The sequence below is a fragment of the Acidobacteriota bacterium genome (genome assembly GCA_020845575.1).
GTDB lineage: Bacteria > Acidobacteriota > Vicinamibacteria > Vicinamibacterales > Vicinamibacteraceae > Luteitalea.
Genome location: JADLFL010000044.1, coordinates 115,344 through 173,014, shown reverse-complemented (window position 1 = coordinate 173,014; position 57,671 = coordinate 115,344). Strand labels below are relative to the sequence as shown.

Here is a 57,671-nt window from a genome sequence, read left to right as displayed (position 1 = left end):
AGATCTGATGGGGTTGCGTATCGCCGTTGCGAATCGTGACGCGGTCGCCGGGCGCCACCACGAGGACACGCGGTGTCACGCCCTGCGCGGTGATCGTGATGATGCGATCCTCGGCGAGCGGCGTACCGAGGGCATTGGTGCCGGCGGCCCACCGCTCCCGACCCGAGTCGCCGTACATGGCCCATTCCACGACGAGTTGCGCCGGCACGTCGCCCAGGCTTTCCACCAGCGTGCCGAAGCGCCGGCCGATCGAATTGGGGAAGTCGCTTCTCACCGGAACGTTCACGCGGCTCTGTGCGGGCACGGCGTACGACTTCGTGCTGCGCGTGCCATCGTCCTCGAACGTGAGCGTGACGCGGACCTGTCCATCGAACGGCGACGTATTGGCCAGGAGCATGTACGTTTCGGTGGCACGCGCGCCACCCACCTGACCGTCGGCCACTCCCCACACCGTGCTGGTCGTGAGCGAGCCTGGCGAGTTGTGGGCCTCGCGCCAGTTGCGGGTCGACGGCCCCGGCCACCACATCGCGCGTTCGGCGACAAACGGCTGATCGTCCACCGATTCGAGCACGGTGGACACCGCCGTATCGGCCAGTTCCGGGCCTTCCTGATCGATCCAGATGTTGAATCGGCTCATCGGAGCCACCTGGTACTGCCGCCGAATCGTGGCACCGCTCGGCAGGAGATACGTGGCGTTGACCGTGAGGACGTCACTCGACGGATTGGCGATGAGGAGGAACGTGTCGAAGTAGGGTCCCGTGGCGCCCTCGGCGAACGACCAGATCGGCGCCGGCGTGGTGATGCCCGCGCTGGCGTGGCCGGCCCCGAAGAGACGGCCGCCGGCGTTGAGGTACATCGCGCGCTCGACGAGGATGGGCGTCTCGGGCGCCGTGGAGATCCGGGCGGAGATCTCGGCCCTGCGCAACGCACGATCCTCCGCCGAGACGTCGAGCGTGGTCCGCGATCGCGGTGCCAGCGTGTACGTGCGGGTCACGGGGCGTTGTCCGGTTCCGAGCAGGTAGTCGATGGTGACGTGCGCCTCAACGGCGTTCGGGTTCTGGAGCAGATAGAACAGCCTGAAGCCATTGATGGTCGCGCCCTCGGCCAGATACCAGGTCGAGGCCGGCGTGGCGATCGCCGTTTCCGCGTGACTGCCGTACTCGTTGGCGTCCCACGTCATCGTGCGGTCGGCCACGACCGGGTGATCCGATTCGATGATCGTCGCGAACTCCTCGTCTTCGAGCCCGGGGATCGTGGAGACGATGAGCGTGCCGCGCGCGTACGGGGCGAGTGTCACGAGCCGGCGGACGATCGTGTCCTGACCCGGGATGTCGGGGACGCCGCAGGCGCGCTGGCAGAGGAAGCGCACGAGCACCGCCGCGGGATTCGGATTGGGATTGAAGAGCGCCAGCCGCGTGTCGAACGGCGGGATCGTCGCGCCTTCCGCGAGATAGCGCGTGTAGCGTCCGTTCGGATGCGTCCCCTGCAGATACTCGTCGAGGTTGCTCACGCCGTCGCCATCGGGATCGCCATTGCCGTCGCTCAGGCGCGGGTCCAGGTTGAACTGCGTTTCCCAGGCGTCGGGCAACTGGTCGTTGTCGGTGTCGGTCGTCTCGTCGCCGCTCGACAGCCTGAAGAGGAACGCGTCGGTCGGCCCCCGATTGCCCACGCCCATGGCCAGCACGGTGCCCGTCAGGACGACGCGGCCGATGCCATCCACCGCCACGCCCGTGGCATCGTCGTTGCTGCTGGTGCCGACGTAGGTGGAATAGATGGCTTCCGCTCCCCGGAGCATCACCACGAAACCGTCGCCGCTGCCGGCGTTGCTCACCTGCACGGGTCGCAGGAGCGGGAAGTCGGCAGACAGCGTCTGCCCGGCGAGATAGATCCCCGTCGCGTCGACGGCGATCGCGCGCGCACGGTCGATGTCGGTACCGCCGATCCGCCACGCGGTGCCGCGCGCCCCGTTCGATGCGTAACTGACGGCGAACGCATCGAGGCTGCCGCCTGAGCCGGCGGTGTGGGTCGCGGGAAAGTCAGGAGACGAGGTCGAACCGCCCACGTGGATGGCGCCTGCGGCGTCGACGGCGATGGCCTGAGCCGAGTCGTGTGCGGAACCGCCGAGGCGCGTGGAGAACACGAGGGTGCCCGACGCGGTGTATCGCGCCACGACCGCGTCGAAACCACCCGCCGCCCCCTGCGAGGCCGGCATCACCGGGAAGTCGGCCGACGCCGTGGTGCCGGCCACGCTCACCGCACCCGTCGCGTCGATGGCCACGGCAAACAGACTGTCGCTCGACGCGCCGCCGTGGTACGTGGACCAGTCCAACGTGCCGGCGGGAGTGATCTTCGTGATGAAGCCGTCGAGGCCCTGGCCCACGGGCTGCCGGGCGTTGCGTGTGGGGAAGTCGGTCGACCGCGTCTCACCGGCCACGACGAGCGAACCGTCGGCGGCCACCGCGATCCCGTGCGCTTCGTCGGCGTCGGCGCCGCCGAGGTATGTCGAGAACGAGAGCGCGCTGCCGTCGGCGGCGATCGTGGCCACGAACGCGTTGGTGCCGCCCGGCGCCAGGTGCTGGCCAGAGAGCGGACGCACCATCGGGAAGTCGGTGCTCGTCGTGTAGCCGGTCACATGCAGGCGTCCCGCTGTGTCGACGGCGAGCCCGCGCACGTTGTCGGGCTGAGCGCCTCCGAAGTAGGCGATGAACTGCACCTGCTGCCCTGTGGGATCGAGGCGCGCCACGAAGACGTCGCCGCGGCCACCCGGCCCGCCCAACCGCTGCCAGGGCAGATCGGTGGACGAGGTATAGCCCGCCAGATAGATGCGTCCCTGCGCGTCGATGGCGACGGCCGTGGCTTCTTCGGCGCCATTGCCGCCGAGCGCCATCGAATAGGTGAGCACCGGGTCGATCACCAGTACGCGGCTGCGATCGTAGGTTCCCACATCGAAGCCGAACCCGCCGTCCCCGTCATGCCTGAATGCCACGGCCACGGGCTCGACCGTGCCGTCCCGGGAGGTCTGCCACGCGCGCGGCGCCTCCAGACGCAGGCGCAGGGAGGGGCCGGCCTCGATCGCGATCGCACCATCCGCGGTCAGCGTCGCACGCGCCTGGTCGATGCGGAACCTGATGACGGCGGGCGAGATGCCGGGTGCGACGAGGAAGTCCTGCTCCACGTGCCCGTCGGTGCCCCTGTACCGCACGTCGACACCGGGATAGATGTCGCGAAAGCCCATCTGCGCGTGCAGCGATCGGACGCGAGGGGCGTCAGGAGTGGCCGTCGCCACCGCCGTCTGGCCGCCCGATTCCATCAGGCGGGACGGTGTCGCGTCACCACTCAGATAGTGGGCGTCGCCGGATCGGGCACCGCGCCAGACAGCGGGCGTGGGTCGGCTGCCCACGAGGGTCCAGCGCCAGGTACGGGACGTGTCGGTCTCGGCGTCGCGCACGGCCACGTGGACGCCGCCCGGTGTGATCTGCGCGCCGTATCCTCTCGCCTGGGCGGCGTACGTGCCATCGCCGCGGTCCTCGAAGCTCAGCGGCAGGGCCGTGTGTGCGCCCGCGCGGATCGACGCCGGTGTCAGGACGCGAACCGGCTTCAGCGGGATGTGCACATCCTCGCGTGCCGTGGGATGGGCGACGAGAGCGGTTGCGGCGAGAGCGAAGGAGAGGACGAGGCGCGACGTCGCGGGACCGGCCGTGGACATGGCGGGAAGCCCAGCAAGTTTCTGGCCGCCGCGAATGGTGCGGAATTGGCCCACATGTCCTCACGTCGTCCGATCGTGCGTCTCGAATTCTGTCAGTGCATCGACACGAAATGGAAACTGCGACCTCGCGCGGTCTTGTTCAGCCGGGCCGTATCGATCACTATCTTTCGACGGATGGAACAGTATTCCGTATGATGGAACAATGGCGACGCAGACATCAGCCGAGAAGACGCTGCACCTGCTCGAAGTCCTGAGTGGGGAGCCTGGCGGCATGGCGCTGCGCGACCTGGCCCGGACCACCGGGCTGCCGCCTGCCACGGCGCACAGGCTGCTGACGGTGCTGCGCCGGCGGGGGTTCGTGCGACAGGACGGCGAGGGCGGGCGCTACGTGCTCACCTTGAAGTTGCTGGACCTCAGCTTCCGCTACCTCAACGGGTCCGAACTCCGGTTGCACGCCTACCCGTCGCTGCGCGAGTACGCGACGCAGACCACCGCGCGGGCGTTCGTTTCGTTGCCGGCGGGCGAGGTCACCTACGTCTGGAGCAACCAGGACGAGGCGGCGGCCATGTACACGGCGTACGGGAAGACCATGCCGGGACATTGCTCGCTGTATTTCACCGAAGGCCAACAGCGCCGATTGAATTGCGCGAGGCTGTGCGCCACGGGAGACGTGGCGCGATCGACGGAGCTGGTGCAGCGGCTGGGCGACGCCTCGTCGCCCGGCGGCTATCGGCTCAATTGCGCGTGCGCGCCGGTGCGCGACTACCGGGGGCAGGAAGTCGCCCGGGTGGGCGTCTTCACGCACGCGCGCGACGAGGGGCCGCTGCACGACGAACACGTGCCGGCGGCCTGGGATCTGGCCAGGGCGACGTCAGTGCGGCTCGGCTATCTGCAATAGGGGCTTTTCTCAGGAGGAATCGTGGCGTACGTTATCACCGAACCCTGTATCGGGACCAAGGACACGGCCTGCGTGGACGTGTGCCCCGTCGACTGCATTCACCCGCGGAAGGACGAGGGTGAGTTCGACGCCACGCAGATGCTCTTCATCCATCCCGATGAGTGCATCGACTGTGGCGCGTGCGTGCCGGCGTGCCCGGTCGAGGCGATTTTCGCGATGGACGAAGTGCCTGACCAGTGGCAGTCGTATATCGAGAAGAACGCCGAGCACTACCAGAAGTAGCCGCGTCGCCAGGTCGTCGAGGCGGTGCGTCACGCTGTCCCACGGGAAGGCCCGACCGGCCGCGCCGGTCCAGGATGGTGAAGATGGCTCAACTCCTCGATGGCCTGCGCGTCAACAGGTTCCGGTTGCTCGCCGGGACGGCGGTCCTGACGGCGGCCGTCCTCACGGGCGGTGCCCCACACGCGGGTGCGCCGCTCACGGGACGGTCGGAGTTCGACAGGGGCGTGGCGCTCTTCGAGGACGCGAGATACCGCGATGCGGTACTGGTCTTCACCCGCGCGCGCGAGGTCGATCCGGATCTCCACGCCGCCGCCACGCGCCTCATCGTCCGATCGCTGCTCCGCGTCGGCGACTTCGGCCGTGCCGAGGGTGAGGCCGGTGGGCTGGTCACCCCGACGGTCGGCGTCGAAGACCTGGCGCTGCACGGCGAGACGCTCTGGAGCACCGGACACTTCGAGGAAGCCAACGCCCGGTACACGACGGCGCTGGCACTCGATCCCGCGCACCCGGCGTCGCTGCACGGCATGGCGCGCATCCTCGACGCGCGTGGGAAGACGGCCGACGCGCTGGTCTCCGTCGAGCGGGCGATCGAACGCGAACGCGGAGTCGCCGAGTACCACCACACGCGGGCGTATCTGCTGGAACGGCTCGGCAACTACGGCGTGGCCGCCGACGAGCTCGAGCGCTATCTGCGCAACCTGCCGCGCAAGGGCTTCAAGGGCCAGATCAAGCTCGCGCGGGCACGCATCAAGTTCCTGCGCCACTTCCACAACCGCACACCCATCTCCATGTCCGACGCCGTGCGCCGGCAGGTGCACGTCATCCCGTTCCGTGTCGAACGGGAGAAGCTGTTCGTCAAGGCGAGTCTCAACGGACGCTACGAACGGGAACTCGTGGTCGACACGGGGGCCGAGATGACGGTGCTCTCCGAGGACGTCGCGCAGATGGCGCGGGTGTACTCGGTGGCCGAGACGCTCAGCGCGGGCGTGGGCGACGTCGGCCTGCGACGGCTCAAGCTGGCACGCATCGCGCGCCTCAAGATCGGCACGCTGGAAGTGGAGCACGTGCCGGCGATGGTGAAGGATCCGCCGCTCAAGAAGTGGCCGTCGGCAGACATCGACGCGTTCTCGCCGCTGGCGCTCGGCCTGTCGATGCGCGTGGACTACGGCGCGAAGGAACTGATCGTCGCGCGCACGCTCCCGAAGGCATCGGGCACGCCGACGATGGAAGCGCCGCTGTGGGTCCATCGCCTCGCCACCGTCCGCGGCCGGCTCAACGGAGATCGCCCCGCCGCCTTCGTCGTCGACACGGGCGGACAGGCGATTTCGATCAGCCGGACCGCGGCTGTCGGTCTCGAGCAGTTGGGCCGCTTCCGCCGCATCCCGCTCCGCGTGTTCGGGTCGTCGGGCTGGGATCGCGACGCGTTCCTGCTCCCCGGCGTCGACCTCGAAGTGGACGATGTGCGGATGGCGCAGACGTCACTGGTGGTGCTGAACCTGCGCGCGCCGAGCGTGCTCCTCGGCTACGAACTGGGCGGCATCCTCGGGCACAAGTTCCTGAGCAAGTACCGCGTCAGCCTCGATCTGGACGAGGGGATGATGCGGCTGGACTGACAAGGTCCGCTTCGATGGCCGCCAGGCGCCGCTTGGCGGCCAGCCGCTGATCGCGCCGCACCTGCGCTTCGGCAGCCATCGCGCGATCGGCATCCGTTTCCGGCACCAGATCGGGCACCTCCACGCGCCGGCCATCCGCGTCGATCGCCACGAACGTCAGGTAGGCGTGCGAGGTCAGGCGCCGCTCACCCGTCAGCGTCTGCTCACTCATCACCCGCACCTCCACCTCCATCGACGTCCTGAACGTCGCCGTCACCCGCGCGTGCAGGATGATGAGGTCGCCCACCTTGATGGGATGCAGGAACTGCAGCCCGTCCACCGCCGCCGTCACCACGCGCTGCCGCGCGTGCCTGAAACACGCGATCGCCCCCGCGATGTCGATGAGGTGCATGACCGTGCCGCCGAGGATGAACCCGAGCGGATTGGCGTCGTTGGGCAGGACGACCTGGACCATTTCCGTAACAGCCACGGTCAAAGGGTAAAAGGGAAAGGGTTAAAGGGTAAAGACAGGGAAAAAGGGGAAAGGTGGAAAGGGTAAAGGGAGAGGGGGAAAGGCTGTGTAGGGGCGCCCCTTGTGGGCGCCCGTGTTGACGCCCTGTTGACAGACTACAGAGCGGAGGTGTGGCGTCCCATGTAGAAAGGCAACATGCCATGGAGATTCTGCAGGGGACGCTCGGCATCATGGTGCTCAAGACGCTGCTCGCGATGGGGCCGCTGCATGGGTATGGGGTGGCGCGGCGGTTGGAGCAAACTGCTCGAAGCCGATCTGCGTGCGGCGGGTCGCTGCGGCGGTCGCAGACGACGCAGGACGTGCGTGATGCGTGGACGTGGCCGTCTGCCGAGCCCGCGTGGCAAAGCGTGCGCCAGAGCCTGCGTTCACGGTCGCGTCGGTGCTCACGCTCGCGATCGGAGTGGGTGTGCAGACCGCGTTCACCGGCGCGGAAGTCCACGCCGTTGGCGAGCACCTTCGGAGCGTCGAGTCGTTCGCCTGGTATGGCGGCAGGCGCATCTGGAACTTCGAGACCACCGGACAGCCGGTCAGCGTGACCGGCGGACACGTGTCGAGGCGCCTGTTGGCCGCGCTCGGTGTTGCGCCACGTCTCGGACGGTGGTTCACCGACAGCGACGACGTACCGAACGCGCCGCCGGTGCATTCCTGCGCGAGAGTCTCGTCGTGCTCGTGGCGGGCGTGTGCGCCGGACTCGCCGGCGCCGTGGTCCTCGTCAGCGCCCTGCGCGCACAGATATGGGGCATCGCCCCCTTCGACCTGACGACGTTCGCCACTGTCGTGATGATCCTGGCGGTAGTGGTACTCCTCGCCACCACCGCCCCGGCCAGACGAGCCGCCCGCACGGAACCAGCACGGGCGCTCAGGGCAGACTGAGAAAAGGGAAAAAAGGCCAAAGGGTAAAGGACAAGGACAGGCCCAAAGGCGGAAGTGTCGAAGGGCGAAGGGAAAGCACGAAAGGCACGAAAGAAGGCGGAAGGACGCGGAAGGACGCGGAAGGACGCGGAAGGACGCGGAAGGACGCGGAAGGACGCGGAAGGACGCCGTGGCCCCTTCCGCCTTCTTCCGTGTACCTTTCGGTCTTCCGCCTTTGGGAGTGTCCTTATCCTTTTCCCTTTTGACCCCTTTCGATCCCTTCTCTTAGAAGTCGTATCCGATCCAGACCTTGAAGCGCGACTTGCGGAAGCCGGCGCTGCCGCCGTTGAAGGCGAAGGCGATGTCTTCCCATTCCTTGTTGAACAGCGTGCGCCACGACCAGTCGAAGTGGATCGGGAATCCGAGGAGGAAGGTCTCGAGGCCGAGGCCGTAGGAGGCGCGGCCATCCTTCAGGCGGAAGCCGCTGATGACGCGTGGGTCGCCGTAGACGGGCACCGGGATGCCGCTCTCCGGATTGGTCGGGTCGGCCTGGAAGCCGACGATCGGCCTCACGACTTCATCGGCACTCGACGCGAACTGGTACGACGTCGATGCGGTGTCGCCGCTGAAGCTTGCTGACGAGGGACGACCGAAGAGGCTCGCGCCACCCACGCCCGCGAAGAGGACGGCGCGGACGCCACCCATGACGCCGATGGGCGTGAGCATGGCTTCGATGAGCGGGAACCGCAGTTCCGCGTTGGCGAAGAACCCCTTGTTGCCGAGGAACTCGAGATAGTCGTAGCCGCGCAGTTCCGAGTTGCCGCCGAAGAAGAAGTAGTCGGGCACGTCGCCGTCGCTGTGGAAGCCGCGGATGCGGAACGCCGCGACGCCGTTGGTGGCGATGCGCTGGTAGTAGCGTGCGTCGGCGTCGAACGTCTGCCGTGCGAGCGTGTTGCCGATCTTCGGGGCCACGGTGTAGGCGAGGCGGAACGTGTGGCCGGCCAGCGGGCCGTACTCGCGGAACACCGTGGTCTCGCGCGTGAGCGCGACGGTCAACGGCACGGCCGTCCCGTTGTTGAAGAGCGATCCTCCGTAGAGCGCCTGCTGGTAGGCGTCCGAGTAGTCCTGCAGCGACTGGTCGCGGAACTGATCGGAGTAGTGCGACACGCCGCCCGAGAGTTCGACGCGCGTGTAGCGGTTGAACGGGTAGATGGCAAAGACGCTCGCGCCGTTGATCGACCGCGTCGCGATGGCGTCATCGCGCCTGAGGAAGTAGGTGAGCGACGGGTCGTAGAGGCCGGGCATCAGGCCGTAGTAGAACTGCGTCTGCGAGTACGCCTGGATGGCGAACTGCGTGCGGTGCGACAGGTTCGAGTACGACCCGGCGAACGTGCGGTACTGCGCGACAGACGCCGCGAAGAACGTGAAGTTCTGGTCGCCGAGCACGTCGCTGAACGAGATCGCCGTGCCGCCGAACAGGTCGCCGCCGCTCGTCACGCCCACGTTGATGGGCGGCCGACCGTCGAGGAACATCTTCTCGAAGCGGCCCTTCACGCGGTTGTTGGCCGGGATGAGCGTGTGGGTGAGCGGCGCCTGGAAGTCGATGACCGGAGCCGCCTCGCCGAAGTCGCTGGAGGCCGCCGCCAGCAGCGGTTCCTTCAGCGGCAACAGGTGGACCTCGTACTCGTCCTTGTACGGCGTCACGAACGCCACGCGGCGCTCCTCGCCGCCGGCGAGCGGCATGGGCGAGAAGATGCCCGTCAGCGTGTCGGTGTACTGCGCGAGCGCGCCGGTCTTCAGGTCGAGCGTCCAGAGGTTGAAGATCTGCCCGTTCCTGACGACCTCTGGATCGACCGGCGCTGCCGGATCGACTGCCGTCGACGGGAAGACGATGAGCGTGGGGGCGAGGAACTGCGCTGCCCCTTCGTCGTGCGTGCCGAACGTGAGCTGTGTCTTGGTGCCGCTGGCCAGGTCGAGACGGAACAGCTTGTCGTTGCCGCTGATCCGCGCCAGGTAGATGAGCGACGTCCCGTCGGGAGAGATCGTCGGCGCGTAGTCGGCAAACGCGTCGGACGTGAGATTGCGGATGTCGCCGGTCTCGATGTCGAGTTCGAAGATGTCGCCGACGGCGTTGCGCAGCGCGGAGAAGTAGACCTTCCGGCCGTCGAGCGAGAACTCCGGCGACTCGGGCACGTCGACGTCGGCGAGGTAGAACCGCTTCTCGATCTTGCCAGACACCACGTTCTGCAGGATGAGCGAGCGTTGCTTCTCGGTCCGCACGAAATAGGCCAGTCTGTCGCCCACCGGCGACCACGCCAGCCACGGCACGCGGATCCACCGCGCGCCGGGGAGCGCGATGTACTCGAAGCCCTTGTCCTTGCTGAAGCCGGGCGTCAGGTTCCTGACAACGGAGCGGTCCTTGGTGGACAGCAGGATGATGTCGACTTCGCCTTCCTTGCGATTGCCGGCCACCGCCGCGAGCAGGTCACCCGACGGAGACGGTTCCACAGAGAGGATCGCCGTGAACTTCGACTCGCGGCGATCGGGCGCCAGGTTGCGCCCGTAGTCGGCGGGACGCTCCTTGTCGCGGAACGCCTTGAAGCGATCCTTCATGTACTTGTCGAACTGCTGATCGAACTCGTCGGCCGTGACGCGGAAGGCCTCCTCGAACGCGGCGTCGCCGCCGCCGATCACGCTCTTGCGCAGCGCGAACAGGAACTGCCTGATGCCTTCCTTGCCCCATCGCGCCTCGACGAACTCGAAGCACGCGTGCCCGAGGTTGTAGACGAGCCGCGAGGGGCCCGACGCGCCATAGCCCTCCATCTTGCTCATCTTCGGGATGATGTCGGCCACCGCCGCATCGCGGACCGTCATCAGGTCGAGGGGGTTCCACACGCCGGCCATGTAGTCGGCCAGCCCCTCGTCCACCCACAGCGGCACGGTTCGCCGCACGAGCGAGCGTGGGATGATGTCGAACTCGAAGATGTGCGTCAGTTCGTGCGTGATGAGCCGGTACAACTGGTCTGGCGGCTCGTCGATGGGCACGAGCATCCTGTTGCGTGACGGCTCGGCGAACGCCGCGACCCCCTCGCTGACCGCGCCCGGGATCACGTTCTGCTGCTGGAACTCGGACTGCGTCTTGAAGATCAGGAGCGGGACCTTGAAGGCCAGGTCGTGCTTCAGTTCCGACGAGATCTTCTGGTACGCGCTCTCGGCATACCCCGCGATCCGCTCGAGGTGCTCCTCGGTCTCGGGGTAGTAGTACACCTCGAAGTGGTCGGTGGTGTAGATCTGCCACTTGAAGTTGTCGTAACGGACCTCGTTCTTGCCGAAGTACGGCACGAATGGCGTCTGCGCGAGCGCGGGCATTCCACTCGACGCCAGCAGGACGCCTAGGGCAGCGACGCGGCGCCACGCACGTAACGGCGTAAGCATGCAATCTCCTCGGGACGTGCGAAAAGGCAGGGCGCTGGGCACACAGCTGGGCAGCTCTGCGTCATGGTACTGCAAACAGGGGAACCGGCAACCGGCAACCGGCGCCGGACACCATGACCGAATACCGGCACTGCGCGCGATGGTGATGTCCGGTTGCCGATTGCCGGGTTGCCGGTTGCCGGCTGCTACACTTGACTTCATGAACATGCGGTGGATCCTGGCTGGGGTGGGGGCGTTGGGGCTCGGACTGGCGGCGGTGCCCTTCATTCCGCTCGGCACGAGCACGGCGGCCGTACCCGGGGCGGCGGTGGCGGGCTGCGACGCGAAGCCGACGCGGGCCGACTACAGCTTCACGGTGACCGACGTGGACGGCAAGTCCGTGCGTCTGGCCGACTACACGGGCAAGGTGGTGATGCTCAACTTCTTCGCCACCTGGTGCGGGCCGTGCAAGTTCGAGACGCCGATGTTCGTGCAGCTCCAGGAGCAGTACCGGAGCCAGGGCGTGGCGTTCATCGGCGTGCAGGTGCAGGACGACCCCGCGCTGCTCGGGGCCTTCCGCGACGAATACAAGGTGAACTACCCGCTGCTGGTCGCCAACGAGCGCGACGACATCGACGAGGCGTACGGCCCGCTGTGGGGCCTGCCCATGACGCTGATGATCGGCCGCGACGGCACCATCTGCAAACGTCACATGGGGCTGGCGTCCAAGGAACAGGTGGAGAAGGAGATCAGGCGGCTTCTCTGACGGCAACCGGCAACCGGCAACCGGCAACCGGACACGTCATCGCCTGGACGCAGCGCGGCAGGTCAGCAGGCTCGGTGCTATGATCGTCGGGTGTCGACCGACAGAGCCCTCGGAGGATTCACCCACGCCCGGCTCGCGTGCGGTTGCCGTATCACGTTCCGCGCGGGCGTCGAAGGCAGTCCGGTCGTGGTCGTCGTCGACGACAAGTCGCCGCAGTGTGCGTCGACGCTGCACGTAGCCGGACTCCCGGTGTTCGACACGCGCGAATCGCTGCGCCCCTCGACCCGTCTCGGGTTCCTCGAAGAAGAAGAGTACGAAGAGGAAGGCTGAACGTCGGCCTTCGCTTACGAGTCTGCGCCGGCGACCGAGTCGCCGGACGCGGGAGGCGTGTCGGTCTTCCCGTCCCGCTCCACCCCCCGCCCGGCCCGCACGAGGGCCTGGCGGAGGACGAACTCGATCTGCCCGTTGAGGCTGCGCAGATCGTCGTTCGCCCACCGCTGCACCGCGTCGAGCACCAGCGGATCGATCCGTACGAGGAAGGCGCGTCGTTGAGCCATCGTCCCTTCGGCGCGGTTTCCTACTGGTAGATCGTGCCCGCGTTGATCACCGGCTGCGTGCTGCGTTCGCCGCAGAGGACCACGAGCAGGTTGCTCACCATCTGCGCCTTCCGCTCCTCGTCGAGTTCGACCACCTGCTTGGCCGAGAGGAGCTCCAGGGCCATCTCCACCATCCCCACGGCGCCTTCGACGATGCGCTGGCGGGCGGCGATGATGGCGCCGGCCTGCTGGCGCTGGAGCATCGCGGCGGCGATTTCCGGCGCGTAGGCGAGGTGGCTGATGCGCGCCTCCAGCACCTCGACGCCGGCCTTCGACAGGCGCTCCTGGATCTCCTCTTTCAGGTGATCGGCCACCTTCGCCGTCGAGCCGCGCAGCGACTCGTGGTCGTCGTGCCCGTCATACGGGTAGCTCGTCGCCAGGTTGCGCAGCGCCGACTCGCTCTGCACGTGGACGTAGTTCGTGTAGTCGTCCACCTCGAATACGGCTTCGGCCGTGTCCACCACGCGCCACACCACCACAGCGGCGATCTCGATCGGGTTGCCTTCGAGGTCGTTGACCTTCAGCTTCGACGATTCGAAGTTGCGCACCCGCGTCGAGACCTTCAACTTCGTGTAGAGGGGGTTCGCCCAGCGCAGGCCCGGCGTTCGCGTCGTGCCCACGTAGTCGCCGAACAACTGGAGGACGCGCGCTTCGTTGGGCGCGACGGTGAAGAGGCCCGCGAGCACCGTCAGCATCGTGACAAACAGCAGGAGGGCCCCACCGAGCTGCGCCCCGTCCTTGGTCTTGATCGCGGAGATGAACCACCAGCACGCCAGTGCCGCGCCCGCCACGCCCACGAGGAGCATCAGCGCGCCGTTCATGACCGTTCGTTCACGTTCGCGAATCATCGAGGTTCCTCCGTGCGATGGCTCCGGGAGCCGACCCTGCCGTGTGATGTCGAAGTGATATCACATTGGTAGCATACGAGTCCATAGCCGAGAGGTTCCACGGACGAGCCTGCGGCGCAGGGCGGCTTACGGCTTACGGCTCAAACGGAAAAAGGGCTTGTGTCGGACTCCGCGGGTGTAGGGGCGACCCTTGTTGTCGCCCGTTGCGGCGCGGGCCGGGCTCGGAGAGCCGGCCCTACCAACTGCGGCGGTAGGTAGGGTCGGCCCTCCGGGCCCGACCGTCGAAGGTCGGCGGGCTACTGAACGGTCGAGGGCATGTCGAACTCGACGTCGACATCCTGCGAGGTGATGTACGGGCCTGACTGCTCCTTCGGCGCTCACGAGCTCGAGCAGGCCATCCACGACCTGTTCCCGCGTGAGGGGATCGAGGCCTTCGAGCGGCTCGTCGAGCACGAGGACATCCGGGTGGAACGCGAGTGTCGCGACCAGCGCGGCCTTCATGCGCTCGCCTCGCGACGCACGCACCAGGCCCGTCGATGGCGACAGGGTCAGCAGATCGAGCAGTCGGGTCGCGAGGGCGGCATCCCAGGTGCGATAGAGCGGGCGGCAGTACGCGAGGAGATCGCGCACCGTTCGTACGGCCGGCAGGTGCTGGCACTCGGCCATGTAGCCGACGCGCGCGAACACCGACGCCGGAAGCGTCCGTGTGTCGTGCCCCATGAGGGTTGCGCGCCCGCGCGACGGCTGGAGCAGGCCCACGAGCATCTTCAGCAGCGTGGACTTGCCCGCGCCGTTGGCGCCGATGAGCCCCACGGCCTTGCCGGCAGGCACGTGCAACGACACGTCGTCCACGGCGGTCTTGCTGCCGAACGCGCGGCGTAACGCGTCGGCGATGATGGGATCAGCCACGACGGGCTCCTTTGCGAACAGGATCGAGACGCTGCCACTCTGCCTCGACGAGGTCCGTGACGTCGGCAAGCGACAGGCCACGGCGTCGCGCTTCGAGGACGAGGTCGGCGGCCTGCGGACGGAGGTGCGTGGTGCTCGACGCGCGAGACGCCGGAGGCGGCACCGCCACGCGCGTGCCCACGCCGGGATGGACGTGCAGCAACCCCAGCGCCGTCAACTGCGCGACGGCCTTCTGCGCCGTGTTCGGGTTGATGCGCAGGGCCTGGCTGATCGTCCGCACGGACGGAAACGCGTCGCCTGCCTTCAGTTCGCCACTGACGACGGCGCGCGTCACGGCCGACACGAGCTGCTCGTAGACGGGAATCGCCGGCACGAGCTCGATGCGGAAGGGTAGCACGAGTGTATTAGTGCAACTAGTACGGTGGCGATGTCAAGGGGCACAGCCGGCAACCGGCAATGGGCCGTCTGATCGCCGGTGTAGCCGCCGGATTTCATCCGGCGGGCGGTGATCGCTGACTGCCGGACAAGTCCGGCGTCTACGCTGTGGTGGTTGACAGGCACCTCGGTTGCCGGTTGCCGGTTACCCGTTGCCGGAATCGATGTCCTACACTGCTCACGTGTTCCGCCTGCGTGTGCTCGCTCCGGTCGCGGTGCTCGTCATCTCTGCCGTCGGTGGCGCTGTCGTGGCGCCGGACCTGTTGCACGCCCAGGGCGGACGCCGGGGCCGTGCGGCGGCAGGCGCCGAACGGATCACCGAGCGTCAGTTGCGCGCCGACCTGACGTTCATCGCGTCGGACGCGCTCGAGGGGCGCAAGACGCCGTCGGCGGGACTCGACGTCGCGGCCGCGTTCATCGCGTCGCGGCTCGAGCGCATCGGCCTCACGCCGGCGGGCGACAACGGGACGTTCCTCCAGACGCTCGCGCTCACGCGACGACAGCTCGACGAGGACGGCACGAGCCTGACGATCGGCGACCAGCGCTTCGCGGCCGGCGCCGGCTTCCTGCCGCGCGACGCCTATGGCAGCGCCGACGGCGGTCTCGTCTACGTGGGCAACGGCACGGTGATTCGCTCGCGTGGGGTCGATCCCTACAAGGATGTCGACGTGCGCGGTCGCTTCGTCGTCTCGCACCTCGGGCTGCCCGTGGGATTTTCGCGGTCCGACCTGACGGGCCCGCGCGGTGACGACTGGGAGTTCACCGAGGACGCGGCGCGCGCGCGTGGGGCCGTCGGCGTGCTCTATCTGCCGGACTACCCGACGCTCGACGCATGGAACGCGACGCTCGAGACACGTCGCACGCGCAGTACGGTCACCGTCGATGCGTTCGCCTCTGCTGACGCATCTGTCCTGCCGTCGGCCACGCTCTCGGTGCGCGCCATCAGCGCGTTGTTCGAAGGCGAGCGCGTGTCATCGCAGGAGGTGTTCCAGCGCGCCGTCCGTCGCGAACCCGCGGAGCCGTTCGTGCTGTCGCCGGGCAAGCGCGTGCATCTCGTCGTTGCCGCGAAGACCGCGCGCGTGACCACGAGCAACGTGGTGGGCGTGTTCGAAGGCGGCGATGCGCAGGCACGGCACGAGTACGTCGCGCTCGGCGCGCACTACGATCACCTCGGCGTGGCGTCGACGCCGAACGCTGCCGGCGACGCGATTTACAACGGTGCCGACGATGACGGGTCCGGGACGGTGGCGCTGCTCGCGATGGCCGAGGCGTTCGCGTCGACGTCTCCGCGCCAGCGCCGCTCGCTTCTCTTCGTGTGGCACACGGGCGAGGAGTCCGGCCTCTGGGGCTCCCGCTACTTCACCGACCATCCCACCGTCCCACTCGATCGCATCGTCGCGCAGCTGAACGTCGACGTGATCGGACGTGGCCGCGACGTAGGGTCGCCCGTGCCCGCCGGCGCGCTGCCGCTCACCGAGCGCGATTCGGTCTATGTGGTCGGTTCGCGGCGGATCTCCGAGGCCTTCGGCACGCTCGTCGCCGAATCCGCCGGACCGTCGGGCGTGCGGTTCGACTACGCGCTCGATGCGCCGGACGACCCCGCCGATATCTACCGGCGGAGCGACCACTACCTGTACGCGAAGCACGGCATCCCCGTCGCGTTCTTCTTCACGGGCCTGCACGCGGACTATCACGGCCTCGACGATGAGATCGACCGCATCGACTTCGCGAAACTGCGCCGCGTGACCGGGGCGATCTACGGCACCGCCCGCACCGTCGCGGATACGCGCGAGCGCTTCACGCCTGCCCGACAACGTGCGGCAGCGACACTCCCGTGAGCGTCGCTGCGCGCGCGTCGCGGACGCGGTGGCGCCGGACGGGGCTGCCCCGCCCGCAAGCGCGTCCGCCGTACAACGACCGTTCGCGCTGAGGACGGGTTGGGTTGTCGAGCGGCAGGACCCGCGTCCTCACCCGCGCCGAGAGCCGTCGGGAAGGACGACGTCGGCGACGAGGGGGAGGTGATCGCTGGCCACCAGCGTGAGCCTGGTGCGGGGGAGGCTGACCTTCTCGACTTCGAGTCCACCTGCCACGTAGATGTGATCGAGGTGAAACATCGGCAGTACGCCGGGATACGTGCGGCGCCGACGGAGGTGCTGCGAGAGATCGACGCCTTCGAGCATCGAGCCGAGCGTTTTCGACGTGAGCCCCTTCACCCACTCGTTGAAGTCGCCGAGCAACGCCCTCGGGCCGGGCATGGTGTGGTCGGCGACGAACTCGGCCAGGCGCGGCGCCTGCTTCCGACGCTCCATGACGGCGGTGCCCAGATGGACGTTGAAGAGATGCAGCACCTGCCCCTGCAGGTCCACGTCCACCCGCATGCAGCCGCGCGGCTCGCGCTTGTCGCACGACAGGTCGCACGCCTGGGATTGTGCGATCGGGAAGCGGCTGAGCACGACGTTGCCATACGACTTCCCGCGCAGGAGCCGGACGGCATCCATCGTCCACCCCATGCCGAGCCTGGCGGCCAGGTCTGCGGCCTGACCCTCTTCTTCGGGGCCACCGCCCACCACTTCCTGCAACGCGATGACGTCGGCATCGAGGCTCGCGATGACCTCCGCGATGCGGTCGATGCGCGTACGGCCATCCATGCCGCGGCCCTTGTGGATGTTGTATGTCGCCAGGCGCAGGCGGCGCGTGGCGGGCGCGCGAGAGTGAGCGTGCTGTGTCATGATCCCCCGACGCGCGGGGTGTCTTCCAGATTACGTCATTCCGCGTCCGGAAAGGGAACCCGCCATGAGTCGCCTCGCCTCCGAACTCACCGTCCAGTGCCCCTGCTGCCGCGCCGAGCTCGTGGTGGACGTGAACCTGAAGCGCGTGGTCTCGCACAAGGAGGCCCGCACCGGGCCCGTCCGCGAGATCGACGATGCGCACCGGCTCCTGGCGGAGGAAGCCGCCGCGCGCGAACGACTGTTCGAGCAGTCGTTCCAGGCTGAGAAGAACCGCGGCGACGACCTCGACCGCCGCTTCAAGGAGGCGCTCGAACAGGCGCGCAAGGAGCCGATCACGAGGCCCGAGCGCGCGTTCGACCTCGACTGAGACGGCTCGTGCCCGCGCGTGCGAGCGTCCGCGCGAGACGCACGGACGAATCGAACACCGATGGCAGCGGGTGCCAACGGTGCTGGCCGGTGTAGTAGAGCGGCTTGAATCCCGGATGCGCGGCTATGAACGCGTGGTAGCGGCGGCGGAGCCCGTCGATGCGCGCGTTGCTCGTACGCAGCGCGACGTGCGGAAGGTCGCGGAGCAGCTGTTCGATGTGCCAGAGATTGCGCGTGGAGCAGCGCCAGTCGTAGCGGTCGACGGTCCGCAGGTCGAGCACGCCGTAGCCGGTGATGCGTCCGGTGGCGTCCACGTACGGATCGACGTAGCTGGCGGCGAGCGCGCGGAGCGTGCGGAACGCCGGACGCCTCCCGTGCAGGCCAGGGTCGCGCGACCGGCCGATGCTGCCCCAGCCAGTGGCCGTGCGGTAGACGAACACCACGTGATCGAGCTTGTCTTCGGACTCGAGACTCATCACGAGCGGCGGCCAGCCGTGCGCTTCGAGGATCACGGCGGCGCTGAGCGCGGCTTCCATGCAGTGCGCCGTGCCGAGCGCGACAACGGTGCGGAAGGACCGCTGCGTGTCGCCATCGGGCTCGGCGTTGTAAGGAAGGGCGTTGAGCCAGCGTTGTACCTCGGGAGGTGTACGCAGGCTCGCGATGAGGCGCCGTTCGGCGCGCGTGAATCGACAGGTCGGCATCACAGAGGACGTGACAGATGATTCACGTAGGGACGTCCGGATACAACTACCCAGAGTGGAAAGGCCGCTTCTACCCGGAGAAGATCGCCGCCAAGGCGATGCTCCCGTACTACGCGGGCGTCTTCGACACGGTGGAGATCAATTACACGTTCTACCGCATGCCAACGGCCGCCCTCGTGGAGGGCTGGGCCGCGCAGGTGCCCGAGGGCTTCACGTTCACGCTGAAGGCACCCAAGCGCATCACCCACGATCGCCGGCTGAAGGACGTCTCGGACCCGTTGCGAGCGTTCTGCGCCGCCGGTGCCGCGCTCGGCCCGCGCCTCGGGTGCGTGCTCGTGCAGCTCAATCCGCACTTCAAGTGCGACGCGCCGCTGCTGCAGGCGTTCGTCGACGAACTGCCGCCGGCGCTGCGTGCGGCGTTCGAGTTCAGGCACCCGTCATGGTGGACCGACGAGGTCTACGCCATCCTGCAGTCGCGCAACCTCGCGCTGTGTCTCGCCGACAGTCCCGAGCGCCACACGCCGCTCGTACGCACCGCCGACTACGGCTACCTCCGTCTGCGCGACGAGGGCTACACGGACGCCGACATCGAGCGCTGGGCGCGCTACGTCCAGGATCAGCAGCCGCACTGGCGCGAGACGTTCGTCTACTTCAAGCACGAAGACGAGGGCAAGGGCCCCGAGTTCGCATCGCGCTTCAAGGCCTGTCTGAGCTAATCCGCGGCCGGCACTGTGGCGCGGGTCCTGTCGCCGGACAGCCCCACCCGTCCTTGGCGCGAACAGCGCGGGTACGGGAGGCTCGCCTGCGCGCGGGCGGGGCGGCCCCGTCCGGATGACAGGGAGAGGGGGGCATATTGCACGTGACTTGAATGGTCAATATGATTTCACATGATGAATCTCGGATCGAGACAGTCCGACATCGCGCCGGAGGTTGTTCTCGCGAAGGCTGTGCTCAACGCTGCGGCGCGACTCGACTTGCGCCAGCGCGACGTCGCCGCGATCCTCGGCGCGAGCGAGGCGTCCGTGTCTCGGCTGACACGGGGCCGCGGCATCGACCCGTCGAGCAAGGAGGGCGAGCTCGCGCTCCTCTTCCTGCGTCTGTATCGGAGCCTGGATACGCTCGTCGGCGGTAACGACGCGCAGGCGCGGGCGTGGCTCTCGGCGCAGAACGATCATCTCGGAGGCGTTCCGGCGGAACGGCTGGCGAGCGTGCAGGGGCTGGTGGATGTCGTCCGGTATCTGGACGGCATGCGCGGCCGGATGTGACACACGTGCTCGACGATCTTCGGAAGGCGAGACTCCGCCCGCTCCGGCTGTCGCCCTGGCGCGTGGTCGAGTCACAGCATCACGTGTCGACGCGCAAGCTGGTCGACTCCCTCGAAGAGCAGGCGCTGCTCGAACAACTCATCGAAGCGGCCAAACCACCGTCGCGTGCCGGTCGCCTGCACGTGCTGCTCTCCACGCCGTTCCGCTATCCGCCGCTCGAGCACGGCTCGCGCTTCGGCGCACGGCACGAGCGAAGCCTCTGGTATGGCTCCGAAGAGCGGCAGACGGCGTTCGCCGAGTTGGCGTACTACCGTCTGGTCTTTCTCGATGGGACTCGTGCCGATCTCGACGTCGTCGCCACCTGGCACACGGCGTTCATGGTACGGGTGCGGACCACTCGCGGCATCGACCTGACTGTCGCGCCGTTCCGTGCGCATCGGGCGACCATCACATCGCCCACCGACTACGCGGCGACGCAGGCGCTCGGCCGGGCCATGCGGGACGCGTCGGTGGAAGCCTTCAGGTACCCCTCCGCGCGCGATCGGCGAGGGGGCGTGAACATCGGCATCTTCACGCCGGCGGTGTTCGGTACCGCTCGGCCGCGCGATCTGGAAACGTGGCACTGCACGGCCACGAGGTTGCATGTCGAGTGCGTGCGGCGCAACTTCTTCGACGTCGCCGCCTTCACCTTCCCGCGTGAGGAGTTTCTCGTCGACGGTCGGCTGCCCGCACCGGCCACGTGACGGGACGTTGGAAGCCCCGGCTGTTCTGCCTCAGGCGTGGCGCGTGGTCGGGCGCTCGTCGAGTACCCACTCCCATGCCGGCCGTACGTGGACGACGCCTGACGGCAGGGCGATGGTGCCGGACTCCTCGCTCGTGACCAGCGTGGCTTCCTTGATCGACAGTTCTTCCATGGCCTGCTCGAGTGCGCGGACTTCGCGAGTGCGCGTACCCTCGTCGGCGAGCGTCCACGCGACCTGGACGAGGCCCTCTGACTCGGAGTGGAAGTCGACCTCGTAGCCGCTGCGCGTCCTGAGGTAGTGAACGTCATGGCCGCGTCGGCGCAAGGTCAGGAATACGAGGTTCTCGAGAAGACGGCCCTCGTTGTGCAGCCGTCCTGTGGTTGCCGCGTTGATGAGACCGTTGTCGATGACGTACAGCTTCCGCGGGTTGGTGTTCTGCTTCTGCACCGACTCGCTGAGCACCTTGACCGGGAAAACCGCATACGCATCGTGGAACCAGTCCAGCACCTCGCTGAGATGGGCCTTCGCGGTGCCCAGGCCTTGCGCGCGCAGCAGTTCCACGCATCGATTGATCGTCACGGAACTCGCGAAGCGGTTCACGAGCAGCAACAGGAATCGCCGGATCATCGTCGGAGACGACGTATCGTGCCGCTCGATGACGTCCCGCAGGAGCAGGACGTCCAGGTACTCCTGGAGCATGCGCACCTGCGTCGACCTGTCGAGTCCGATGGTCTCCGGGAAGCCTCCTTCCATGAGGTACCGTCGGAAATGGGCCTTCACCATGGCCTTCTCGTCGGCCCCGAGCGGCAGTCGCGATGGCAGTACGCCCTGAAGAGCGAGGAACTCGGGGAAGTCGAACGGGAAGACTTCGTAGGACAGGCTGCGCCCGCGCATGGCCGACGCGATCTCCTGACTCAGCAGCTTGGCGCTCGATCCCGTGACGAAGACGCGACGATCGCGGACGCGGAGTTGTCGCTCGACGAACGCTTCCCATCCCTCCACCACCTGCAGTTCGTCCAGCAGCAGGGTGAGGGGCTGCGCCGGGCGCGTCTGCGGATACACGCGGTGGAACGCGTCAAGCAGGGCGCCGAGATGTGCGCCCGTCAGGCCGGCGAGGCGATCGTCCACGAAGTTCATGTGGAGACAGAGTCGTCCGGCACCGGTTTGGTCGTCTCCGGCCTGACGAAGGAGTGTGGACTTCCCGGATCGTCGGACGCCCTTGAGGACGACTGCCTTGCGCGGCACGACGGCGTAGTCGAGCCCACGGTGCAGGTACGGCGTGGCGGGCTCGTCCCGTGTCTCGGCCAGGATCTCCGTGAAGGCAGACTGGTAGTCCATCGAGTCCAGTTTGCTCGCTGACTGGACTCAAATCAAGTCCAGAGTGACTCGTCGCCTTCCCGGATGCGCGCTGAGCGAAATGTATGAGCCGAGTGTATGGTGTGTGTCCACATCCCCGGCATCGCGGCATTCGGCATTGCAGACGCCAGTGTGCCAACCCGGCGAGGATCGACACTTCGGAGGACGACTGTCATGACCAACGTTGCGCTTGTCACCGTGGCCCTGCTCTTCACTGCTGCTGCCGTCGTGTATGCGCAGCCGTCACCGGGGGCTGGTCCCGCGAGACCGGCTGCCGGACAGCGCATCGTGCTGGTGACGGGTTCCACCGACGGGCTCGGCCGGGAGGTGGCGCGCCGGCTGGCCGCTCAGGGGGCCTACGTCATCGTGCACGGGCGTAACGCCGAGCGCGGTGCGGCGGTGGTGGACGCAATCGTGAAGGCCGGCAAAGGGTCGGCACGCTTCTATAAGGCCGATCTGGGCTCGCTCGCCGAGGTTCGCCGCCTGGCCGCCGACGTCACGCGCGATCATCAGCGACTCGACCTGCTCGTCAACAATGCCGGCATCATCGTGCCCACGCGCACACTGAGCGCCGACGGACACGAAATGCAGTTCGCGGTGAACTATCTGTCTGGCTACGCGCTTACGTACGCGCTGCTGCCGCTCCTCGAGCGGGGACAGTCGCCGCGCATCGTGAACGTCTCGTCGCTGGCGGCGTCGCCGCTCGACTTCTCGGACGTGATGCTGGAGCGCGGCTACTCGTCGGGCCGCGCGTACGGTCAGAGCAAGCTGGCGCAGGTGATGTTCACCATCGACCTGGCGCAGACGCTGAAGACCAGGGGCATCGTGGCGCAGGCCCTGCATCCGGCCACGTACATGGACACGACGATGGTGCGATCCATGGGGCGCACGCCGACATCCACGGTGGATGAGGGCGCCGAAGCGGTGATGAACGCCATCGTCACGACGGAGCCGAGCGGGACCTACTTCATCGGCACGAAGCCGGGCGCCCCGCATCAGCAGGCCAACGACGCCGACGTGCGCAGGCAATTGCGTGAATTGAGCCAGCGCCTGACGGGCCTCCCGTAGAATCCGGATGGCGGGTGGCGCGGCGGGCGCCATTTCCGGCGTCGCGGCACTCGGCATTGCGGTTACGCGAGGCGTTTGCTGGAGCGCAGGGTGGCCAGGGTGATCAGGAACAACCCGCACGCCAGCAGCGCGGCGATCTGCGGCCACAGGATGTCGACGCCGACGCCCTTCAGGAAGATGCCGCGGACGATCACCAGGAAATAGCGCAGCGGAATCGCGTAGGTCACGTACTGAATCCACTCCGGCATGTTCTCGATCGGGAACGTGAAGCCCGAGAGGTAGATCATCGGCGTGAGGAAGAAGAACGTGGATGTCATCGACGCCTGCTGCTGCGTCTGCGAGATGGTGCTCACGAACAGGCCCAGGCCCAGCGTGGACAGCAGGTAGATCACGCTGCACCCGAGGAGCAGCGTGAAGCTGCCGCGCAGCGGCACCTCGAACCAGGCGACGGCAGCGGCCGTCACCAGCAGCACGTCGACCATCCCGATCAGCGCATAGGGCAGGAGCTTGCCCACGATCAGTTCCCAGCGCGCCAGCGGCGTGACGCTGAGTTGCTCCAGCGTGCCGATCTCGCGCTCGCGCACGATGGCCATCGCGCTCAGGTTGGTCGTGATGACGAGCAGCAGCAGGGCGACGATGCCCGGGACCATGAAGTCGCGACTCTCGAGACGCGGGTTGAACCACACGCGCAGTTCGACGTCGACGGGCAGGACCGGTTGCCGTCCGACGCGCGCCGCCGACCGCTCGGCCGAATACGCGGCGACGATGGTGCGGGCGTAACCGAGCGCCACGCCCGTGGAGGTGGCATCCGTGCCGTCGGCGGTCACCTGCACGCTTGTCGAGCGGCCGGCCGTCACGTCGGTACCGAACCCGCGAGGGATGGTGAGCGCCATCCAGGCGGTGCCGTGCTCCAGGTGTCCATCGATGGCGCGCGTGTCCGTCGGCTCGTCCACGACGACGAAGTTGGCCGACGCCGCGAAGCTGTCGATCAGGCTCCGGCTCTCGACGGAGTGATCCGCGTCGACGACGAGGAGCGGGATGTTCTTCACGTCGGTGGTGGCGGCGTAGCCGAGCACGAACAACTGGATGATCGGCGCCATGATGACGATGCCGAACAATCGCGGGTCGCCGCGAAGCTCGATGAGCTCCTTGACGATCAGGCAGCGAATGCGACGCAGCGCCATGCGCATCAGCGCCACTCCCGCTGCAGCCGCAGCGATGCCAGTCCGATCATCACGGCGGCGAACATCGTCAACGCCGCGAGTTGCTGCCACACGACGTCGACGCCAGCACCTTTGAGTACTACTGCACGCAGCGCGCCGATGAAATAGCGCGCCGGGACGGCGTAGGTGACGACCTGCACCGCCGCCGGCATGCTGGTGACGGGGAAGATGAATCCCGACAGGACGAAGGTGGGGAGGAAGCTCGAAAGCAGTGCGATCTGGAACGCCACCTGCTGATTGGCCGACAGCGTGGAGATGAGCAGCCCTTGCCCCTGCGCGCCAACCAGGAACACGCCGATCGTCACGCACAGCAGCCACCACGCGCCATGCTGGGGCAGGCCGAAGAGGACCATGCTCACCAGCACGATGAGCACGGCCGAGACGAAGGCAATCGCCGAATAGGGGATGGTCTTGCCGAGCACGAACGCCAGCGGACTCACGGGCGCCATGCGGATCTGCTCCATGGTGCCGCGTTCCTTCTCCCGCACCACGGCCAGCGCCGTGGAGATGACGGCCGTGATCATCGAGATGTAGGCGATGAGGCCGGGCACGAGGAACAGCGTGCTGCGCAGCTGCGGGTTGTACCAGACGCGAGGTTCGAAGTCGACGAGCGGCCGCGCGGGTCCACGCCCGCCGGTCGTCTGCGCCGCCACCAACTCGGCGCCGGTGCCGGCCACGATCGCCGTCGCGTAACCGACCACTGACGATGCCGTGGTCGCGTTGTCGCCATCGACGATGACCTGGACGCGTGTGGGGATGCCGCGCGCCAGATCGCGACCGTAGTTGGCCGGAATGACCAGTGCCGCCCGTGCCTCGTTGGCGTCGATGCGCCGTTGGAGTTCCGCGTCGCTGTAGACCGCGCCCGCGAAGCGGAAATAGCCGGAGTTGGTGAACGCCGCCACGAGCGCCCGGCTCTCGGCCGAGTGATCGCGATCCTCCACCGCCAGGGCGATGTTGCGGATGTCGAAGTTCAGCGCGTAGCCGTAGAGCAGCAGGAACAGTGCCGGCACGAACACCAGGATGAGCAGCGTGCGGCGGTCGCGACGGATTTGTCGCAGTTCCTTCACCATCACCGCGCGCGTGGTGGCGATCACGCGGCCCGCTCCGAGCCGACGCTTTCGACCACATCGAGAAACACGTCTTCGAGGGAGGGATCGACCAGCCCCGCAGCCGCGACGTCGAGTCCCTGCGCCGTGAGCGCGTCGACCAGCCGCGCCGGGGGCACGTCGGCGTGACGCAGCACCGCGTGCACGGTAGTGCCGAAGATGCTTGTCTTCTCCACGTCGGCCAGCGTGTCGAGGACCGCCATGACGTCCACGGGCCGCGACGACTGCACCTCGACGATTGGCCGCGCGGCGAACACCTGTTTCAGCTCGGCCGTCGAGCCCAGCGCCACGAGGCGTCCGCGGTGGATGATCGCGAGCCGGTGGCAGTGCTCCGCCTCGTCGAGATAGTGCGTGGTGACGAGCACCGTCACGCCCTCGTGGGCCAGCGCGCCGATGAGATCCCAGAACCGCCGCCGGCTCACGGGATCGACGCCACCGGTGGGCTCGTCGAGGAAGACGATCGGGGGCTGGTGCAGCACGGCGCAACCGAGCGCCAGCCGCTGGCGCCACCCGCCCGAGAGCGTGCGCGTCACCGTGCGCTCGCGACCGCGCAGGCCGGCCATGTCCAGCACGAACGCGCGACGCTCCTCCAGCTGGCGGCCCGCCAGTCCGTACACCCCACCGAAGAAGTCGATGTTCTGATCGACGGTGAGCGGCTCGTAGAGCGAGAAGCGCTGCGACATGTAGCCGATGTGCCGCTTCACGCCCTCGGGATCGCGGGAGACGTCGATGCCGCCGACCAGTGCCGTGCCGCTCGTGGGAGCGAGCAGGCCGCAGAGCATGCGGATGGTGGTGCTCTTGCCCGCACCGTTGGCACCGAGGAACCCGAACACCCCGCCCTTCCCCACGGTGAACGACACATCGTCGACCGCCACGAAGTCACCGAAGCGGCGCGACAGGTGCTGCACGTCGATGGCAGGTCCGCCGCGATCGTCGTGGTGGCCGGACGTCATGGTCATCGTCCCAGCACGCGCGCGAGCCGTGCCTCGTTGAGCCTGATGTCGGCGAGCACCCGCGATCGGTCGAGTTCGGCCTGCAGCACTTCGAGCTGCGCGTCGAGGACGTCGAGCGTGGTGGCCACGCCGACCTCGAAGCGATCGGCGACGACGCGCTGCGTTTCCTGCGCGCTGGTCACGGCCAGTTGCGCGGGCGCCAGCGCCGCGCGACTCGACGCCAGCGCGATCAGCTGTTTGCTGACGTCGGCGCGAATCTGCGCTTCCATGTCGTTGCGTCGTTCGCGCAGCGCCTCCACGTCGTGCCGTGCTGCGGCGCGTTCGGCGGAGGTGCGGCCCGAGTCCCACAGCTGCCACGTGATGTTCACCGAGGCGTCCCACGAATCCTCCCACCGTGCCTGACGCGGGAAGATGCGCGGATTGGGCTGCGCGTAGTCGACGCCGGACACGACCGCGATGGTGGGCTTGCGCGCGGCGGAGATGGCGTCGATCCGCGCCTCGGCGCCGTGGGTGCGCGTGGCGAGCGCCGCGAGTTCGGGACGCTGCGCGAGCGCTTCGGTGATGAGCGTGGTCGCGGGGCCGGCGGCATCCGGCGGCGCGTCGAGCGCGTCGGCCGGTTCGATTGGCGCGGCATCCGTGTCGCCGATGAGGCGCCGCAGGTCCACCGATGCCGATTCGACGCGCCCGCGCGCGTCGACGAGCAGCAGTTCCTGCCGCGCGCGCTGCGATTCGCTGCGCGACACGTCGTTGGGCGGCAGCAGCCCGACGTCCACGCGGCTGCGGACGTCGGAGAGCGACCGGTCGGCTGTACGCAACGCCGCTTCGAGCACGCGCACCGTGTCGCGCGCGGTGACCAGCGCCCAGTACGCGCGTGCCACTTCGAGCCGCAGGTCGAGCCGGGCCGCTTCGAGATCGGAACCCGTGGCAGTGGCCTCGGCTCGCGCGGCACGTTCGAGCGCGGCCGTGCGCCCCGCGGTGTAGATCGGCCACGCCAGTTCCAGGCGCGTGCGGTAGTTGTTCGGGATGTCGGGATAGATGACGCGCAACTGGCCGTCGGGTTGCGGGATGCCGAACGCCTCGATGTGGTTCGTGCGGGTGTAGCCGGCCTGGGCGGTGAGTGTCGGATCGTCGCCGCGTTGCCGCAGCGTCACGGTGGCTTCCGCGCTCTGCTGCCGTGCACGACCCTCGGCCAGTCGATGACTGGTGTCGAGCGCACGCCGCGTGGCCTCGTCGAGCGTCAGGCGCAGGGGAGTGGCCTGCTGCGCGAACGCCGGCGCGACCAACGCGGCCAACATCAGTCCGACACACGGCAACACGGCAGGGGCGGCGCTCCGAGCCCGCCCCGGCATGGAGATGGCAGGGTCGGCCCTCAGGGCCCGGCCTCGCAACGACACAGTCATGACCTGTCTCCCATGGGCGCGGCGGAGTCGAGTGCCGCGAGCCTGGCAATGAACACGTCTTCGAGCGACGGCGTGATCGTCCGGACGTCGAATGGCGACACGCCGGCTCGTTCCGTCAGCGCGCGTAGCATACGACGCGCGTCCTCATCGTCTCGCGCGTCGGGCAGCCACACGTGGACGCGTTCGCCGAACACCTCGACGTGTCGATGCCCGGCGGCGCGTACGCGATCGCGCACCAGGCGGACGTCCGGCGGGAACCCTTCGACCCAGATGCCGGGCAGCGACGTGCGGAGCCGGCCCGGTCGATCGATGGCGAGCAGGCGTCCCTCGTGGACCAGTGCCACGCGGTGGCACCGCTCGGCCTCGTCCAGATACGGTGTGCTCATCAGGATGGTGATGCCGCTCTCGAGGAAGTGCGAGAGCAGCTTCCAGAACTCGCGGCGCGACACGGGGTCGACGCCGGTGGTGGGCTCGTCGAGCAGGACCAGGGCAGGTCGATGGATCAGCGTGCACGCCAGCGCCAGCTTCTGCTTCATGCCGCCGGACAACTTGTCGGCGAGCCGGCGCCGGAACGGCGTGAGCTGCGTCATGTCGAGCAGGTGATCGCGGCGCTGCGCGTAGTCGGGCACCTCGTGGATGGCGGCGAAGAACGCGATGTTCTCGTCAACGGTCAGGTCGCCGTAGAGGCTGAAGCGCTGCGACAGGTAGCCCACTTCGCGTGTGATGGCGCGGTGATCGCGCGCCGGGTCCCGACCGAGCACGCGCACCTGCCCCTCGTCTGGATGGATCAGGCCGCAGATCGAGCGGATCGCGGTGGTCTTGCCGGCGCCGTCGGGACCGATGAGTCCGAACATCTCGCCGCGCGTGACATCGAACGACAGCCCGTTCAGGGCCGTCACGGCGCCATGACGCTTGCGCACGTCGACCAGCGTGATGGCTGGCGTCGCGTCAGGAGGCGCTTCCGTCTCGGCGCGGGACTGCGTGCTGGACATGCCGTTGGTCCGGGCTCGTGTCGTCGTGGTGCGTGCGCGCGACGCCGGGTCTATCGTGGCGTGGCGGGGGCATCGCCCAGCGAGGCGAGGGCGAGTGTCGCGTCAACCGGCATGCCCTGCTTCAGCACGCCGGCGGTGTTGTCGACGGTGATGCGAATCCGGTAGACGAGCTTCGCGCGCTCGTCGGCGGTCTGCACGTTGCGCGGCGTGAACTCCGCCGTCGGCGAGATGTAGGTGACCGTGCCGGTGATGCCGGCGCCACCGGCGTCGGTGGTGAGCGTGGCGGGCTGTCCGACGATGATGCGTGGGACGGCCGGCTCGGGGACGTAGACGTCGGCCCAGGCGTGATCGAGATCGGTGATGACCACGACAGGTGCGCGTGGTGCGACCATCTCGCCGGTTTCCACCAGTTTCTTCGTCACGATGCCGCCGACAGGCGCGTGCAGTGTTGCGTCCTTCAGTTGTTTCTCGAGCGTGGCGATGGCGGCCACGCTCGTGGCGATGCGACTGCGCGCGACAGCGATCTCCTCGGGTCGCGATCCGGCGTTGACGCGCGCCAGCGTGGCGCGTGCGGCATCGACGCGCCGCTGCGCGGCATCCAGCCTGGCGGCGGCCACCTCCCGCCGCGTCGCGGCATCGTCGCGGGGCTTCTGCGCGCCGCTCCCGCGTGTCAGCAGCAACTCGTACCGTGAGAGATCCGAGGTCGCCGATGTCACCTCCGCCTGCGCGGACACGACGTCGGCCTGCGCCGCGTCGACCTGTGCCCTGGCCTGACGGACGTCCTCCGGGCGTGCGGCCGCCTGAACGAGCCGGAGCTGCGCCTCGGCCGACGCCTGCTCGGTGCGGGCGCGATCGATGGCCAGCGTGATGTCCGTGGGATCGAGCGTCAGCACGCGCTGCCCGGCCTGTATGCGATCGCCTTCCTTCACGTCGATCGCCATGACGCGTCCGCCGACTTCAGGAGCCAGCCGTACGTCGGTGGCTTCGACGTGTCCCGACGCGCGCAGCACGTTCGGATCCTCCGCGGAGCGACACCCCCATGCGCCGGCGAACACGAGTCCTGTCATGACGAGGATGGGGTGGCCGAGCGAGGAACGACGGATGCACGTCATGGCTGACGACCCTTCGGCGTGGCGCGTAGTGGAGCGAGCATGCGGCGCGCGGCGAGCTGCATGTGCGAGACGAGTTCGTCGGTGGCGACAGGGGCGAAGAGCGAGATGTCGAGACGGCCGTGCTTGGCGGCGGCGCGCTCGCGCACGGCGTTCATCAGCATCGGACCCATGATCGAGACGTACGCCAGCACCGGATGCACGCGGCGGAACTCGCCGCGCGCGGCCCCGGCGGCGAGGATGCTGCCGAAGGCGGTGAAGATCGCGCGCAGGTGGGCGAGCGTGGCGGCATCCAGGTGCGGCGCGCCGTCGGACATCTCGCGCAGCATGAGGGGCGGGAACCACGGCCGCGCCGCCTTCTGCGCGGCGAGCGTGGCGATGAAGCGCTCGATCTTGCGGGTGGGCGTGTCCCGACTCGCAGCGAGTTCAGTCACCCCGGCTTCCACCGCGCGCAGCATGTCGCCGACGATCGCGCGATAGAGCCCGATCTTGCTGGCGAAGTGGTAGTAGAGCATCGCCTTGTTGACGTGCGCGGCGCGGGCGATGGCGTCGACGCTCGCGCCGTCGAATCCATGCGTGGAGAACTCGTGCGCGGCGGCCTCGAAGATGAGGTGACGCGTGCTCGTGTCGCCGACGGTGGCCGGACGTCTGGTGGTCGGCGGCGGACCGGGCCGGCGCACGCGGCGGGCCGCGGTGGCCGCCGGTCTTGTCGCGCGAGCGGATGAGTGTGGGGGACGAGAGGTCATGCGATGAATTAACTAATCGTTTAGTTAGATACACCATCGACACCATGGAGATCAAGATGCCGGCGGGATGTGCCAGCGGCTGAAGCCCCTGGCTTCCGTTCGAAGAGAGCCCGCCGAGGCTGGCGGCCCGAGAGCCGGTGTCAACCCCTGGCGCAGACGCGGTGCATCACGGACGGGCGGTGTGGGCGGTGGCCCACTGGACGATGGCGTGTTCTGCCCAGTAGCCGTCGTGGTCCGCGCAGGGATCGCTCACGAACGCGCAGTGGCCGCCATCGTCGGTGATCACGACGCGCACGTGCGGATTGGACTCCACTTCGGGCCGGCGGAACTGCTCGGGAGGGACGAACGGGTCGTTGGCGGCCGTGAGGATCAGCGTGGGGACGCTGGCTCGCTCGACGACGCGGAGGCTCGATGCCTCCTGGTAGTAGCGGGACGCGGTACCGAAGCCGTTCAGCGGCGCCGTGAACGCATCGTCGAAGCCGCGCACCGTCCACACGCCTCTCAGCCTGCTGACGTCGTACACATCGGGGAACAGCGCAGCCTTGCGCCGCATGCGCGCGCGCAGGTTACGCATGAAGTTGAACTGATACAGCACGTTCGATCGGCGTTCGAGCGCATCGACGCACAGCGCGAGATCCATGGTCGGTGAGACGGCGCAGACAGCCTTCAACTCCGGCGGCGCGTCGGCACCGAGGTCGCCAGCCAGCTTCAACGTCAGGTTGCCGCCGAGTGAATAGCCCGCCACCACGATCGACCGCACGCGCTCGACGTCGATGAGGTGCCGCATGACCAACAGCGGATCGTGCGTGAGACCGGAATGGTAGAGCCCGCGCGACAGGTGTTCGGTGCCGCCGCAGTTGCGCTGATTGAGGCGCACCACGTTGAAGCCCGCGGCCCATGCCTTCTCCGCGATCCCGCGCATGTAGTGCGCGCGGCTCGATCCTTCGAGGCCGTGCAGCAGGAGGAGCGCTGGCGCCTCGTCGCGTGTCGGCTGCCAGTTGCAGTGCGCCAGCACGCGCGCGTCAGGCGCGGTGTCGAAGTAGCAGGCTTCGGCCTCCGGGAGCGCGGGCAGGGCGCGCGTGCGCGCCCACGCATAGATGGTCATGCGATGCCCACCGGACCAGCGGCGCGACGGGACGTACTCGGGAAACGGCAGCGAGACGACCACGGAGCGGTCAGAGCGCCGGCGGCAGGAGACGCGCGTCGGCGGAGTCGCCGTAGAGGGCCGGCACCGCGATGTCGCACAGGCGCATGTATACGGTCAGTTGCCCGCGATGGTGCACCATGTGCCGCACCACGTAGCGGGAGATGGCTTCGGCTCGCGTCATCGACGCGACGATGCGTCCATCGCGCAGCAGCGTCCATGTGGCGGCCAGATCCGGGTCCTGCGCGGCGTCAAGCGTGGCGTGCGCGCGGGCGACCGCCGTCGCGTGCGCATCGCGAATGTCGCTGGCCCGTTCCGGAACGTCGGGGCCGGGCCCTCCCGCGCCCATGTCGTACGACTCCGCGCGCATGAACGTGGGAATCCATCCGGGCAAGGTGGCGACGTGCATCGCGAGCCTGCCAAGCGAGTACGACAAGTCGTGCGGACGCCAGCGCAGGGGCGCGTCGGCCGTCGCGTCGAGCACCGTCCGCGTCAGCGAGAGTTCAGCGTCCAGTTGTTCGCGGAGGAGATGGCGGATCATGTCTCAGCCCACCCAGTATGGATCCGACGCCGCTGCCGGGCACCGTGCGGCCCAGTTCGAGCCACACGCCAAGTTGGCGACGATCGCGGCTGCCGGGTTCGACCTCGGCGGGAACGAATCCCGATGACGTCGTGATCCGGAGTTGCGCCGATCGACTCTGCTGTCCGGCGCGCAGCGACGGCGCGTCGATGATGGTGCGGACCACTTCGCCGGGAGACAGCCTCCACGTCGTTGTCGTGCCGCCCCACTGCGCGGTCACGTCGACGGGCACCGCGCCCGCACGGAGATCGAACGTGCGCAGCACATCGTCGGGGAACACGAGCGTCAGCATGACGGTCGAGGCGCCGCGCAGCCAGACGCCCGTCGGCTCGGGCCACGCGTCCTCGCCATGGACGAGCACGCCGACGCCGGCGTAGGTCTGACTACCGAGCACGGCGGGTGTCAGTGGTCGAGCGCTCGCATCGACGATGTGCTGCGGCGTGAGGCGGAGTCGCGGCGACGCCGCGGTGATGGTGGCCGACGCCTTGAACCCGACGAACCCGATGTCGACAGGCAGCGAGAACGTGCGCCCCCACGAGCCCGGCGGCTCCACGGACACGGACCACGTCTCGAGCGGAGGGCTCACGCGGCCCGCGTGGACGGCGAGCGCGCCATCGACGGCAGTCGGCGCGGCAGGGGCACCCGCACCCTCGGGTGGGAAGATGAGGTCGACGCCGTAGGTGCCCGCCGGGAGCGACAGGCGCCTCCCGAACAACTGCGTGGCGCGATCTTCGCGGCGATCGCCAGCCGCGTGGACGACGAGCGGGACCGACTCGGGAACGGTCCGCGGGTCGATTCGCGTCAGCGGATCGTAACGAATCGCCAGCGGCCGGTTCGCGGCGTCGTACTCGTCGAGGAGCCGCACGCGAGCACGTTCGTCGAGCGCCGGGGGCGGCGTGCTCGGTGCGCGCGCCGTTGCGCCGATCCCGGAGACGATGGCGGCAACGCCCACCACCAGCACCCACGCGCCCAGATACGCGTGTCGCACGGGTTGAAACCCGTGCGCTCCATCCGGACCGGAGCGAACGGGCTTTGGCCCGTTCGTCATGCGGCGGCCGAGAATGGCGCCACACATCAGGGCGACGCCGGCCCACAACAGGACGCCGATCCACGCCTGCGCGGGCGACTGACGCAGGAATGTCGGCAGTGTGGTCCACACGGGCGTCGATGGCGCGAGGTATTCCAGCACCTGCGACGATCCGTCGCGTCCTGCCACCAGCAGCAATCCCGTCTGGGCCACGGCGAGCAGCACCGTGAGCGCCGTACCCACGCACAACAGCACGACCTGCGCGGCGCGACGCACGGACTGGCCGGCACACGCCGCCCACTGCGCGGCAACAGGAACGATGAGCAGCGGCAGCGCCGACACGAGCGGCCGCCCGACGATCGCGCTGCCACCCCACCAGATGTGGAACGCGCCGACAACACCGAGCAGCCCCGCGAACACCGCCACGATCTCGATGGCCAGCCGTCGTCGCGGGCCACCCTGACGCCACAGTACCCACAGCCCTGGCAGCACCATCAGCAGCGCCGGCGCGAAGGCGACGATGCCGTACTCCTGATCGAACAGCAGGCCGGGCCCACCGGACGGCAGGTATTCCAGGCGTGTCTCACGCTGCGTGCCGTACGGGGCGGCGGGCGACCACGTGCCCCAGATCAGCTTGAAGAACAGGAACCATCCCGCGAGGCTCACCGCGTTGGGCACGACCACGGCACGCGTGCGGCGCAGCGCGATCCCTCGCGCGTCGCCGCGCGGCACCGGCAGCCACACGCGCAGTATCGTCACGAGGCCGAGCAGCGCGCCCATCACCACGTACTTCGTGCTGAACCACGGGAGGCTCGCGATGGCGAGGCCCGCCGCCCACCACGACCATGCCGGCCGCGTCAGCGCACTCGCCGCGGTCTCCCGCTGGGCCGTCAGCGCGAACGCGAGTGCCACCGCGCACGCTGCTGGTACCTCCGGGTACACGGCGAACGTGTTGAAGATCCACGGTGGTCCGAGCGCCATGGCCGCCCACGCGAACGTGGCGGCCGACGCCGATCCCGTGACGGTCCACGCGAGGCGCCATGCGGCGGTCATCGCGATGGCCGCAAGCAGCAGCAGCGCGTACACCACGAGGTCGTAGCCGCCGAGCGCGTACACCGGCGTCATGAGCACCGGCATGCCGATGGGATGGATGGAGTAGATCTGGCGATCGACACCGCGCGTGAGGTAGTGCGGCGCCAGCGTGCGATGGAAGTACTCCTGGTAGTCGCCGCGCGTGTGGTTGTTCTCGATGCGCAGATCGCCATCGCGCCAGAGGCTCTGCGCGATGACGAGATAGTGCGGTTCGTCGCCGCCGGGGAACAGCGGCGTCCGCGTGAACTGGCGCGCCAGTACCGCCGACGACAGCAGGCTCGCGAGCAGGACGGCCATCGAAACGCCGAATGCCGAATGCCGAATGCCGAATGGCAGGGTCGCGCGCGGACGCCGTTCGCGATCGTGCGGCGATTCCACGGGTGAGGCCGACGCACGCCACGTGTCGACGGCGGCCCAGACGGCGAGTGCGGCGAGGACGGCCCACGCGAGACGCGCACCGGGACCGGCAAGCAGCATCAGCGCGGGAAGTCCGTCTGCCAGCCACGGCAGGAACGGGAGACAGAGCAGCGCCGCGCCGGCCAACACCGACGCGACCGCGTCCACGACAGCCGCTGCACGGGTCCCGTCTGCGTCGTCCAACGGGCCAAAGCCCCTTCGCTCCAGAAGGATGGCGAATGATCGCGCGAGTCGTAGCGTTGCGAGCGTGACGATCGCGAACAGTGCTGCGCCCGCGGCGACGCAGAGGCCGAGCGTGCCGAGCGATGGCAGCATCGCCACGCGCACGGCTTCCGTCGGGCCCTGCATGCGGTCGATCGAACCGAGCGAGGCCCAGTAGCCGAGACCGGCCGCCGCCCCACAGGCAGCGGCTGTCACGGAGCGTCGGATCATTTCGGCGAGAAGTCGACTGTCGGGACCTCGCGCGCTGCGGCGGGAGCTTCGAAGTACTTCCACTCCTCGAAGCCGAAGATCTTCGCCGTCATGTTGGCCGGGAAGCTGCGACGCAGCGCGTTGTAGGCCTGCACCTTCTCGTTGTAGCGCCCGCGTGCGACGGCGATGCGGTTCTCGGTGCCCGACAATTCGTCCTGCAGCCGCATGAAGTTCTCGTTGGACTTGAGCTGCGGGTAGTTCTCCACGACCACGAGCAGTCGTGCGAGCGCCGAGCTCTGTTCGTTGGCGGCGGCGATGGTCTCGTCGGGCGTGCGGGCACCAGACAGCTTCTCCCGCGACGCGGCGATGCGATCGAGGATGTCCTTCTCCTGCGCTGCGAAGCCCTTCACCGTGGCCACCAGGTTCGGGATGAGGTCGTTGCGGCGCTGCAACTGGTTCTCCACCTCCGACCACGATCCCTTGATGGCCTCCTGCTGCCCCGTGAAGCTGTTGTACGAGCAGCCGCTTGCGGAGAAGAGCGCCAGTGTCAGCGCCGCGCGCTGCCAGAAAGTTCGTCGATTCATCGTTGTCCTCACGTCCACGTAGACCCTCACTCCCGCACGGCTCACGCGCTCACCAGCGCGCGCCGCCACCTCCGCCACCACTCATCCCGCCCCCGAATCCGCCGAAGCCGCCTCCGCCGAAGCTCCCGCCTCCGAAGCTGCCTCCGCCGAATCCACCCGACCGACCACCGCTCATCCCAGTGCCCCAGCCGCTCCACGACGGTCCCCACATCGAGTCCGCGCGTCCGCGCCGCCGATGACCCGACCCGCCGCCGCCACGGCTCGACAGCCACAGGAACAACACGAACAGCAGGATGATGACCCAGAGCGGGATGCCCGTACCCTGCCGGCGCGCGGGTTCGGGCCGCGGCAGATCGCCCAGCGAGACGTTTCGCTCCTTCGCAATCCGCTCGGCCACCGTCGTCACACCGGCCAGCAGGCCCTCACCGTAGCGTCCTTCGCGGAACAACGGCGCCATGACCTGCCGGCTCACGCTGCCCGCGAAGCCGTCGGTGATCGCGCCTTCGAGCCCGTACCCCACTTCGATCCAGACCGCGCGATCCTTCGGCGCGAGCAGGAACAGCACGCCCGCGTCCTTGTCCTTGTCGCCGATTCCGCGCCCGCCGTTCTCGAACCACGTCACGGCCAGTTCACGCTCGTCGGCGAACGGCGCGATCGCGTCGCGGGTGGCCACGACGATGGTGTCGCCCGTGGCGGCGTGGAGTCGACGGATCAGGTCGTCGAGGCGTGCCTTGCTGGCGGGATCGATGACGTTGGCGAAGTCGTTGACCGGCTGCGTGAGCGCCGGCAATGCCTCCTGCGCACGCAGTGGTGCCGACCACACGAGCAACCCGACCAGCATCGTCAGGCTTGCCAGCCACGCTCGCATCAACGCGCGTCCTCGGGGCTCCACGTATCGATGGCCTTCACGAGGCCGTGCACCGCGTCGAGGTATGGCGGATACAACTGCACGGCTTCGCTTGCGTCGAGCGTGCGGTCCTCTTCGATCCGGAGCAGGCGCGCGAGCAGGTCGGCGTCCACGTGCGCCACGCGCGCGACGTGCGCCGCGAGGGCGTCTGGCGGAAGTGGGCGCGGCGCGCCGGTCACCAGCGCGAACGTCTGCACCAGCGCCGCGAACGGCCGTGCCGACGCCACGATGAGGTCAGCGATCTCGCTGGCGCGATGCCGCGCCAGCAGGAAGCCCTCGCGCAGGTGGATGGCGTGCGACCGCGCGTTCACTTCGCACGCGCGACGCATGTCCTCGTCGCCGACGGTGAGCCCGGCGAACGGATCGTCGCCGCGCACGACGATGTGGTGCGCGATGATGTCGCCGTACTCGAGCGGGAACGCGTCGAGGCTGTGGCCGAACTCGGCCATCGGCATCAGAAGTGGCATGTCGAGCCCGTGCGCATGCCAGTCGCCGGCGCGTTCGGCGCCGGCCGCCAGGTCGGCGTACGTCAGCGAGTCCACGAGCGCCAGCGTCTGAATCGGCGCCGAGACCGCGCGCGGGTGCGGACGCGCGTGCGTGCCGAACATCACCACGGCGCGCAATCGCGCCCCGAACATCCCCGCCAGGTCGTCAGCGAGTCTGGCGGCAGCCTGCAGCGCGGTCATATCGTTCGATTGTACTAACAGCGCTGCCTCTCCCCGTCCTTGGCGCTCGGACGGTGGCTTGGCCGTCGTACGACTTCACGTAGGGGCGACGCATGCGTCGCCCCTACACCCGGTTGCCCGGTTGCCCGGTGCGCGGCCCACGGTTGCCGGTTGCCGGTTGCCGGAGGACAATGGCGCGCCATGCGGTTGCGCGAACTGCACGTGGGATGTCTTGGTGGCGGCACCGGACTCCCGAGCCTCCTCGGCGGGTTGAAGACCAACCCCTGGCTGCAGGTCCATGCCATCGTCACGATGTTCGACAGCGGCGGGAGTTCCGGCGTGTTGCGCGACGAGCTGGGCGTGCTGCCCCCCGGCGACGTGCTCAAGTGCGCGCTCGCGCTCGCACGCGACGAGGGCGAGGCGCGGCGTGTCCTGCTCACGCGACTGCCCACGCTCGAACACCACCGGCTCGGGGGCCATACCGGCGGCAACTTGCTGCTGTCGATGATGGAGCAGTTCAGCGGCGACTTCCTGGCGGCTGTCGATGGCCTGCGTGCGGTGCTCGGCTGTCGCGGATACGTCTGGCCCGTCAGTACCGAGAGCGCCAGCCTGTGTGCCGAGTACGGCGACGGATCCACGACGAGCGGCGAGGTGGAGGTCGATGCCGGCCAGGCGGCGGGACAGTTCGTGCAACGCGTGTGGCTGTCGCCGGCCGTCGCGATCCATCCCGCGGCGCGTGATGCCCTCGCGCGCGCCGATGCGATCGTGATCGGACCGGGCTCGTTCTACACGAGCCTGCTCCCGCCGCTGCTCGTCGACGGCGTGCGAGACACGCTGCAGTCGTTCCGCGGCCCCGTCGTGCTCGTGGCGAATCTGCTCACCGAAGGGCGCGGCATGCGGCACTTCACGGCAGCCGATGCGGTTCGACAGATCGCGGACGCGATCGGCCGCCCTGTCGACGCCGTCCTGTTCAACGTCGGCCGCCCGCCCGCCGACGTGCTCGACCGCTACGTCGCGGAGGACAAACACCCGCTGCCGCTCGGCGACATCCCGTCAGGCGTCGAAGTCGTGGAAGCCCCGTTCTGGCACGGCCCCATCGCCCGCCACCAACGCCGGCGCCTCGCGTACGCCGTCTGGGGAGTACTCGCACGGCGACTGCTATAGGGACGCTGTGACAAGGGAAAAGTCCAAAGGGTAACGGACAAGGACAGCGAAAAAGACGGAAGCATCAAGGGAAACGAGCGAAGGCTCGGGCAGCGGCTTTTCACGCTTGGCTTCCACCTTGTGCCCTTCGCCTTGAACCTTTGTGGCTGTCCTTGTCCGTTACCCTTTGGACTTTTCCCTTTTCTGTGCTGCGGGCAGCATTGCGACTGCGGCCGCGCCGATGGCGGCCAGGGTCATCAGCAGCAGGAAGCCGGGGCGATACGTGCCCATGCGGTCGCGCAGGCCTGCGACGAACATGGGCGACAGCGCTTCGGCGAGCCCGTCGGCGGTGAGGACGAAGCCCATCACGCGGCCGAGGCGCTGGACGCCGAACAGGTCGGCGGCCATCAGCGGGATGATCATGTAGTCGCCGCCGAGGCCGATGCCGAACAGCAGTGCGAACACGTGCAGCATCGTCCACGACTCGGCCAGGAGCAGGAGCGGAATCGAGCCGGCGACGATGACGTAGATCAGGAGCATGACGTACTTGCGCTGCCAGCGATCGGCCAGCCAGCCCATGAGCAGGCGGCCGATGATGCTGCCCGCGAGCACGAGCGACAGGATGCGCGCTACCTCGCCCTGCCCGTACTGGTGATCGAGGCTGAGATAGAGCTTGAGGTTCTGCATCGTGCCGCCGACCGCGCCGATCGAGCACATGCTGCCCACGAGCAGGAGATAGAACGCGGGCGATCGCAGCACCTCGCCGAGCGCCGGCGCGGCGCGCCGCTGGACCTGACTGGCGAGGAACGACGGCGGTGCGTCCTTCACGAACCAGGCGAGCGGCCACGCGAGCGCGATCATCAGGAGCCCGAGTACCTGCATCGCGCGCTGCCATCCGAACGTCGTCGTGAGCCAGTACGCGACGCCCGGGACGACAGTGCCGCCGATGCCGATCCCGAGGTAGGCGAACCCCATCGCCTTGCCGCGCGCGGTGGTGAACCAGCGCGACAGCAGCACCTGCACCGGCAGCGGCCCGCCGAACACGTAGCCGAGCGCGTTGAACAGGTAGCAGATGTAGAACGCGGCGAGCGTCGACACCATGCCGAGGCCCACCATCGCGCCGCCCGCCATCACGATGCCCACGAGCAGCAGCCGCCGCGGACCGTAGCGATCGATCAGCCAGCCCGCGATGTAGCCGAAGAGCGGCCCGACGATCAGTTTCGCGTAGGCGTTGCCTGACGTGACCTGCTGCCGCGTCCAGCCGAAGTCCTGCACGAAGAAGTCGTAGAAGAACGTGAGGCCGTACAGGCCGATGCCCACCGCGGAGAACAGCGCGGCGAAGGCCGTCGCCGCGGCGATGGTCTGGCCGCTGCGGGGGACCTCGACGTCTGCCTGCGCTTCGGGCGCGTCCTGCACGTGCACGCTCATGCGCTGGCCTTGGCGGCCTTGAGCGCCGCGTGAACGGGGTGAGCCGTGTAGAACGGATCGAGCGGGAAGCAGCCGGACACGAGGCCGTTGCGCGGCGCCGTCGTGCAGTCGCTGAACGTGCGGCAGATGGCCTTGCGCTTGAGCGTGGTCCCGCGCAACACGTCGAGTGGCAGGTCCGGATACGACAGCACCATGCGTCCGAGCCCGACCAGGTCCGCGCCGCCGCCGCGCACGACGGCCTGCGCCACGTTCGGCAGCCACTCCTGCAGATAGCTGTACGCCGAGCCGACGATGCGGAGGGCGGGGAAGTCGCGCTTGAGCGCCGCGGTGACGGCGATCTGGCGGCACACGCCGATCAGCGGATCCTCGGGCGGTTGATAGCCATCCGACGGCGGGAACGTCGCCGGTCGCTGGATGTGCGGGTTGTAGTACGGGCTGCCCGCCGTGAGACACACGAGGTCGATGCCGAGATCCTGCAGCAGCGAGAGGAACGCGCGCGTATCCGTCGTGTCGGGCAGGTCGGCCGATCCATCCCATCGCCCGAACGCGTATGCGTAGTCGTCCTGTGACGCTTCAGGGACGCCGATGTCGTCGGCGCCCTTGCGGAAGGGCGTCGTGTCGAACGCCGAGAGGCGCACGCCGATGGCCAGACCCGGCGCGTCGCGCCTGATGCCGTTCACCGTCTGCCGCAGCAGGCGGGTACGTCCCTCGAAGTCGCCGCCGAACCGTCCTTCACGCGTGCGGGCGCTGAGCAGTTCGTGCCCGAGATAGCCGTGGCAGTGCTTCACGTCGACGAACGTGAAGCCCGCGCGCTGCGCCAGCACCGCCGCCTGCACCAGCCGCGCCGACAGATCGTCGAGGTCATCGTCGGAAAGGACGGGGACCGGTGCGTCGGGGCTCACGCGGCGATCGAGCAGGGGATGCGCGTACGCGGCCAGCGGCTTCGGGCGCTTGTCGGGATCGGGACGCGAGTAGCGACCAGAGTGCGTGAGCTGCAGGCCGACGACCAGATCGTCGGTGTCGAGGCCGGCATCACGGTGACCCGTCAGCAATTCCTCACGCAACTGGACGAGGTCCGCCTCCGACGATGGGCCGAGACACAGTTGGTTCGGATTGGCGCGGCCGTCGTGCCTGACGGCGAATGCCTCGCCGCCCCAGATCAGCTTCGCGCCGCTCTCGCCGAAACGGCGCCAGCGGCGCAGCGTGAGGTCGCTCGGACGTCCGTCGAGCGTGCCGTCCCATCCCTCCATGGGCAGGATGCAGAAGCGGTTGCCCGCGCGCCCTGCCGACGTGTCGATGGCCGCCGCCAGCGGAGAGTCTGGCGCGGCTTCGAGTTCCGTGTCGAACGGCAGGACCGCCTCGAGCGACGCGACGTGCGCCTGGAACTGCGGGGCGGTCTTGAGGGCGGCAATGCGCGGATACGTGCGGGCCATGCGTCAGACCTGCGGCAGCGTGTACGGCGCGCGATACTCGCGCGTGAGCAGCGCGTTGGCCGCCGCATCGTCCACGCACAGTTCCTTGTCGGCGTCCCACGTGAGCTTGCGTCCCGTCCGGTAGGCGACGTTGCCGAGCAGGCACATCGCCGTGGACAGATGACCGAGCTCGACGTCGGAGTTCGGCCGCTGGCGCGACCGCATGCAGTCGAGGAAGTTGCGGATGTGCGACAGGTTCTGATCGGATGAGGGGGCACGAACGGCTGCCGTCCTGGCGCGCGAGGCACCCGCCCACTCGCGCTTCCATACCGGCAGGCTCGGCTGCTGTTCGCTGAGATACGACGGCGTCGGCACCTTCTGCGTGCCGGCCGTCTCGGGAATCACCTCGAACCCGCTGCGGTCGAGGAACAACGTGGCGTCGGTGCCGTAGAATTCGACGCCGTAGCCACGGTTGGCGCCGTTGTACGCGTTGCCCGATCGATTGCTGTACGTGCAGACAAAGCCCGGGAACTCGTAGATGGCGTCGATGGTGTCTGGCGTCTCGCGATTGTCGTCGAGCACGAAGTTGCCGCCCACGGCATACACCGTCTTCGGCGCGCGCTGCTGCATGCCCCAGAGTGCGAGGTCGAGCAGGTGGACGCCCCAGTCGGTCATCATGCCGCCCGCATAGTCCCAGAACCAGCGGAACTGGAAGATGAATCGGTTGGCGTTGAACGGTACGACGGGTGCCGGGCCGAGCCACGCATCCCAGTCGAGTCCGGCAGGCGGTGCGCCATTGGCGGGACGTCCGAGGCCGGCGGGGGCCTGATTGCCCACGTTCCATGCGTGGATGCGATGGATCGTTCCGAGCGCGCCCGACTGCACGATCCGGATCGCCTCCTGGAAATGCAGGCCGGAACGCTGCTGCGTGCCCACCTGCACCACGCGATCGAACTTGCGCGCGGCGGCCACCATCGCGCGCCCTTCCGTGACGTTGTGCGAGATGGGCTTCTCGACGTACACGTCCTTGCCCGATTGACACGCGAGCATCATCGGGATGGCGTGCCAGTGGTCGACCGTGGCGACGATGACGGCATCGAGGTCCTGGCGGTCGATCACGCGCCGGTAGTCGGCTTCCATCGACGCCGCGCCGCCCGTCTGCTTCTCCGTCATGCGCTGGGCGCGTCGTCGATTGACGTCCCACACGTCGCACACGGTCACGATCTGCACGTCGTCGTGCTGCTGGAAGTTGTTCAGATGCGATCGGCCCATCCCGCCGACGCCGATCGAGCCGATGCGGATGCGGTCGTTGGCGCCGAGCACGCGTTGACGGCTGGCGGCGGTCTGGGCGAGCACTGGCGTACCGGCGACCAGGCCGCCGGCGACGCCGGCGGCAGCGGAGGAGACGAAGGAACGTCGGCTGATGGACATCAGAAGGTCACCAGGTCGGAGATCGTGATGGGCCGGTTCTCTTCACAGCTGCGGCGCGCGGCGATGCCGGTGAGCGCCGACATGGCGCCGGCGCGCGAATCGGGAATACGCAGGTGATCGGCCACCTGGGGACGACGGAAGATCAGGTTCCGCAGCGCGTCGTCTGCGCCCCCGTGCTCGCCCGCGACCGTCGGCACGTCGACCGCGGTTCGCGTGCCGCCCTTGATCACGTACACCTCCGTCTGCCGCGGTACGTCGAAGGGCTGCGTGGCGTAGTCGCGAATCTCTATCCGGCCGAAGTCGCCGTTGAAGGCGAGGGAGTGGCCTTCGATCGGCAGGTAGGCGTTGAGCGAGTACGACAGGATGACGTCGTTGCTGTACTTGATCGTCGCCGTCATCGTGTCGTAGGTCGTCACTTCCGGCCGGAACACGCACGCGTCACGCAGGTAGCCGTCTGCCGCCTCGACCTCGCCGCCATACAACCGCATCGCCGACGCCGACTTCGTCATGTCCCAGTAGAACGTGCACGCCGTCGTGTGCTGACACGACCGGCAGTTCTTCGCGCGGTACGGACCCGCCTTGCCGTAGCGCTTGATGTCGCCGTAGGCCTGCACCTGCACCGGTTCGGCATCGAGCAGCCAGTTGACGTAGTCGAAGTGGTGGGTCGCCTTGTGGACCCACAGTGACCCGCTCTTGTCCTTGAGCGCGTGCCAGCGGCGGAAGTAGTCGGTGCCGTGGCTCGTGTCGAGATACCAGTGGAAGTCGACCGAGCGGATCGGTCCGATCGGCTGCGACAGGAGCAGTTCCTTGATCCGCACGTGGGCTGGTGCGAACCGCATGTTGTGGCCGACGATGATCTTCCTGTTGTTGCGCTTTTCGGCGTCGATGACAAGCTGCGTCTGCTTCTCGTCTGTGGTCATCGGTTTCTCGGTGATGACGTCGATGCCGAGATCGAGCGCCCGCACGATGTACTCGGCGTGGTACGCGTCGACGGTGGTGATGGCCACCACGTCGGGCCGCGCCTCCTTCACCATGCGGTCGAAGTCCGTGAAGATCGGGCAAGACACGCCGATGATCTCGCGAACGACTTCGGCCCGCTTCCGATTCGGATCGCACAGCGCGACGAACTCGACCGTGTCGCCCCACTTGTCCTTGACGCCCTTGCCCCACATCCCCGAGCCGCGCCCGCCCGTGCCGACGATGGCGTAGCGGCGTCGGGGCGTGGACGTCCCGGCGTGTTGCGCGGATCGGGATGACGAGGCCCCCGCGAGCGTGGGGGCACCGGCCACGAGGCTGCCAGCGACACCTGCGGCAGCCGAGGAGACGAATGATCGGCGCGAGATGGACATCTTGGACCGGCATTGTAGCCGCCGGAGACCTCACGGTGCAGCTGCCGGACTCTGTCCGGCAGTCCGTGGCCGCCGTCCGCCGGACCAGGTCCGGCGGCTACACCTCCTGTCCACGCAGCCGTTTCGCGATGGGGTGGAGCGAATGGGCCTGCCGTGGCTGGCGGGCCCGTTCGTCGGTCGTCGATCAGAAGAACAGACGGAAGCCGACCTGCAGGTTGAGCGGTACGTTGCTCTGGGCGGTCACGACGCCGAAGTTGGCGTTGCGCGGGTCGACGTTCGGGTTCGAGAAGAACACCTGGTTGAGCGCGTTGTAGATCTCGAAGTGCAGTTGCGCCCGCACGCGCGACGTGAAGTCGAGGCGCTTCACGATCGACATGTCCATGTAGTTGAGCGCCTGGCCACGCAGGTTGGCCGGACGGCTCGGAAGCGTCTTGTAGTTCTGCGCCAGCTGGATGCGCGGGTCGTTGCGGCGCTGTGCCTCCGGGATGTCGTTGAAGTAGAACCCGCTCGTGTCGAACACCGGCTGCCCGACCGTGTCTGTCGAGTAGCTCGTGGTGAGCGCGTTGACGTCGCCGTTGTAGTAGTACGCGTAGCTGTTGGCGCTGAGTGTCAGCGGACGTCCGCTCTGCCACTGGTAGATGGCCGAGACGTTCCAGCCGCCGGCGATGAGGTCGAGCGCCTTGTTCCAGTCGTTGCCGAAGCGTCGTCCGCGGCCGAACGGCAGTTCGAGGATGCCGTTGAGCACGATGCGGTGGGGCACGTCCACGTCCGAACGCCGCTTCTCGTACGTGCTCGTGAGCGCGTCGACGGCGTTGAGCGTGAACGTCTGCTCGGTGAAGCGCGACATCGTGTACGTCGTCATGAACGAGTACCCGCCGGTGAAGCGCTTCTCCACGCGGAACTGCGCCGACTGGAAGCTGCTCGACCCGTCGTAGTTGCGGCTCAGTACCTGCGTGAACTGCGGATACGGGCGGAGCAGTTGCTGGCGCTGCACCGTCGCGGTGTTGAGGCCGGTGCCGGGCAGCAGGCCGGCGAACGGGTTGGCGACCGGCTGCGACAGGTTCGAGATGACGGCGCTGTCGCGGACGTTGCTCGTCGAGAGGAACTGCCGCGGTACGGCGTTGATGTCGGTATCCACCGTGAGGTCGTAGCCCCTGTTGCCGGTGTAGCCGGCTTCGACCACCCACTGGCCGGGCAGTTCGCGCTGCACGTTGATGGCCCAGCGCATCGCCTGCGGGCTGCGGAGATCCACGTTGGTCGTGTAGCGGCTCAGGTTCTGCCCCACGAACGTGTTCACGCCGTTGCTGTTGCCGGCTGGCTGGATCACGCCACCCGGCCATGGGTTCTGGAGGTTGGACTGGAACGTCAGGCCCTGGTTGTTCGAGACGACGATCGGCGTGGACTGCGCGAAGCCGGGCTGGAAGATCGCGTAGTCGAACATCGTCGGCACCGTGTAGATGGCCCAACCGGTGCGCAGCACCGTGCGGTCGTTGATCTGGTAGACGGCGCTCAGTCGCGGCTGCCAGTTGCCCTTGTCGGCCTTCCAGAAACCCGGATTCGCGTCGGTGGCGTAGGTGATGCCGCCAACGGGGTTGAACTGACCGGCCGGCAGTTCGGCCACGGGGTTGTTGGCGTACGCCGCACGCGCGGCGGCCGTCACCGCCAGCGTGGCGTTCGGATCGAAGCCGCGCACGTTGGCGTTGTTGATCTCGGTCGGTGCACCCTCGTACTCGTAGCGGAGCCCGAGGTTCACCGTGAGCCGGCTGTTCACCTTCCAGTCGTCCTGCACGAACACGCCCTGGTATCGCACGTGATTGGTGCGGCCCGGCGAGATCTCGATGGCGCTGTCGCTGCCCGACGGCAGGCCGAGCAGCAGCGCGGCGAGTTCCTGGCCGATGGGCGCCGAGGCCAGGCCCGTGCCGCCGTTGGTGAAGTCGCGGCCGAACTCGTAGCGGCCCGCCGCGTGGTAGGTCGGCCTGCTGACTTCGCGATAGCGGCGGAAGTCGTAGCCCAGGCGTACCGAGTGGTTGCCGAAGAACCGCGTGAGCGTGGGCTGGAACGTGGTGATGTCCATGTTGGTGCCGCCCGCGTAGGAATCGCCGAGTGGCGAGAAGACGTCGCCGGCGTACTCGATGCGCGGGAAGTACTTCGCCGCGCCGAACTGCGACGTCGCGGACGAGGAGAAGCCGAGCGTGGCCGGGTCGAAGATGTCCTGATGCTGGCGTACGTTCGGTTCCTCGAAGCGCGACCAGCTCCCGCGCAGGTTGAGCACCATCTTCGGGCTCATCGTCCAGACGTGGTCGCCCGTGACGGCGTCGTTCTTGCGATAGAGGAAGTTGCCCGTCGGGTTGATGCCGTTCTGCGCGCCGGTCCAGTTGCCGCGGTTCTCGACGCGGCTGTTGCGCGAGTAGCGCACGAACGAACGGTGGTCGTTGCTGAACTGGTGATCGCCGCGGACGTTGAAGGAGTAGAAGTCGTCGCCGCGGGCGTTCGTGCTGAGGAAGTTGTTCTGGCCCTGCGCGTTCCCCGCCTGGTTGGGCATCGGGTAGTACTTGAGGATCTCGCGTGCCACGGGGCTGAGGCGGTCAGCGGGGATGATGTTGCCGGGGAACGCGCTGCGGCGAATCTGGCCGTTCTCGACGCGCGCGGTCGCGGGGTCGTAGATCACGATGCCGAGCGGCAGGAGCGCGGAGAAATCGCCGTTGCGCTGGGCCGCCGTGGGGACCGTGTACTGGCCGGGTTCGGGGAACTTGTCGTAGAGCCACTCGACGGCCGTGAAGAAGAACGTCTTGTTCCGGCCGTTGTAGAACCCGAGGTTGACGGGCCCGCCGGCGGTGAAGCCGAAGCGCTTGTAGTCCATCTCCGCCTTCGGCTGCCCGGCGCGTTCGAGGAAGAAGTCGTTCTTGCCCAGCTTCTCGTCACGGATGTGGTAGTACGCGTCGCCGCGGTACTGGTTGGTCCCGCTCTTCATCGTCACGTTGACGGTGGCGCCGGCCGTGTGGCCCTGCTGCGCGTCGAAGGTCGCGGTCTCCACCTTGAACTCCTGCACCGCACCGGCCGGCGGGACGAACGCCACGCGCCGGCCCGTCGCCATGTTGGGCGACCCGTCGAGCGTGAACTCGTTGCCGCCGGCGGCGCCGTTGGAGGTCACTGCGGACGTGCCGCCGTTGTCGAACGCACGCGAGAACTTGAGGTCGCCGGTGTAGACGGCGCCGGCCGCGAGCCGCGTGAGCGTGAAAGGATTGCCGTCCGAGAGCGGCATCATCTGGATGCGCGCCTCGTCGATGACCTGTCCCTGCGACGCGGTGCGTGTCTCGAGCAGCGGTGCGCCGCCCGCGACGGTGATCGTCTCCTCGAGACCGCCCACTTCGAGCGTGAAGTCCAACTCGAGGCGATCGGCGATGCGCACGTCCACACCCCGGCGCTCGGCGCGCTTGAAGCCCGTGAGCTCGACGGTGATCTGATACGTGCCCGGCGTGAGAAAGGGGATGGTGTAGCGACCCTGCTCGTCGGCGACGGCCGAGTTGACGGTCCCCGTGGCGCCGTGCGTGACCGTGATGGTGGTGCCGGGCAGCGCGCCGCCCGACGAGTCGAGAACCCGCCCGGCGACAGCGCCTCGCGGATCCTGCGCGAGAAGAACGGAAGAACAGCCAAACAGGCACGCTGCGGCGAGCACCGCCGCCCGCATGCCCTTTCGTCGGTCGTACGCGAACATCCGCATTCGAGGGGCCTTTCGGAAATTTCGGATTCCAGCGCGTTCAGTCAGGGCCTGGCCGCTGAACGCCTGAACCTCTCGCTTGGCGAACAGAGGAGAACCCGCACCTCTGCCGCAACCCGTGAGACACGTGAAGCGAGTGACGCGGACTCTACGGTACGTTCGCGGGAGAGTCAATTGCGGATCCGGCAACCGGCAACCGGCAACCGGCAACCGGCAACCGGCAACCGACGGCGGCAACCGGACAGCGTTCTGCGGGAGCCCTTCCGGTTGCCGGTTGCCGATTGCCCGTTGCCGGGCAGTTCCTTCTCGCCGCATTTGCTACGATTCCCTCGATCATGTCATCGGCGACTTCTGTGGTTGACCCTCTCTCGGCGTTCGCGATTCAGGTGGATGCGCGTGACAACGTGGCCGTGGCGCGAGTGCCGGTGCCACGGGGGACGCGCGTGCAGGCCGGTGGTCGCATCGTCGACGTGCGCGACGACATCACGCCGGGGCACCGGTTCGCGCTCGTGGAGGTGCCGGCCGGCGACTTCGTGCGGCAGTACGGACAGCCCATCGGGACGTCGCTCGGCGTGGAGGCCGGCGCGCTGATTTCGCGCGCGAACATGTCCAACGACGTGCCCGTCGTGCGCGAACTCGACGAGCGGATGCAGACGCCGGCTCCCGACTATGTCCCCGAGGCGGCGCGCGCCACGTTCATGGGCTATCGACGCCCCGACGGACGCGTGGGCATCCGCAACTGGGTGCTGATCGTGCCGACGAGCATGTGCGCGGCGCACGAGGCCGTGCAGATCGCGACGGTCGCCGAGTTCACGATCTTCGACAAGGCGCGATTCCCCAACGTCGACGGCGTGGTCGCCATCCCGCACAACAAGGGATGCGGCTGCTCGGACGGATCGAACATCGAGGTGATGCTGCGCACGCTCGCGTCGTACGCGGAGCACCCCAACGTCGGCGGCGTCGTCTTCATCGGGCTCGGGTGCGAGAAGACGAACCTCACCGTGATGGAGCGGTTCCTGAACGACATGAACCGGCCGCTCAACAAGCCCGTTGCACGCATCGGGATCCAGGAAGCCGGCGGCACGCAGGGTTCGGTGAAACGCGGGCTCGAGGCGGTCGAGGCGATGCTGCCCATCGTCAATCAGATCACGCGGACCGAAGCGCCGATCAGCGAACTGTCGCTCGGCGTGAAGTGCGGGGGCTCCGACGGATTCTCGGGCCTCTCGGCCAATCCCGCACTCGGACGCGCGGCTGATGAACTCGTGCGGCAGGGCGGCACGGTACTCATCACCGAGGTCCCCGAGTTCTGCGGCGCCGAGCACATCCTCGCGTGGCGCGCGCGAGACGCCGCGACGGGGCACGCCGTCTACGAGATGGTGGACTGGTACAAGGACTACGCCTCGAAGTTCGGCACGGTCCTCAACGAGAACCCGAGCCCCGGCAACGTCGCGGGCGGACTCCTCAACATCACCATCAAGTCGCTCGGCGCCATCGCGAAGGCCGGCACGACGCGCGTGGAAGGCGTGGTCGGCTATGCCGAGCGTCCGTCGGGACGTGGGCTGTACCTGATGCAGGGCCCCGGTTACGACCAGGAGTCGACGCCGGGACTCATCGCGTCCGGCGCGCAGCTGGTCGTGTTCACCACCGGGCGTGGTACCACCATCGGCAACGCGATCGCGCCCGTGCTCAAGCTGGCCTCCAACAACGCCATCTTCGAGCGCATGAAGAACGACATCGACATGTCCGCCGGCGACGTCATCGACGGCACCGCGACGATCGACGAGGTCGGCCTCGGCGTGTTCGAGCACGTCCGCCGCGTGGCCAGCGGAGAGATCCTGGGCAAGTCCGAGGAGAACAAGCACCGCGAGTTCCAGGTCTGGGCGGAGCAGAGTGTCTCCCTCTAACGGGCTCCCGCGGTGAACGCCGTCGTCCTGACAGCGCCCGGCGTCATGGCCGTGCGCGACATCGCCGATCCGGAGATCGGCCCGCGCGACGTCCTCGTCAGGGTGACGGGCGTCGGGCTGTGCGGCACCGACTTCCACATCTTCGAAGGGCACGCCAACTACCACACCGATCGCCTCGGACGGCCCATTCCATTCGAAGAGGCGCCGCTGGTACTCGGCCACGAGATCGCCGGCGTGGTCGAGGCCTGCGGTGCGGAGGTGCGCGATCTCGCGGCAGGCGACGCCGTGGTGCTCGATCAGGGGCGCAACTGCCTCAGCGTCGGCGATGGCACGCGCTGCGAATACTGCGCGAGCGGCGACTCGCACCAGTGCGAGGCCTATGGCGAGCACGGCATCACGGGACTGCAGGGCGGCCTGGCTGACCTGATCGTGATGCCGGCCGTCAATGTCGTTCGTCGTGGCCATCAGTTGCCTGCCGATCAGGCGGCGCTCACCGAGCCGCTCGCGTGCATCATCCACGCACACGCGATGATGGAGCGATTCACGCCCGTCGCTCGCTACCGGTTGCGGACATCCGACGCCGATGCGCGCATCAGGACCGCGTTCATCGCCGGCGCCGGGCCGGCCGGACTGCTGTTCCTGCAGCACCTGCGACACGTGACGGGGTTCGACGGACGCATCGTGGTGAGCGAACCGAACCCGGCACGGCAGGCACTGGCACGGCACTACGGCGCGGACGATGTGATCGATCCGGTGCGCGACGATGTGGTGGACGCGACACTCACGCTGACGGGCGGACGGCGCGTGGAGTACCTCATCGACGCGTCGGGCAGCGCGGCCATCTTCCGCCAGATGCCGGGGCTGGTCCGCAAGCAGGCGACGGTGCTGCTGTACGCGCACGGCCAGTCCGGCGCCGACATCGGCGTCCTCAACACGCTGATGTTCCGCGAGCCGCTCCTGGTGTCGCCCGTGGGGGCATCGGGCGGATTCGACCCCGATGGGCGCCCGTCGGTGTATCGTCAGTCGCTCGAATTGCTGGAGTCAGGAACGATCGACGTGAGCCGGATCGTCACGCACCGCTACACGTCGCTCGACTCCATCCCGCACGCCTTCGCCGGCGACGACAGACGGTCGGCGGCGTATGTGAAAGGTGTATACGTGCCGGCAACGGGCAATCGGCAACCGGCAACCGGATCGTCCGACTGCACCAAGACGTAAGGCCGGGCTCGGAGAGCCGGCCCTACCCACTGGGGCGAATAAGGTAGGGTCGGCCCTCCGCCTTCGGTCAGCTCAGGGCGACCTGAGCGAAGTCGAAGGTCGGACCCGATCCCGCACGAGGTTCCAACGATGCGAATGCAGCCTGTGTGGATGTCTCTGATTCTGGCCGTCACGATGGCGGCGTGCGGGGGAGGCTCCGGGCCCGCGTCCGACGCCGACAAGAGCGGCGCGGGAACGGCGGGGTACCACGTGGCGGTGATTCCCAAGGGCACCACGCACGAGTTCTGGAACAGCATCCACGCGGGCGCGGTCAAGGCGCAGCGCGAGCTCGCGTCCAGGGGTGTGGCCGTGCGGCTCACGTGGAAGGGGCCCATTCGCGAAGACGATCGCGAGCAGCAGATCCAGGTGGTCGAAGGCTTCCTCAGCCAGGGCGTGAGCGGCGTCGTCCTCGCGCCGCTCGACGCGAGCGCGCTCGTGCGTCCGGTCCAGGAGGCGAAACGGGCCGGCATCCCCACGGTGGTCATCGACTCGGCGCTCGCATCGGATGACGCGGTGAGCTTCGTGGCGACAGACAACGAGAAGGGCGGTGCGCTCGCGGCAGACAGGCTCGGCGCGTTGCTGCAGGGCAAGGGCCGCGTGCTGGTGCTGCGCTATCAGGAAGGCTCGGCGAGCACCGAGGCGCGCGAGAGGGGCTTCCTCGATCGCCTGCGCGCTCAATACCCGGGCATCACGCTCGTGTCGTCCGATCAGTATGCCGGCCCGACGCGCGACACGGCCAAGCGAGCGTCGGAGAACCTGCTCAATCGGTTCGGCAACCAGATCGACGGTGTCTTCACGCCCAACGAGTCGTCGACGGCGGGCATGCTGCTCGCGCTTCAGGACGTGGGCAAGGCCGGTCAGATCCGCTTTGTCGGCTTCGACTCGAGCGAAGCGTTCGTCACCGCCATGCGCGCCAGGCAGCTCGATGGCGTGGTGCTCCAGAACCCGTTCGAGATGGGCTATCAGGGTGTGCTGACGATGGTCGCCCATCTTCAGGGCAACACCATCCAGCCGCGCGTCGACACAGGCGTCACCATCGTCACGCCCGACAACCTCGACACGGAGGAAGCGCGCGCACTGCTCAACCCTCCACTGGCGGAGTACCTGCAGTAGCGCGTACCCATGCTGATTCTCTCCGAGATCAGGAAGCACTTCGGGGCCACGCGGGCGCTGGACGGCGTGACGCTCGAGGTGCGGCCCGGACGGGTGCATGCGCTCGTTGGGGAGAACGGGGCCGGCAAGAGCACGCTCATGAACGTGCTGGCCGGTGGGCTCTCACCCGATGGCGGCGAGATGACGATGGAGGGGCGGGCGTATCGGCCGTCGGGCCCGCTCGAAGCGCGCGAGGCAGGCGTGGCGCTGATCCATCAGGAGCTGTCGCTGTGCGACCACCTCACCGTGGCGGAGAACATCCTGCTCGGGCGCGAGCCGCGACGTGGTGGTCGCTACGACAGACGAGCCGCGACGGCCGAAGCCGCGCGCGTGCTCGAGCCGTTCCACCATCCCGAACTGCACCCGGATCGCACCGTGGCCGATCTGCCCATCGCGGCGCGGCAGGTGGTGGAGATCTGCCGCGCGGTGTCGGCAGACGCCCGCGTGGTGTTGATGGATGAACCCACGAGCAGCCTGCCGCGCGAGGACGTGGATCGACTCTTCGCGTTGATCGGCCGCCTGCGCGCGAATGGCGTGGCCGTGGTCTACATCAGCCACTTTCTCGAAGAGGTGCGCGCGCTCGCCGACGACATCACGGTGCTGCGCGACGGCCGCACCGTGTGGACCGGCACGGCAGACGCGGTGACCGACGCGCAGATCATCGGGCACATGGTGGGGCGCGACGTCACGGACCTGTTCCCCTCGCGCCGGCAGCAACCGACCGACGCCGTGCGCCTCGACGTCAGCAGCGTCACCGTGGACGGTCGCGTCACTGACGCGTCGCTGCGCGTGCGGGCTGGTGAAGTGCTCGGCATCGCGGGGCTCGTGGGCGCGGGGCGGACCGAGCTCCTGCGCGGCATCATGGGGCTCGACCAGCAGCGTGCCGTGCGCGGCAGTCTGACAGTCAACGGTCGTGACGTGCCGCTCGACGCGCGGACGCCATGGACGCGCCTTGCCGCGGGTCTGGGATACCTCAGCGAAGACCGCAAGGGTGAGGGCCTGACGCTGCCGATGTCGCTGGCCGACAACGTCACGTGTACCCGCTACGGCAGCGTGAGCCGGCGTGGCGTGATCGACGGTACGCGCCAGCGCGATGCGGCGCAGCGCTGGCTCGATCGCCTCCGTGTGAAGGCGCGTACGCCGCTGCAGGCGATCCGCACGCTGTCGGGGGGCAACCAGCAGAAGGTCGCGCTCGGCCGCCTGCTGCACCAGGACGCGGACGTGTGGCTGCTCGACGAACCCACGCGCGGCGTCGACGTGGGCAGCAAGGTGCATCTCTACGACGCGATCGCCGAGGCCGCCGACGCGGGCTGCGCGGTGGTCATCGTCAGCTCGTACCTGCCGGAGTTGTTCGGCCTGTGTGACGCGATTGCCGTGATGAGCCGCGGGCGCCTCACGCCCGCGCGTCCGCGCGCCGAATGGACGCCTGAATCGGTGATGGCCGCGGCGATCGGAGAAGCGTGACAGTGCCGGGAATGCCGGGAATGGGGGCAATGCCGAATGACGAATGATGAATGTCGGAACGTCAGGTGTGCGGTAGCGGTTTCCGAACTGCGTTCCGGTGCCCGGCGCCCGGTGCCCGGTGCCCGGTGATCATGAACGAGACGCTTCGGCAACGGTTGTCGGCGTTGGCGCCGGTGCTGGGACTGGTGTTCGTGATCGCCGTGTTCGCGGTGATGAGCGACGATCCCGAGCAGTACCTCTCGCCACGCAATCTCCGCATCGTCTTCGCGCAGACGATCATCGTCGCGCTCGGCGCGATCGGGATGACGTTCATCATCATCAGCGGCGGCATCGACCTCGCCGTCGGATCGACGATCGCGCTGGCGGGCGTCGTGACGGCGCTCGGACTGCGTGAGGGATATCCGCCGCTCGTCGCCGTGCTCGGTGGTGTCGTGACGGGCGGCGTGGTGGGCGTGGTGAACGGCCTCGCGATCACGCGCCTGAAGGTGCTGCCCTTCATTGCCACCCTGGGCATGCTGGGCGTGGCGCGCGGCGTGGCCAAGTGGCTGGGGAACCAGCAGACGGTGAACGCGCCGGCGACGTGGGTGAACGAACTGGCCGTGACGTTCCCGAGTCCGTCATGGCTGCTCGTGGCGCCCGGCGTGTGGATCTCGCTGCTGCTCGCCGTGCTCGCGACGTTCCTGCTGCAGCGCACGGTGTTCGGCAGGCGCGTGTTCGCGCTCGGCAGCAACGAGGCCGCGGCACGCGCGTGCGGCGTGCCGACGGACAGACTCAAGGTGTGGGTCTACGGCCTCGCAGGACTGCTCTTCGGGCTCTCCGGCGTGATGCAGATGTCGCGCCTGCGCCAGGGCGATCCGACGGTGGCGATCGGCACCGAACTCGACGTGATCGCCGCCGTCGTCATCGGCGGTGGCAGCCTTGCCGGTGGCGAGGGCAGCATCTGGGGATCCCTCATCGGCGCGCTCGTGATGGCGTTCCTGCGCAACGGCAGCCAGCAGATGGGCTGGCCGAACTACGTGCAGGAAATCATCATCGGCGTGATCATCGTCCTCGCCGTCGCCGCCGACCGCGCCCGCCGCGCCAGGGGTTGAAACCCCTGGCCTCCATCTGAAAGTCCCCGACACCTGCGTGCGTGGCGGCTGAACGTGCCTGGAGTGGTAGGGCCGGCTCTCCGAGCCCGGCCGACCTAGCTGTCCGGTTGCCCGTTGCCGGTTGCCCGTTGCCGACGCTCGATCAGATTTGCGACGCCGGCATCGGCACCAGGTACGTGGACGTGGCGCCCGACATGATGCGCGCGTCCTTGTACTCCTCCTTCTGCGAGAGCACCTTCCAGTCGGGGTCGTTGCGGAACGCGGTCCAGCGCGTTTCGCGATCGGCCATGTTGTCGTAGGCGAGCATGTACTCGAACTGCGGCAGGCGCACGCCGTAGAGCGTCTGGCCGAAGAACACGGGCCTGAAGCCGACCTTCCTGAAGATCTCGAGCTCGCCGCCCGTGTCGAACATCTCGATCTTCTTCAACCCGGCTGTCTCGCCCGGCGCTTCATAGCGGCGAATCTCGAAGAGGCGCGGCCTGGCGACATCGGGCACCTGCAACTGTGGCATGCCGCTGAACGCCAGCAGCAGCGCACTCTCCACTCTGTCGAACGCGGGACGATCGGCGGGAGCGTTCAGGAACGGCGCCGCGGCGGCGACGTACGCGGAATCGCCGGCCAGGCGTGTGGCCGTCGACACGGCCGACTCCGCCGACGCGTGCGGGATGAGGACGACGGCGGTGGGTGGTTCGCCGGTGGTCACGTCGAAGAGCCCGATGGGGCCGAGGCCGAGGCGTCCGAGCGCGGGCAGCAGCACCTCCTGCAGGTACGCGCGCGTCGTGTCGCGCATGTGACCCACGCGCACGCGGTAGCGGCGCAGTTCGTACAACTGGCGAGCGGGCGCGATCGATCGGGCGGCGGCACCGCCAGACAGGGTGACGGCGGCAGCGGGCGCGGTGGTGGCGAGGAAATCGCGTCTGGTCATGGCGGTGCGTCAAGCCTACACCGCCGACCACATGCCGTAAGGTACAATCCGCCCTCCATGCCACGGTTCGCGTTCCTCCTGTGCCTGAGTGTGTGCGTGGCTGCATGTGGCGGCACGCCGTCGTCGGAGTCTGGCGCACCGAAGACGCTGCGCTTTGCGGTCATCCCGAAGGCGCTCGACATTCCCGTGTTCAACTACGCCCGCATCGGGGCGGAGCGCAAGGCGAAGGAACTCGGCAACATCGAGGTGCTCTGGCGCGGACCCGAGTCGGCCGATCAACTCCGCCAGCGTGAGGTGCTCGAGTCGTTCATCTCGCAGCGTGTGGACGGCATCGCCATCTCCTGCACCAACGGCGACTTTCTCGCGCCGATCATCGACAAGGCCATCGCTGCCGGCATCCCGGTGATCACGTGGGATGCCGATGCCCCGACATCGAAGCGCATCGCCTACTACGGCGTCGACGACTTCAAGGCCGGGCAGCGCCTCGCTACCGAAGCGGTTGCCGCGCTCGGCGGCAAGGGCAGGGTCGCGTTGATGACGAGCCTCGGCGCGTACAACCTCCAGCGACGCCTCGATGGCGTCAACGACATCCTCGAGCAGCATCCCGGCATCACCATCGTCGAGACGTTCGACGTGAAGGAAGACATCGTGCGCGCGGGTGAGGTGATCGCCACGGCCACCAACAGGTATCCCGACCTCGATGCGTGGATCACTGTGGGCGGCTGGCCGGTCATGACGCGCAACGCGCTCGCGCCCGTCGACACGGCGCGCACGCGCGTCTTCAGCTTCGACACGATTCCACCGGCGCCCGAACTGCTCAAGGCGGGGAAGGTCCACACCCTCGTCGGCCAGAAGTACTTCGGCTGGGGCAGTGAGGCCGTGCGGATCCTGGCCGAGATCAAGGCCGGCCGCATGCCCCAACAGGCCATCATCGACTCGGGCATCGACGTGGTGAACCGTGCCAACGTCGACGAGTACCTCGTCGAGTGGCACAGGCTGGAGCAGGGGCAGTAGCACTCGCGATGCCCGCGCTCGCCTTCGAGGGAATCAGCAAGGCGTTCGGCGGTGTGCGGGCCCTGCGCGGCGTGACCCTCGATGTCGCGGCCGGCGACGTGCACGCCCTGATGGGCGAGAACGGCGCGGGCAAGAGCACGTTGATGAAGATCGCGGCGGGGATCCACCGGCCCGACGAGGGGCGGCTCCTCCGCAACGGCCAACCACTGGACCTCTCGGATCCGCGCGCCGCGCTCGCGGCGGGCATCGGGCTCGTCCATCAGGAAACGCTGCTGTTTCCGAATCTAGACGTGGCGGAGAACGTCTTCGCCGGTCACGAGGTGCGCCGCGGCTGGTTCGTCGATCGCGCGGCGATGCACCAGCGCGCCGAAGCGCTGCTTGCCAGCCTGCACCTCGACGTCGATCCCGCTACGGAAGTCGGTCATCTCACGGCGGCGCAGCAGCAGTTGCTGCAGGTGGCGCGCGCGCTCGCGTTCCGTTGCGACGTCCTCATCCTCGACGAACCGACGACATCGCTCACGGATGCGGAGGTCGATCACCTGTTCGCCGTGCTGGAGCAGTTACGCAGCCGCGGCGTGACGTTGATCTACGTGTCCCACCGGCTGCCCGAGGTGTTCCGTCTGTGTCGCACCGTGTCGGTGCTGCGCGACGGCCAGCACGTGGCCACGTGGCCGCTCGAAGGACGGTCCGCGCAGGATATCGTGCGCGCTATGGTCGGCCGCGACCTCCGAACCGGTCACGGCGCCGGTCAGGTCGGCAGCCGCGTACGCCTCGAGGTGCAAGGCCTGTCGCGCCGTCCGCATTTCGACAACGTATCCCTGCAGGTGAGAGAAGGGGAGATCGTCGGACTGTTCGGCCTGATCGGCTCTGGACGCACGGAGGTGGTGGAGACGGTGTTCGGACTGTATCGTCCCGACGCGGGCACGATGGCCGTCGATGGCGAGCCGTACGCGCCGTCGACGCCAGTGG

The 57,671-nt window shown here is 68.2% G+C and carries 49 protein-coding genes (2 of these 49 cut by a window edge); 20 read left to right on the top strand and 29 right to left on the bottom strand.

What is annotated here, in order from left to right; translation table 11 throughout:
• Positions 1–3,706: the 5' portion of an SBBP repeat-containing protein gene (locus tag IT182_13285; protein ID MCC6164316.1), read on the bottom strand. It extends 182 nt beyond the left edge of the window; the window shows 3,706 of its 3,888 coding nt (coding positions 1–3,706); it begins with the start codon at positions 3,704–3,706; its stop codon lies off the left edge, out of view.
• Between the two features lie 202 nt (positions 3,707–3,908).
• On the opposite strand from IT182_13285, the gene IT182_13280 reads away from it, so the two are divergent.
• The 3 genes from IT182_13280 to IT182_13270 all read left to right on the top strand — a co-directional run bounded on the left by IT182_13280 (position 3,909) and on the right by IT182_13270 (position 6,499).
• Positions 3,909–4,604 carry a helix-turn-helix domain-containing protein gene (locus IT182_13280; GenBank protein ID MCC6164315.1) on the top strand — a complete coding sequence of 232 codons (696 nt, stop codon included), beginning with the start codon at positions 3,909–3,911 and terminating at the stop codon, positions 4,602–4,604.
• Positions 4,605–4,625: 21 nt separating this feature from the next.
• A complete protein-coding gene (locus IT182_13275; protein ID MCC6164314.1) occupies positions 4,626–4,886 on the top strand; it encodes a ferredoxin family protein in 261 nt (86 codons plus the stop codon).
• A gap of 83 nt (positions 4,887–4,969) precedes the next feature.
• Entirely contained in the window at positions 4,970–6,499 is a 1,530-nt protein-coding gene (locus IT182_13270) for an aspartyl protease family protein (protein ID MCC6164313.1), read from the top strand.
• Here the strand turns inward: IT182_13270 and IT182_13265 are convergent.
• The gene (locus IT182_13265; GenBank protein MCC6164312.1) at positions 6,459–6,953 is read right to left on the bottom strand and encodes an acyl-CoA thioesterase; all 495 of its coding nucleotides are present in this window, start codon (positions 6,951–6,953) and stop codon (positions 6,459–6,461) included. The two genes, IT182_13270 and IT182_13265, sit on opposite strands and share 41 nt — an antisense overlap.
• Positions 6,954–7,607: 654 nt before the next feature.
• Between IT182_13265 and IT182_13260 the strand changes: the two genes are divergently transcribed.
• Complete coding sequence (locus IT182_13260) at positions 7,608–7,883, top strand: hypothetical protein (GenBank protein MCC6164311.1); 276 nt, start codon at positions 7,608–7,610, stop codon at positions 7,881–7,883.
• 264 nt (positions 7,884–8,147) lie between these two features.
• On the opposite strand, the gene IT182_13255 is transcribed toward IT182_13260, so the two are convergent.
• Positions 8,148–11,297, bottom strand: coding sequence for a PD40 domain-containing protein (locus tag IT182_13255; protein ID MCC6164310.1), 3,150 nt, complete (start codon positions 11,295–11,297; stop codon positions 8,148–8,150).
• Positions 11,298–11,496: 199 nt separating this feature from the next.
• Here IT182_13255 and IT182_13250 point away from each other — a divergent pair, with 199 nt between their 5' ends.
• Entirely contained in the window at positions 11,497–12,042 is a 546-nt protein-coding gene (locus IT182_13250; protein ID MCC6164309.1) for a TlpA family protein disulfide reductase, read from the top strand.
• A gap of 90 nt (positions 12,043–12,132) precedes the next feature.
• Entirely contained in the window at positions 12,133–12,372 is a 240-nt protein-coding gene (locus IT182_13245) for a hypothetical protein (protein ID MCC6164308.1), read from the top strand.
• A 14-nt stretch (positions 12,373–12,386) separates the two neighbouring features.
• On the opposite strand, the gene IT182_13240 is transcribed toward IT182_13245, so the two are convergent.
• The 4 genes from IT182_13240 to IT182_13225 all read right to left on the bottom strand — a co-directional run bounded on the left by IT182_13240 (position 12,387) and on the right by IT182_13225 (position 14,792).
• Positions 12,387–12,599, bottom strand: a complete 213-nt coding sequence (locus tag IT182_13240; protein ID MCC6164307.1) for a hypothetical protein — start codon at positions 12,597–12,599, stop codon at positions 12,387–12,389.
• Positions 12,600–12,619: 20 nt separating this feature from the next.
• Complete coding sequence (locus tag IT182_13235) at positions 12,620–13,486, bottom strand: SPFH domain-containing protein (GenBank protein ID MCC6164306.1); 867 nt, start codon at positions 13,484–13,486, stop codon at positions 12,620–12,622.
• A 126-nt stretch (positions 13,487–13,612) separates the two neighbouring features.
• Positions 13,613–14,395 (bottom strand): ABC transporter ATP-binding protein, encoded by a 783-nt coding sequence (locus tag IT182_13230; GenBank protein ID MCC6164305.1) that lies wholly within the window; start codon positions 14,393–14,395, stop codon positions 13,613–13,615.
• Positions 14,388–14,792 carry a GntR family transcriptional regulator gene (locus IT182_13225; GenBank protein MCC6164304.1) on the bottom strand — a complete coding sequence of 135 codons (405 nt, stop codon included), beginning with the start codon at positions 14,790–14,792 and terminating at the stop codon, positions 14,388–14,390. The genes IT182_13230 and IT182_13225 overlap by 8 nt, the downstream gene beginning before the upstream one ends.
• A 220-nt stretch (positions 14,793–15,012) precedes the next feature.
• On the opposite strand from IT182_13225, the gene IT182_13220 reads away from it, so the two are divergent.
• Positions 15,013–16,668, top strand: coding sequence for a M28 family peptidase (locus tag IT182_13220; protein MCC6164303.1), 1,656 nt, complete (start codon positions 15,013–15,015; stop codon positions 16,666–16,668).
• A gap of 129 nt (positions 16,669–16,797) precedes the next feature.
• On the opposite strand, the gene IT182_13215 is transcribed toward IT182_13220, so the two are convergent.
• Positions 16,798–17,559, bottom strand: a complete 762-nt coding sequence (locus IT182_13215) for an endonuclease/exonuclease/phosphatase family protein (protein ID MCC6164302.1) — start codon at positions 17,557–17,559, stop codon at positions 16,798–16,800.
• Positions 17,560–17,623: 64 nt separating this feature from the next.
• Here IT182_13215 and IT182_13210 point away from each other — a divergent pair, with 64 nt between their 5' ends.
• Complete coding sequence (locus IT182_13210) at positions 17,624–17,926, top strand: hypothetical protein (protein ID MCC6164301.1); 303 nt, start codon at positions 17,624–17,626, stop codon at positions 17,924–17,926.
• On the opposite strand, the gene IT182_13205 is transcribed toward IT182_13210, so the two are convergent.
• A complete protein-coding gene (locus tag IT182_13205) occupies positions 17,892–18,626 on the bottom strand; it encodes a hypothetical protein (protein ID MCC6164300.1) in 735 nt (244 codons plus the stop codon). The genes IT182_13210 and IT182_13205 overlap by 35 nt on opposite strands.
• Positions 18,627–18,643: 17 nt before the next feature.
• Between IT182_13205 and IT182_13200 the strand changes: the two genes are divergently transcribed.
• From IT182_13200 to IT182_13190, 3 genes are all read left to right on the top strand, one after another.
• Positions 18,644–19,342 carry a DUF72 domain-containing protein gene (locus tag IT182_13200; GenBank protein MCC6164299.1) on the top strand — a complete coding sequence of 233 codons (699 nt, stop codon included), beginning with the start codon at positions 18,644–18,646 and terminating at the stop codon, positions 19,340–19,342.
• A gap of 174 nt (positions 19,343–19,516) precedes the next feature.
• Positions 19,517–19,891, top strand: coding sequence for a DUF2384 domain-containing protein (locus tag IT182_13195; protein ID MCC6164298.1), 375 nt, complete (start codon positions 19,517–19,519; stop codon positions 19,889–19,891).
• Positions 19,892–19,896: 5 nt separating this feature from the next.
• Complete coding sequence (locus IT182_13190; protein MCC6164297.1) at positions 19,897–20,634, top strand: RES family NAD+ phosphorylase; 738 nt, start codon at positions 19,897–19,899, stop codon at positions 20,632–20,634.
• A gap of 30 nt (positions 20,635–20,664) precedes the next feature.
• On the opposite strand, the gene IT182_13185 is transcribed toward IT182_13190, so the two are convergent.
• Complete coding sequence (locus tag IT182_13185) at positions 20,665–21,972, bottom strand: ATP-binding protein (protein MCC6164296.1); 1,308 nt, start codon at positions 21,970–21,972, stop codon at positions 20,665–20,667.
• A 192-nt stretch (positions 21,973–22,164) separates the two neighbouring features.
• On the opposite strand from IT182_13185, the gene IT182_13180 reads away from it, so the two are divergent.
• Positions 22,165–23,058 carry an SDR family NAD(P)-dependent oxidoreductase gene (locus IT182_13180; protein MCC6164295.1) on the top strand — a complete coding sequence of 298 codons (894 nt, stop codon included), beginning with the start codon at positions 22,165–22,167 and terminating at the stop codon, positions 23,056–23,058.
• Positions 23,059–23,120: 62 nt separating this feature from the next.
• On the opposite strand, the gene IT182_13175 is transcribed toward IT182_13180, so the two are convergent.
• From IT182_13175 to IT182_13115, 13 genes are all read right to left on the bottom strand, one after another.
• Positions 23,121–24,242 carry an ABC transporter permease gene (locus tag IT182_13175; GenBank protein ID MCC6164294.1) on the bottom strand — a complete coding sequence of 374 codons (1,122 nt, stop codon included), beginning with the start codon at positions 24,240–24,242 and terminating at the stop codon, positions 23,121–23,123.
• A 5-nt stretch (positions 24,243–24,247) separates the two neighbouring features.
• Entirely contained in the window at positions 24,248–25,375 is a 1,128-nt protein-coding gene (locus IT182_13170) for an ABC transporter permease (protein MCC6164293.1), read from the bottom strand.
• Complete coding sequence (locus tag IT182_13165; GenBank protein MCC6164292.1) at positions 25,372–26,340, bottom strand: ABC transporter ATP-binding protein; 969 nt, start codon at positions 26,338–26,340, stop codon at positions 25,372–25,374. Before IT182_13165 ends, IT182_13170 begins: the two co-directional genes overlap by 4 nt.
• Before the next feature lie 2 nt (positions 26,341–26,342).
• The gene (locus tag IT182_13160) at positions 26,343–27,635 is read right to left on the bottom strand and encodes a TolC family protein (GenBank protein ID MCC6164291.1); all 1,293 of its coding nucleotides are present in this window, start codon (positions 27,633–27,635) and stop codon (positions 26,343–26,345) included.
• A 101-nt stretch (positions 27,636–27,736) separates the two neighbouring features.
• The gene (locus tag IT182_13155; GenBank protein MCC6164290.1) at positions 27,737–28,732 is read right to left on the bottom strand and encodes an ABC transporter ATP-binding protein; all 996 of its coding nucleotides are present in this window, start codon (positions 28,730–28,732) and stop codon (positions 27,737–27,739) included.
• 50 nt (positions 28,733–28,782) lie between these two features.
• Complete coding sequence (locus IT182_13150; GenBank protein ID MCC6164289.1) at positions 28,783–29,844, bottom strand: HlyD family efflux transporter periplasmic adaptor subunit; 1,062 nt, start codon at positions 29,842–29,844, stop codon at positions 28,783–28,785.
• Positions 29,841–30,587, bottom strand: a complete 747-nt coding sequence (locus IT182_13145; protein MCC6164288.1) for a TetR/AcrR family transcriptional regulator — start codon at positions 30,585–30,587, stop codon at positions 29,841–29,843. Before IT182_13145 ends, IT182_13150 begins: the two co-directional genes overlap by 4 nt.
• A gap of 166 nt (positions 30,588–30,753) precedes the next feature.
• A complete protein-coding gene (locus IT182_13140) occupies positions 30,754–31,755 on the bottom strand; it encodes an alpha/beta fold hydrolase (GenBank protein ID MCC6164287.1) in 1,002 nt (333 codons plus the stop codon).
• A 7-nt stretch (positions 31,756–31,762) separates the two neighbouring features.
• A complete protein-coding gene (locus tag IT182_13135) occupies positions 31,763–32,272 on the bottom strand; it encodes a DinB family protein (protein ID MCC6164286.1) in 510 nt (169 codons plus the stop codon).
• Positions 32,235–35,279, bottom strand: coding sequence for a hypothetical protein (locus IT182_13130; GenBank protein MCC6164285.1), 3,045 nt, complete (start codon positions 35,277–35,279; stop codon positions 32,235–32,237). The genes IT182_13135 and IT182_13130 overlap by 38 nt, the downstream gene beginning before the upstream one ends.
• Positions 35,276–35,842 (bottom strand): LemA family protein, encoded by a 567-nt coding sequence (locus IT182_13125; GenBank protein ID MCC6164284.1) that lies wholly within the window; start codon positions 35,840–35,842, stop codon positions 35,276–35,278. Before IT182_13125 ends, IT182_13130 begins: the two co-directional genes overlap by 4 nt.
• Positions 35,843–35,891: 49 nt before the next feature.
• Positions 35,892–36,713, bottom strand: a complete 822-nt coding sequence (locus IT182_13120) for a TPM domain-containing protein (GenBank protein ID MCC6164283.1) — start codon at positions 36,711–36,713, stop codon at positions 35,892–35,894.
• The gene (locus IT182_13115) at positions 36,710–37,435 is read right to left on the bottom strand and encodes a hypothetical protein (GenBank protein MCC6164282.1); all 726 of its coding nucleotides are present in this window, start codon (positions 37,433–37,435) and stop codon (positions 36,710–36,712) included. The genes IT182_13120 and IT182_13115 overlap by 4 nt, the downstream gene beginning before the upstream one ends.
• A gap of 180 nt (positions 37,436–37,615) precedes the next feature.
• On the opposite strand from IT182_13115, the gene IT182_13110 reads away from it, so the two are divergent.
• Positions 37,616–38,578 (top strand): YvcK family protein, encoded by a 963-nt coding sequence (locus IT182_13110; GenBank protein MCC6164281.1) that lies wholly within the window; start codon positions 37,616–37,618, stop codon positions 38,576–38,578.
• Positions 38,579–38,737: 159 nt separating this feature from the next.
• On the opposite strand, the gene IT182_13105 is transcribed toward IT182_13110, so the two are convergent.
• From IT182_13105 to IT182_13085, 5 genes are all read right to left on the bottom strand, one after another.
• Entirely contained in the window at positions 38,738–39,985 is a 1,248-nt protein-coding gene (locus IT182_13105) for an MFS transporter (GenBank protein MCC6164280.1), read from the bottom strand.
• Entirely contained in the window at positions 39,982–41,418 is a 1,437-nt protein-coding gene (locus IT182_13100; GenBank protein ID MCC6164279.1) for an NADH:flavin oxidoreductase, read from the bottom strand. The genes IT182_13105 and IT182_13100 overlap by 4 nt, the downstream gene beginning before the upstream one ends.
• Before the next feature lie 3 nt (positions 41,419–41,421).
• Positions 41,422–42,828, bottom strand: a complete 1,407-nt coding sequence (locus IT182_13095) for a Gfo/Idh/MocA family oxidoreductase (GenBank protein ID MCC6164278.1) — start codon at positions 42,826–42,828, stop codon at positions 41,422–41,424.
• A complete protein-coding gene (locus tag IT182_13090) occupies positions 42,828–44,177 on the bottom strand; it encodes a Gfo/Idh/MocA family oxidoreductase (protein MCC6164277.1) in 1,350 nt (449 codons plus the stop codon). The genes IT182_13095 and IT182_13090 overlap by 1 nt, the downstream gene beginning before the upstream one ends.
• A 184-nt stretch (positions 44,178–44,361) precedes the next feature.
• Positions 44,362–47,898: a TonB-dependent receptor gene (locus IT182_13085; protein MCC6164276.1), complete on the bottom strand. Its 3,537-nt coding sequence runs from the start codon at positions 47,896–47,898 to the stop codon at positions 44,362–44,364.
• Positions 47,899–48,248: 350 nt separating this feature from the next.
• Here IT182_13085 and IT182_13080 point away from each other — a divergent pair, with 350 nt between their 5' ends.
• From IT182_13080 to IT182_13060, 5 genes are all read left to right on the top strand, one after another.
• A complete protein-coding gene (locus IT182_13080; GenBank protein ID MCC6164275.1) occupies positions 48,249–49,799 on the top strand; it encodes an altronate dehydratase in 1,551 nt (516 codons plus the stop codon).
• A gap of 12 nt (positions 49,800–49,811) precedes the next feature.
• A complete protein-coding gene (locus IT182_13075; protein MCC6164274.1) occupies positions 49,812–51,017 on the top strand; it encodes an alcohol dehydrogenase catalytic domain-containing protein in 1,206 nt (401 codons plus the stop codon).
• A gap of 129 nt (positions 51,018–51,146) precedes the next feature.
• The gene (locus IT182_13070; protein ID MCC6164273.1) at positions 51,147–52,169 is read left to right on the top strand and encodes a substrate-binding domain-containing protein; all 1,023 of its coding nucleotides are present in this window, start codon (positions 51,147–51,149) and stop codon (positions 52,167–52,169) included.
• Between the two features lie 9 nt (positions 52,170–52,178).
• Positions 52,179–53,672, top strand: coding sequence for a sugar ABC transporter ATP-binding protein (locus tag IT182_13065; GenBank protein MCC6164272.1), 1,494 nt, complete (start codon positions 52,179–52,181; stop codon positions 53,670–53,672).
• A 131-nt stretch (positions 53,673–53,803) separates the two neighbouring features.
• Positions 53,804–54,763: an ABC transporter permease gene (locus IT182_13060; protein MCC6164271.1), complete on the top strand. Its 960-nt coding sequence runs from the start codon at positions 53,804–53,806 to the stop codon at positions 54,761–54,763.
• Positions 54,764–54,905: 142 nt separating this feature from the next.
• Here IT182_13060 and IT182_13055 read toward each other — a convergent pair whose 3' ends face one another.
• A complete protein-coding gene (locus IT182_13055) occupies positions 54,906–55,688 on the bottom strand; it encodes an NIPSNAP family protein (GenBank protein MCC6164270.1) in 783 nt (260 codons plus the stop codon).
• A gap of 57 nt (positions 55,689–55,745) precedes the next feature.
• On the opposite strand from IT182_13055, the gene IT182_13050 reads away from it, so the two are divergent.
• Both IT182_13050 and IT182_13045 read left to right on the top strand, forming a co-directional pair.
• Positions 55,746–56,702, top strand: a complete 957-nt coding sequence (locus IT182_13050) for a substrate-binding domain-containing protein (GenBank protein ID MCC6164269.1) — start codon at positions 55,746–55,748, stop codon at positions 56,700–56,702.
• Positions 56,703–56,710: 8 nt separating this feature from the next.
• Positions 56,711–57,671, top strand: the 5' portion of a protein-coding gene (locus IT182_13045) for a sugar ABC transporter ATP-binding protein (GenBank protein ID MCC6164268.1). It continues 527 nt past the right edge of the window; 961 of the gene's 1,488 nt are visible here — the first part of the coding sequence; it begins with the start codon at positions 56,711–56,713; its stop codon lies off the right edge, out of view.

Bases quoted from the DNA above. Each gene is read 5' to 3' on its own strand.
- IT182_13280 (MCC6164315.1), top strand. From the start codon at position 3,909: ATGGCGACGCAGACATCAGCCGAGAAGACGCTGCACCTGCTCGAAGTC.
- IT182_13160 (MCC6164291.1), bottom strand. From the start codon at position 27,635: ATGTTGGCCGCGTTGGTCGCGCCGGCGTTCGCGCAGCAGGCCACTCCC.
- IT182_13215 (MCC6164302.1), bottom strand. From the start codon at position 17,559: ATGACACAGCACGCTCACTCTCGCGCGCCCGCCACGCGCCGCCTGCGC.
- IT182_13055 (MCC6164270.1), bottom strand. From the start codon at position 55,688: ATGACCAGACGCGATTTCCTCGCCACCACCGCGCCCGCTGCCGCCGTC.
- IT182_13060 (MCC6164271.1), top strand. From the start codon at position 53,804: ATGAACGAGACGCTTCGGCAACGGTTGTCGGCGTTGGCGCCGGTGCTG.
- IT182_13070 (MCC6164273.1), top strand. From the start codon at position 51,147: ATGCGAATGCAGCCTGTGTGGATGTCTCTGATTCTGGCCGTCACGATG.
- IT182_13145 (MCC6164288.1), bottom strand. From the start codon at position 30,587: ATGACCTCTCGTCCCCCACACTCATCCGCTCGCGCGACAAGACCGGCG.
- IT182_13050 (MCC6164269.1), top strand. From the start codon at position 55,746: ATGCCACGGTTCGCGTTCCTCCTGTGCCTGAGTGTGTGCGTGGCTGCA.
- IT182_13115 (MCC6164282.1), bottom strand. From the start codon at position 37,435: ATGACCGCGCTGCAGGCTGCCGCCAGACTCGCTGACGACCTGGCGGGG.
- IT182_13250 (MCC6164309.1), top strand. From the start codon at position 11,497: ATGAACATGCGGTGGATCCTGGCTGGGGTGGGGGCGTTGGGGCTCGGA.
- IT182_13195 (MCC6164298.1), top strand. From the start codon at position 19,517: ATGAATCTCGGATCGAGACAGTCCGACATCGCGCCGGAGGTTGTTCTC.
- IT182_13135 (MCC6164286.1), bottom strand. From the start codon at position 32,272: ATGATCCGCCATCTCCTCCGCGAACAACTGGACGCTGAACTCTCGCTG.
- IT182_13150 (MCC6164289.1), bottom strand. From the start codon at position 29,844: ATGACGTGCATCCGTCGTTCCTCGCTCGGCCACCCCATCCTCGTCATG.
- IT182_13200 (MCC6164299.1), top strand. From the start codon at position 18,644: ATGATTCACGTAGGGACGTCCGGATACAACTACCCAGAGTGGAAAGGC.
- IT182_13110 (MCC6164281.1), top strand. From the start codon at position 37,616: ATGCGGTTGCGCGAACTGCACGTGGGATGTCTTGGTGGCGGCACCGGA.
- IT182_13065 (MCC6164272.1), top strand. From the start codon at position 52,179: ATGCTGATTCTCTCCGAGATCAGGAAGCACTTCGGGGCCACGCGGGCG.
- IT182_13130 (MCC6164285.1), bottom strand. From the start codon at position 35,279: ATGATCCGACGCTCCGTGACAGCCGCTGCCTGTGGGGCGGCGGCCGGT.
- IT182_13270 (MCC6164313.1), top strand. From the start codon at position 4,970: ATGGCTCAACTCCTCGATGGCCTGCGCGTCAACAGGTTCCGGTTGCTC.
- IT182_13095 (MCC6164278.1), bottom strand. From the start codon at position 42,828: ATGTCCATCAGCCGACGTTCCTTCGTCTCCTCCGCTGCCGCCGGCGTC.
- IT182_13185 (MCC6164296.1), bottom strand. From the start codon at position 21,972: ATGGACTACCAGTCTGCCTTCACGGAGATCCTGGCCGAGACACGGGAC.
- IT182_13205 (MCC6164300.1), bottom strand. From the start codon at position 18,626: ATGCCGACCTGTCGATTCACGCGCGCCGAACGGCGCCTCATCGCGAGC.
- IT182_13240 (MCC6164307.1), bottom strand. From the start codon at position 12,599: ATGGCTCAACGACGCGCCTTCCTCGTACGGATCGATCCGCTGGTGCTC.
- IT182_13155 (MCC6164290.1), bottom strand. From the start codon at position 28,732: ATGTCCAGCACGCAGTCCCGCGCCGAGACGGAAGCGCCTCCTGACGCG.
- IT182_13175 (MCC6164294.1), bottom strand. From the start codon at position 24,242: ATGGCGCTGCGTCGCATTCGCTGCCTGATCGTCAAGGAGCTCATCGAG.
- IT182_13235 (MCC6164306.1), bottom strand. From the start codon at position 13,486: ATGATTCGCGAACGTGAACGAACGGTCATGAACGGCGCGCTGATGCTC.
- IT182_13210 (MCC6164301.1), top strand. From the start codon at position 17,624: ATGAGTCGCCTCGCCTCCGAACTCACCGTCCAGTGCCCCTGCTGCCGC.
- IT182_13180 (MCC6164295.1), top strand. From the start codon at position 22,165: ATGACCAACGTTGCGCTTGTCACCGTGGCCCTGCTCTTCACTGCTGCT.
- IT182_13090 (MCC6164277.1), bottom strand. From the start codon at position 44,177: ATGTCCATCTCGCGCCGATCATTCGTCTCCTCGGCTGCCGCAGGTGTC.
- IT182_13125 (MCC6164284.1), bottom strand. From the start codon at position 35,842: ATGAATCGACGAACTTTCTGGCAGCGCGCGGCGCTGACACTGGCGCTC.
- IT182_13255 (MCC6164310.1), bottom strand. From the start codon at position 11,297: ATGCTTACGCCGTTACGTGCGTGGCGCCGCGTCGCTGCCCTAGGCGTC.
- IT182_13105 (MCC6164280.1), bottom strand. From the start codon at position 39,985: ATGAGCGTGCACGTGCAGGACGCGCCCGAAGCGCAGGCAGACGTCGAG.
- IT182_13265 (MCC6164312.1), bottom strand. From the start codon at position 6,953: ATGGTCCAGGTCGTCCTGCCCAACGACGCCAATCCGCTCGGGTTCATC.
- IT182_13085 (MCC6164276.1), bottom strand. From the start codon at position 47,898: ATGCGGATGTTCGCGTACGACCGACGAAAGGGCATGCGGGCGGCGGTG.
- IT182_13100 (MCC6164279.1), bottom strand. From the start codon at position 41,418: ATGGCCCGCACGTATCCGCGCATTGCCGCCCTCAAGACCGCCCCGCAG.
- IT182_13165 (MCC6164292.1), bottom strand. From the start codon at position 26,340: ATGACGTCCGGCCACCACGACGATCGCGGCGGACCTGCCATCGACGTG.